This window comes from Bradyrhizobium sp. STM 3557, assembly GCF_045571465.1.
In the GTDB taxonomy this organism is placed as follows: Bacteria; Pseudomonadota; Alphaproteobacteria; order Rhizobiales; family Xanthobacteraceae; genus Bradyrhizobium.
Genome location: NZ_CP120697.1, coordinates 5,945,196 through 6,002,866, shown reverse-complemented (window position 1 = coordinate 6,002,866; position 57,671 = coordinate 5,945,196). Strand labels below are relative to the sequence as shown.

Genomic DNA, 57,671 nt, shown 5'->3' with positions numbered 1-57,671 from the left:
GTGAAGCCGTTGTCAGTCGCACTCTGGTAGAAGTGGCTGCGATGCGCGGCCCAGAACGGCTCGCCGCGCAGCATCCGCCGTAGCAGCGTCCAGGTCGAATCCACGAGATAATAGAGCGGCAGCAGCAGCGCTGCGACGACATTGCCCTGCCATGCCAGATGCAGCAGGCACCAGCCGAGCAGGAGGCCGATCGGTAGGCTGCCGACATCGCCGAGAAACACCTTTGCGACGGGACGGTTGAACGGTGCGAAGCCGAGCAGGGCGCCGCACAGCGCGGCCGCGATGAGGACGACGGGCAGCGGCAGCACGCCAAACAGCCCGACCAGCACCAGCGTCGCGCTGACGGGGACGGTTTCGGCTACCGTCATCAGATCGAGCCCGTCCATGAAATTGACGAGGTTGACGAACCACAGACCGGCGAGCAGCACCAGGCCGCGCTCGAGCGCGAGCGGCAGGACAGGTACGATCCTGAGATCGTCAGGGGCCGTGAAGACGACCATGCCGACCGCCACGGCCTGCAGCAACAGACGCGGCAGCGCCGGAATCGGCCTGATGTCGTCAACCAGCCCGACCAGCGCGATCAGCGGCACGGCGACCAGCAGCATGACGGGCAGGCGCAAGTCGGTCAGCACCGCGAAAGCGCCGCCGATCAGCAGCGTCGCCGCGATCACGGCGATGCCGGCGCCCTGCGGAGTCGGCACCTTGTGCGACGAGCGGGCATTCGGCCGCGCCAGCGCATAGCGCTGCAACAGCGGGCGCAGCAGCACGATCAGGCCGGCGCAGACAATGGCTGCGGCGAGTGCGACGAGGGCGAGGGCGGCGAGCTGGCGATCAGGTGTCATCGCGATCGCCCGAGGTCATCCTGGTGTAGAGATCGACGATGGCGCCGCCGATGATCTTTGCCGACAGCTTGTCCTCGACGAGCTTTCGAGCGGCGGCGCCATAGAGCGCGCGCAAGACGGGAGAGTGGGCGAGTTGCAGCATCGCCTGTGCCAGCGCCGGCGCATTTTCGATCGGAACGGTGAGCCCGGTCTGCTCGTGCAGCGCGATCTCGCGGCAGCCCGGTGCATCGGTCGAGACCAGAGGGCGGCCACAGGCTGCCGCTTCGAGCAGGCTGACCGGCAGGCCCTCGCGATGCGAGGGCAGCACCGCGATATGGCAGCGGCGCCAGAGGGCCGTGATGTCGTCGATATGGCCGAGCAACGTGAGGCCGGGCTCGCGCCGCCAAGCCGCGATCTCATCCTCCGTCACCGAGGCCGGATTGGCAGGATCGGGATTGCCGGCGATCAGCAGGTTGAACGCGTGACCCTCGCCGCGCAGCAGGCGATGGGCTGCGACCAGCGCGCGGACGCCCTTGTCGGTCAGCAGCCGGCCGGCAAAGCCGAAGGTGATGGGCCCTTCCGGCTCCGGCAGCGGCTGGAAGCGGTCGGTGTCGACGCCCGAGCCCGGGATCAACGTGATCCTGTCGGCATTGACGCCGAGCCTGCGCAGCGCTGCGCTGTCGTCCGGGTTCTGCACCAGCACGCAGCTCGATCGTCTGTTCATCAAGCGGGGCAGCAGCCACGCCATGGCCTGTTTCAACAAGCCTGAACGCCACGTTGTCGAGGTGAAGATATAGCCAAGGCCCGTGATGGCATTGACGACAGGCACGTCGCTGCCGAGCGCCGCCAGCGAGCCGAGCAGGCTCGCCTGCAGGCCGGAATGATGCACGACATCAGGATTGATCGCGCGCTCGACCCTCCGGATCGCTCTGACCACCGGCCAAGCCGCTGATGGTGACAGGCCGCCGCGACGGAACGGAATCGGATGCAGGGTGAAGCGTTCCGCCGCGATCGCAGCCGCGCCCTTGTTCACGTTGGTCGCGACATGCACCTCGAAGCCGGCCTCGCGCGCCGCGCGCGCCATCGGCAGACGATGCATCAGGAAGGCATAGTCCTCGTTTGCGACATAAAGCAGCCGTCGCGGTGGGGCAGGCGGGGAGGCAGGCATCCGGTCCAGATCTCGATCGGTCGAATGCGCCGTATAGGGCAAGCCGGCCTGTTTCGCGAGGGCTATCGAAACTGCCGTTCGCGCTGTCAACACTGCGGCGCAACTCGGCAAGCAGGCAGTCATTCTGCGAATATCGAGACCAGTAGCGCGGGGCCGCAACCGACGGACGTTCCAATCAGCTATCCGGTTTCTCGTACAATCTGGCGACAATCGACCGATACGCCAAACATCACTCGACCGGGTCCATGCAAAATGGGCCATTGAAGGGCAAAAAGCCATGGGGCCGATGGCCGTATTGGATGACAGGACGCGGCTGACTTGGCGGTCGCGCCCCTTACGGAGCTCGCCTTTCCGCATTGCGAAGAGTAGGCGATGAGTTCACGATTAATGATCCGGCCCATACGGATCCTTCTTTGGTAAAATGGCCCTTGTCCCAGGCGACTGGCACGTTGCCCGTTAACAATGGGCATGCGCCGCCAGGACACATGAGCTCGATGAGAGACACATACTCGGCTCGGTCCAAGCCGCTAAATAGATGGCGCATGAAGTCGTCGGTCTCACGGACAAACGGTTCGAGACGATTGACCGAAACGGCACCGAAGTGTTCGGCCGCGATATAAATCCGAGGAACGGCGTTCGCATATTGCGGGCTGGGACCAACGAGAACGACTCTGGCGCCGGTATCCGTCAACTTTTTGATAGTCTCCGTCAGACTGGCAGTGGCCCGCGAACCAAAGAGCGAACGCGTCCAGTTCGCGGAGATGATTACGATGTCCGGATTAAGCTGTTTCGCGGCATTCAGAACATGGCGGTTAAATGCGTCGCAGGCCTGTGTCTGGCCGTAAGCATCGTACGGCAGGCATGCGGCCATGGTCGCTCGCATGAGAGACGTTGACCGCAGCGCCAGCCTTAGTCCGGGGATCAAATGTGCTGCATGGCTATCGCCCCAGACGAGCACTTTCACGCCAGGCCCGGGTACAATGCAAGAGGGATTTAAATCCTCAAAATGTTGATCGCCGATCAGGAAGCAGGTTTGCGCCTCGTAGGCGGACCGATAGTCGTAACCGAGATAGCTCGCGATCTTCAGCTCTTCCGATGAAAATCGAAGCGGGAACCCGTCGTACAGGATGATCGCGATCGATGCCGCAATCAGCCCCGTGGCCGCAGCGGATAACGCGCGCCAGGTTATTCGCCAGTCAGCGAGGCGCGCCGGCCTTTCGACAAGATAGTAGCTCGCAATGGAAAGAGTGGTGCAGCAAGACAAGAGGGCTATTTTTGCTGCCGATGATGCCGGCGGCCCCCATACAGAATGGGCGAACGAGGCGATCGGCCAGTGCCAGAGATAGAGCGAATAGGACCATGCCCCCACTAGCGTGATCGGCTTTATTGCAGCGATGAACCGTTTGCTGAACGTGGGATTAGACCAGATCACGAGCGCCGCGCCGATGCACGGCAACAGGGCATTGACCCCTGGGTAGGGCGTTTGCCGAGTGAAGGCATTGATGGATACCGAAAGCAAAAGCCATCCGCTGATGCAGGCCAGAAGCTTGAGTCTGTTATCGCGCGATGCGGGTAGCGCTTCGAGGGCAAGGAGAACGCCGATTCCCAGCTCCCAGATTCGAGCTGGCAACAAATAGAACGCGCCTGCCTGGTCGGTTCTGGTCTGCATGATGCAGATCGCAAACGAGACTGTGCAGGCGGTAACCAGGGCAACGAGCATAGTTTGTCGGCGGAGGGAGAGGGCTGCCACCGCCGCTACTGGGAACAGTATGTAATACTGCTCCTCGACTGCGAGCGACCAAGTGTGCAAGAGCCCTTTGTTGATTGCCGCGTCGTCAAAATAGCCCTGCTGCAGCCAAAATAGAAAATTTGAAGAGAAGGTGATGGCCGCAAGCGCTTGCTGGGCGAGATCGGTGGTCTCGCGCGGCAGCAATATCGCGCTTCCCAGAGCCAGGACGCACGCGACCATGGCAAATGCTGCAGGCAAAATCCGGCGTGCGCGGCGCTTGTAGAAATCGAAGAGCGAGAATGTGCCGGAACGGAACTCGGTTCGGATAATGCTCGTAATGAGAAATCCTGAGATAACGAAGAACACGTCGACGCCGACGAAGCCGCTTCTAAAGGGCGGAATGTCATAATGGTAGAAAATGACAGATGTGACGGCAAAAGCCCGAAGGCAATCAATATCGGGGCGATAGATGAGGGATCTCGACGTGCCTTCCATGGTCAGCATCGATGATCCAAGTGTGCAGGACAACGAGGAGTTGGATATCAACGGGAGGAACTCAACCGGCGGATATCGGACGAGAGTCATATCGAAGCGGCTGTTCAGGCGCATCCTGCCAATAAGCCAGGAATCGCGTTGAACAGAACGCTCAAAAAGTGGGCGTCTTTTTGACCTTATGACAGCGGTGTGGTTCGAGAGCGCGAACGCATTGAAACGCCTCTCGTCGGCTAGGCGATGACCATCGAACAATTTCTTGTCGTGCGACAACCTCAAGCGCAGCAGGCATGCACCGTCGGCGGAACTGCGGATGTCGGCCGGAGTGACCGCCCGCCCGCGACCGAGCGCAATGCCTTTGGGCGCGCCGAGCGGCAGCAGCAAAGTGAGAACCACGCGAGGCGCGCAGTCTCAGGCGGCGGCCGTGCTCCAGGCCTGATAGTCGCGCCAGACCTCTTCCGGCTTGCCGTCGGCGCGGATAGCACCCTTTTCCAGCCAGATCGCGCGGGTGCAGTTGTCCTTGACGATGTCCTCGGCATGGGAGGCGATGAACAGGATGCCGGTGCGGCCGAGCAGGCCTTGCAGCCGCGACTGGGCTTTCTTCATGAATGACGCATCGCCCGCGCCGATCCATTCGTCCATCAGCAGGATGTCCGGCGTGATCGAGGTCGAGATCGCGAAGGCAAGCCTCAGCACCATGCCGCTCGAATAGGTGCGGACCGGCATTTCCAGGAAGTCGCCGAGTTCGGTATGCTCCGCGATATCGTCGATATGCAGATCGATCTCCTCGCGTTTGAGACCAAGCAGCATGCAGCGGATGCGGATATTTTCGTAACCGCTTGCTTCCATGTCCATGCCGAGCGTCAGATCGATCAGCGATGCCACGCGACCGCACACAGTGATAGAGCCGCGAACCGGCTCGTAGACGCCCGAGACGGCCCGTAGCATGGTTGATTTGCCGGCGCCGTTATGTCCGATCAAGCCGATGCGTTCGCCATGTTCCGCCACGAGCGTGACATCGTTGAGAGATGACACCACCACTCTTTGATCGGAGCCGACGCCGATGCGGCCACCGGTGGTGTATTCCAGCACGGAACGCTTAATCGACCGGCCGTGGGCCGAATAAATCGGGAATTCGATGTAGACGTGTTCGAACTTGACCGAACTCAATCGCCTGCCGCGGATCGGGAGTGTAACCATCGACGTCACCTGATGCTCCGGTTCCGAAGTTCGCGCATATTGTGGGCCGGCTCCTGAGCGAACTTCGGAAGCTTAAGAGCGCCAGCAAGTCCATGGTTCGAGTGAAGGAGCGATTTTGAACTCTTCTCTAGGGGGGCGGCATCCCTGACGTCGCCACCAGTTCGCCGCTCCGGCTACAACCAATAGGCGATGCGTGCGCGCGTCCTACCAAAGAACCAGAAGGTCAGTAGTGAACCGCCGATCGCGCAGAAGATGAGTACCGCATACGCGGCGGCAGGAGGAGCATGCCCGAGTAGAGGGGCTCGGACAGCCTCCACCAGATAGTAAAAAGGGTTCAGCTTGACGAACCACGACAAATGTTCCGGCAGGGTTTCAGGGCGATACATTACCGGGGTGACGAAGAATAGGATTTGCAGAACATTGGCAATGATCGGCGGCAGGTCGCGGAAGCGGGTGCAGAAGACAGCGATGATAATCGAGATCCAAGCGAAATTGGCGAGCATCAGCGCCAGGCCCGGCACCAGCAGCGCCAGCCGCCAGTTCAATAGCGCGGGTTGCCAGATGTACAGCAGCACCATGACGGCGAGGTTGTGGGCGTTGATGATGAAATTGCGGAAGATCGTCCGGAAGATGTGCAACGAGAGCGGCAGGCCGCCCTGCTTGATCAGTCCATCAGCCTGCACGAAGGCAAGCGTGCTCTCGTTGATCGTGCCGGTGCAGAAGTTCCAGACGATGAAGCCGGCTGCGATATAGGGCAGGAAAGAGTGGACGTCCTGCTTGAACAGACCAGCATAGACTGTGCCGAGCGTCAGCACTAGGATCGACATGCTGATCGTGATCCAGAACGGACCGAGCACCGCGCGCCGATACCGCTGCTTGACATCGAGCGAGGCGAGCGAGATCCATAGCCGCCATTGGCGCAGGCCTGCGAAAATGTCCGCGATCGCTGCTTGGCTCCGCGATCGGCCGATGCCGAAGTAGACGACGACGGGTGTTTCCTCCTGCGCCAGTTGCTCCTCGCGCCGCACATCGACCTGTCGGTCCAAACCTGCCGTCATCATGTCTGCAGCGCTCTTCGCCCTCGTTGGTCCGCGCTCTATATGGCATATCCCACTGGCAGGCAACTGGCCATCATGTCATTGATTCCAAGCCATTTTGGGCCTTTTTGGCATTGCGCTGCCGACACCGGTGTTTCGCCTGCTCCGGTGGCCGGCCTCATTCGCCGAGATGAGTCCGGAGGCCATTATTAATCAATGCGAACTGCGGTCGTTCTGGAAAGTGAGGCTAAGGCCGAACAGAGCCCGAAATGAGCGATATCGTGCGCAAGAAAATTCCTGCACCCAATGTTGCCGTCGTGCACGCCGGCCGGTATTTCAGTCGTTCGAAATGGCATCATTGATTCTGCGTGGGCGAGGGAGGCTGCCGTGAGTCTTGTGATCAACGTCAGCTATGATTCTTCCATCAACAACGCGCCGGCCGGCTACATCACGGCGATTCAGGCCGCGGTGAACTATTTCGAACAGAACTTCACCAATGATGTCACGCTCAACATCAAATTCGGCTGGTCGGCCCTGTCGGGCAATGCCCTTGCGCAGAACAGCTTCTATTTGAACTACTTCAGCTACGCGCAAATGAAGTCATTGCTGACTGCATCCGCGCATTCTGCCGATGACGCAACGGCCTATGCGAGCCTCCCAGCGTCCGACCCGACGCCGGGCGGAGCGAGTACCTGGGCGCTTTCTGTTGGACAAGAGAAGGTGCTCGGATTGACGCCCGGCAGCACTCCTTTTGATGACTATGTGGTGCTGAACAGCTCGGTTGCCTGGACATTCGACCCCAACAATCGCGCCGTCGCCGGCGAGTACGACGCGATCGGTGCCATCGAGCACGAGATTTCAGAGGGGGGCTTCGGCCGGTTCGGCGATCTGAACCTGAACGGATATTACACGCCCCTCGATTTGTTTCGTTATTCGTCGGCGGGCGTTCGCGATTTTAGTCCTGGTCACAACGACTACTTCTCCATCGACGGCACGCACCTGCTGCAGGAGTTCAACAATCATAATGTTTATGGCGGCGACGTCTCGGACTGGTACCCGAATGTCCAGGGTGATTCGTTCGGGGACGGTTATCCCGGCGTCGCCGGTCAGATTACGCCGGTCGATTCGACCGTTCTTGATATTCTGGGATGGACCCGAGCTGCGATAGTCGGGCCGAATCTCAAATTCGTCGGTGCGAGCGATTTCGACGGCAATGGCCAAGCCGACCTCGTCTGGCAGAACGGCGGCTCCGCTACAATCTGGGTAGATAATGGCAATAATTTCGTCCAGCAGGCGATTTCGAATGCGTCGATGGGGGCCGAATGGACAGCCGATGGGGTCGGTCACTCTGCGCAGGGGACGAAGGAGATATTCTGGGACAATGGTCAAGGCGGCGACGTCGCGGTCTGGCAGGTGAGTGGAACCAGCCTGGTCAGCGCCGCCGTGCCCGGCGGGCACATGGGCTCCGAATGGAGCGTAGTCGCCGAGGGCACCTTCAGTGGCAGCGGTAACACCGACGTGTTGTGGCGAAGCGCGAGCGGCAGCGCTGCGATCTGGACGATGAACGGGGAAAACCTCTCCGGCGCCGCGGTCCTAGCGCCGACCCTGCAGAGCGGGTCGCGCGCCATTGCGGTCGGAGATTTCTTCGGGACCGGGCACGATTCGGTGCTCTGGGAAAACAACTCCGGCAGCCTGACGAGCTGGTCCCTCAGCGGATCGACCGTGAACGGACAGGCGAACGTCGGTGCGATCGGATCGGAGTGGCACGTGGCAGGTGTCGGCCATTTCCTCAATGATGGCGCCGTTGACATCGTTTGGGTGGATACCTCGAACAATGTCCAGATATGGCAGATGAACAACGGGGTGATTTCGAGATTCATTACTCCTGCCGGCCATGTAGGAACGGAATGGCGCCTTCAGAGCGTGTCCGACTTCACCGGCGATGGGAACAGCGATCTGCTCTGGCTGCGAAGTGACGGCGCGGCCAGCCTCTGGCAGATAAATGGTAGCTCGGTGGCAGCCTCGTTCTATGGGGGAACGCCTAGCGGCGACACTCTGAATCTCACACCGCCGGCGGTCGCTACAGGCAACGCGCAGCCCCATGATCTTCTGCCGAATCTTCCCCCGCCGGTATTGCATCAGGACGCCGACCAATCGACTACGTTGCCTGTGGTTTCGCTGTTCGATCATCATCTGCTCGTCTGACGAGCAGCAGCTGCGAAGCCGATACGCAGCGCTGATCATTAGCGATCCCCATGGCGTTCGCGCTGACAAGAATTGTGTTTTTTTGTGATCTGCGCATCTTGCTGCTGGACACAGCTCGCGAGACTGCGCTGGATGGAAAAGCTCAATCCTTTCAGATTTTTATGGGTGTGTGTCAGACTCGGATTGTCTGCAACCGGAAGCTTTCTCCCGTCCTTGATTCGTCCGATCTTGCTTCTCTCTCCCGCTGAGTTGGGCTAAGCGGGGCTTCTGGTCGGTGTCGTTGATGGGTAGAGAGCCGGCCGAGCGTGTGATTGGCGGCGTTCGCGCGCCGTCAGGTGGAGGCGGGTTCCTTGGACCAATTGATCGATCGAGTGCATGTGGACCAAGTTTGTCAGGCGATTCGCGCCTCATGCGAGCCGGAGCAGACCGTTGCGTTCGTGTCCGGTAACTTCAATGTCGTCCATCCCGGCCATCTCCGGCTGTTGAAATTCGCGGCCGAGCAGGCAGACGTGCTTGTTGTCGGCGTTAATTCGGATGCGACGCCGGGGGTCAATCTGCCGCAGGACATGCGGCTCGATAATGTGCGGCCGATCTCATTTGTGCACCATGTCGTACGCCTGGAGACGAGTCCATCGGATTTCATCGCGCATCTGAAGCCCACCGTCGTCGTCAAGGGTAAGGAGTTCGAGGATCGAGATAATCCGGAACAGGCTGCAGTCGACGCCTATGGTGGACGCCTGATCTTTTCCTCTGGCGAGCTGCGATTCGCCTCCCTGGCGCTGCTGGAGCGTGATGCCAATGTCGACATCTCGACGGTGCGCAAGCCGCTCGAATTTCCCAAGCGTCACGGATTCGAGATCTCTCAGTTGAAGGGACAACTCGGCAAGCTCGCGGGCATGCGGGTGGCGGTGATCGGCGACCTCATCGTCGATGAATACGTCACCTGCGACGCGGTGGGCATGTCGCAGGAAGATCCGACCATCGTGGTGACGCCGCTGATGACGAGGACCTTCGTCGGGGGCGCGGGCGCGGTCGCGGCTCACGCGCACGGGCTCGGTGCGGACGTTAATTTCTTCACTCTCGTCGGAGACGACGAATCATCCCGTTTCGCCCGCTCAACGCTCGAGCAGCACGGTGTCAGCTTCAATCCGTTCGTCGACTCGACGCGGCCGACCACGCGCAAGCAGCGCTTTCGCGCGCTGAACAAGACGCTGCTGCGGGTCAATCACCTGCGCCAGCACGCCGCCGATGCCGAGATCCAGCGCCAGATGCTGGCATCGGTCGATCGGGCCCTGAAGACGTGCGACCTCTTGCTGTTCTCCTGCTTCAACTATGGCTGCCTGCCGCAGGATCTGGTCGATGCCATCGCTGAGCGCGCCACAGCTAATGGCGTGATGATGGCGGCGGACAGCCAGGTCTCCTCGCAGACTGGCGATGTCTCCCGCTTTAGGAACATGACGCTGCTCACCCCGACCGAGCGCGAGGCGCGTGTCGCGCTCAACGACTTCACCTCCGGTCTTGCGGTGATCAGCGATCGGCTAACTCAGCGGGCGCGAACGATCAATCTGGTCATCACGCTCGGCGCCGAGGGCGTCCTGATCAACACGATGCTCGACGGCGTGCTGCACTACGACCGCCTGCCTGCGTTCAACCCCTCGCCCAAGGATGTCTCCGGCGCCGGCGACAGCTTCTTCATGGCGTCCTCCATGGCGCTGCGGGCCGGGGCCGATATCTGGCAAGCCTCCTATCTCGGCTCGCTGGCGGCGGCCTTGCAGGTCTCTCGCGTCGGCAATCTGCCGCTGACGACGGCCGAGTTGGTCCGGGAAATCGACGAGACCGGCTTCAGCCACGAGTGAGGATGTTCCGATGCGTGCCCTTCTGCTCGCAGCCGGAATCGGCAGCCGGCTGCGACCGCTGACCAACACGACGCCGAAATGCCTGGTTACTGTGCATGATCGGCCGCTGGTGGACTATTGGCTCGACCTCGTGTTCGAAGGCGGCATCGAGCGCGCGCTGCTCAACACCCACTGGCTTGCCGGGCAGGTGCGCGCGCATGTGGAAAACTCGCGATGGCGATCGCGAATCGATCTCGTTCATGAGGACGAATTGCTGGGAACAGGCGGCACCGTGCTGGCGAACCGCGATTGGTTCGGCGCCCAGCCCTTTCTGGTAGCGCATGCCGACAACCTGACCGATTTCGACGTCGCCGGCCTGATCGCGGCTCATAACAGTCGGCCGGCCGGCTGCATCATGACCATGCTGGCGTTCCGGACCGATGACCCGCAATCCTGCGGCATCCTCGAGCTGGACGAGCAGAACCGGGTGCTCGCCTTCCATGAGAAGGTGGAGAATCCGCCCGGGAACCTCGCCAATGGCGCCGTCTACATCTTCGAGCCGGAGGTCATCGACGACATCGCGCAGCTCGGAAAAAAGGTTGTCGACCTCTCGACCGAGATCATCCCGAACTATCTGGGACGGATTTTCTGCGTGGAAACCAGCGGTTATCATCGGGATATCGGCAACCCGGAAAGCTTGCGCCGGGCGCATTCTGAGTTTAAGCACAAACCGCGCCAAGGCGGGGGCGGCTAACGGGCGGCTGTGTCGCCGGGGACTGATTCGTGTTTTCCTGCCGTATTTCGGCAGATGCGCCCGACGCAAGAGCGGGTTTGACGACAGGCTGTTGACGGGGACATCTTGAGATGAAGATTTTCGTGACTGGAGCGTGCGGCTACAAGGGCAGCGTTCTCGTTCCCAAGCTGCTGAAGGCCGGCCACCAGGTTGTTGCCTTTGACATCATGTGGTTCGGCAATTTCCTCGACCCGCACCCGGACCTGACGGTCGTCAAGGGCGACGTGCGCAATCCCGATGAGATCGACCTGACCGGAGTCGACGCGATCATCCATCTGTCCAGCGTCGCCAATGACCCCTGCGGCGATCTCGATCCGAAGCTGACCTGGGAAATCTCGTGCCTGGCGACCATGCAGCTCGCCGACCGCGCCTACCGGCACGGCATCAAGCGCTTCATCTACGCCTCATCGGGCAGTGTGTATGGCGTGAAGGAAGAGGAGCAGGTCACCGAAGACCTCGAGCTGCTGCCGATCTCCGAATACAACAAAACCAAGATGTGCGGCGAGCGGATCGTGCTGTCCTACAAGGACGACATGGTGGTGCAGATCGTGCGTCCCGCGACGGTCTGCGGCTACTCACCGCGGCAGCGCCTCGACGTTTCCGTCAACATGCTGACGATGCAGGCGCTGATGAACGGCCGCATCACCGTGTTCGGCGGTGACCAAACGCGCCCGAACATTCATATCGACGACATCACCGACCTCTATCTGTTCCTGCTCGATCACCCCGAGCACACCGGCATCTTCAATGCCGGTTTCGAGAACATCTCGATCCTCGACATCGCCCATATGGTCGCCAAGCATGTCAAGGCGGAGATCGTGGTGACGCCGTCGAACGATCCGCGCAGCTATCGCGTCAATTCGGACCGGCTGCTGGCGACCGGCTTCCGGCCGAAGAAGACGGTGGAAGATGCGATCAAGGAAATCATTGGGATGTATTCCCAAGGCCAGCTCAAGAACGAGGACCGCTGGTACAATCTGAAATGGATGGAAAAGGAAGTCGTGAAATGAACGTGCTTGCTTTCCGGACCCCCGGCGCCCTGTTCGCCGACTACACCAGCCGCTTCAGCGACATCCTGAAAGGCTTCGACTGGTCTCCGGTCGAGAAGCTTGCCTACGACCTGCGCGACTGCTGGCAGACCGGCCGTCAGGTGTTCTTCTGCGGCAATGGCGGCAGCGGTGGCAATGCCAACCACCTCGCCAACGACTTCCTTTATGCGCTGTCGAAGACGCCGGGTTCCGGACTGCGCGTGCATTCGCTGTCATCCAATCCGTCCGTGATCACCTGCCTCGCCAACGACGAGGGTTATGACCGGGTCTTCTCGCTGCAGCTCGCGGTGCTGGCGCGCAAGGGTGACGTGCTGATCACCTTCTCCGGCTCCGGCAACTCGCCGAACATCCTCAAGGCGCTCGAGGAAGCGAAGAGGATCGGCATGACCTCCTATGCCGTGCTCGGCTTCTCCGGCGGCAAGGCCAAGGCGCTTGCCGACATTCCGATCCATTTCGCCGTCGACGACATGCAGATCGCCGAGGACGCGCAGATGGTGATCGGCCACATGATCATGCAGTGGCTCTACGCCCAGCGCGGCGACATCATCAGGACGCGCGAGGTCTGACGGAAACCAGGGTATGGCGGGCGACGAAAAGTATCTGATCCTTGGCTCGAACTCGTTCTCGGGCGCAACCTTTGCCGACTTCCTGGCCGCGGCCGGTCACGACGTGATCGCGACCAGCCGGTCGGACGAGCCGCACGATGCCTTCCTGCCCTACAAATGGCAGAAGCGTCCTGGCAAGGTCCGTTTCAAGCGGATCGACCTCAATCATGATCTCGAGGCGCTGAAGGCGCTGCTGGCCGCCGAGCGTCCGACCCATGTGGTGAACTTCGCCGCCCAGAGCATGGTCGGCGAGAGCTGGCTCTATCCGGACCACTGGATGATGACCAATGTCGTCTCCGCGGTGCGGCTGCACGATCTCCTGCGCAACTATGACGGCCTGGAGCGTTACGTCCACGTCACGACGCCTGAGGTCTATGGCTCGACCGAAGGCTGGGTGCGCGAGGACGCGCCGTTCAATCCGTCGACGCCCTATGCGGTCTCCCGCGCGGCCGGCGACATGAGCCTGCGCACCTATTTCGCCAACTACCAGTTCCCGGTCGTGTTCACCCGCGCGGCCAATGTCTATGGCCCCGGCCAGCAGCTCTACCGCATCGTGCCGCGCACTATCGTGGCGGCGATGACCGGACAGAAGCTGCGGCTCGACGGCGGCGGCAAGTCGGTGCGCGTGTTCATCCACATGACCGACGTCTCGGATGCGACGGTGAAGATCGGGCGCAAGGGCGTGCTCGGCGACACCTATCACATCTCCGGCTATGAGCTGGTCTCGATCCGCACGCTGGTCGAGATGATCCTGGCCCGCCTCGGCAAGAAGTTCGAGGACTGCGTCGAGATCGGCCCCGAGCGGCCGGGTAAGGACACGGCCTACACGCTCGACAGCTTCAAGCTGCGCACCGAGCTCGGCTGGCGCGACACCTATTCGCTCGAGCAGGGCATCGACGACGTTATCGCCTGGGCGCGGCGTTTCGAGGCCGACATGGCGAAGCTGCCGACCAAGTACGACCACAAACCCTGACGATCCCGCGCTGACCCGTTGGGAAGCGCCACTGGAGAGCACGATGAACGTTGCAGTCCGGAGCACAACAGGCGCACCCGATGCCGCCGTCTTGAAGGCGCAGGCCGCCAAGCTGCGCGGAAAGATCATCGAGATGTCGCACAAGGCGCAGGCCGCGCATCTGGCATCGTCGCTGTCCTGTGCCGATGTGCTTACCGCCGCCTATTGGCACGTGCTCAGCATCGATCCGAAGAAGCCGACCGACCCGCTGCGCGACCGCTTCATCCTCTCCAAAGGCCATGCCGCGGCGGCGCTGTTCGCGACCTTGGCGATGAAGGGCTACTTCCCGCTCGAAGAGCTCGACACCTACTGCCAGGACGGCGGCCGGCTCGCCGAGCATCCGCCGGCGAATCTCCTGCCCGGCGTCGAGGCCGCCACCGGCTCGCTCGGCCATGGCTTGCCGCTCGGCTGCGGCATGGCGCTGGCCGGTCGCATCAAGGGTGAGACCTACCGCGTCTTCGCGCTGCTCTCGGACGGCGAGAACAATGAAGGCTCGGTGTGGGAGGCCGCGATGTTCGCCGCCGCCCAGAAGCTCGAGAACCTCTGCGTCATCGTCGATTACAATAAGTGGCAGGCGACCGCGCGTTCCAACGAGACGCTGATGCTGGCGCCGCTGCGCGACAAATGGGCTGCGTTCGGCTGGGATGCCCATGAGATCGACGGCCATGATGTCGGTGCGCTGGCGCAGGCCATGCAGAACATCCCGAACGGCTCCGGCAAGCCGGTGGCGCTGATCGCCCACACCGTGAAGGGCAAGGGCGTGTCGTTCATGGAAGACGACAACAACTGGCACTATCGCGCGCCAACTGCAGAGGAAGTCGTCAAGGCGAACAAGGAGCTTGGGCTGGCATGAGAAACGCATTCGCCGACGAATTGACCAAGCTCGGCAATGACGACCCGCGCGTCGTCATGCTCTCCGGCGACATCGGCAACCGCCTGTTCGACAAGTTCAAGGACAAGCACCCCAGTCGCTTCTTCAACTGCGGCGTGGCCGAAGCCAACATGATGGGCGTCGCCGCCGGCATGGCCATGAATGGGCTGCGCCCGGTGGCCTATACCATCACCCCGTTTGTTACAACGCGCTGCCTGGAGCAGATCCGAACCGACGTCTGCTATCACGAGGCGCCGGTGACCATCGTTGCGGTCGGCGCCGGCCTCGCTTATTCCGGCCTCGGCCCCACGCATCATGCCTGCGAGGACATTTCGTTCCTGCGCTCGATCCCGAACATGGTCGTGATCTGCCCCGGCGACGCCTTCGAGGTGCGCGGCGCGCTACGGGCGGCCATGCAGCAGGACCGTCCGGTCTACATCCGCATGGGCAAGAAGGGCGAGCCGGTCGTTCACAAGGGTCCCATCGCGGATTTCAGGATCGGCAAGGCGATCACGCTTCAAGAAGGCAGCGAGGTCTGCCTGCTCTCGACCGGCAACATGCTGCCCGAGGCCATCGAGGCTGCGCATAAGCTGAAGGACAAAGGCATCTCAGCCGAGGTCGTCAGCTTCCATACCGTGAAGCCGCTCGACGAGGACAAGCTGAAACAGGCGTTCGGCCGCTTCAAGCTGGTCGCGACCATCGAGGAGCATTCGCTGATTGGCGGCTTTGGTGCCGCTGTCTCCGAATGGCTTGTTGATACCGAGACGAAAGCGCAGAGGTTTGTGCGCTTCGGCACGCCCGACGCCTTCTTCAAGAAATCAGGCGAACAGGAATATGCCCGCGAGGTGCTGGGGCTCACGGGCCATCAGATCGCGGACAAGATCGTCCACGCGTTGAGCTGAGATTTTTAGCGATGAAAACCCAAGCTGCCCTCCTGGTCCAGACCGGCCAACCGCTCGTGCTGGCCGATATCGAGACGCCGGCCTTGAAGCCGGGGCAGGTGCTTGTCGAGATCGCCTATTCCGGCGCCTGCGGCACGCAGGTGATGGAGTGGCGCGGCGACAAGGGCGAGGACAAATGGGTGCCGCATTGCCTGGGTCACGAAGGCACCGGCACGGTGCTGGAGGTCGGCAGCGCGGTCACCAAGGTCAAGGTTGGCGACAAGGTCGTGCTGTCCTGGATCAAGGGCACCGGCATCGAGGCGGGCGGCGCGGTCTATGACTGGGATGGCAGGAAGGTCAATGCCGGTGGCGTTACCACTTTCCAGCGCCACTCCGTGGTCAGCGAGAATCGCCTGACGCTGCTCCCGCCGGATCTGCCGATGGATGTCGCCGTGCTGCTCGGCTGCGCCGCGCCGACCGGCATGGGCGCGGTCTATAATGTGCTCAAGGTGCAGCCGGGCGATGCGGTCGCCGTGTTCGGCACCGGCGGCATCGGGCTGAATGCGCTGATGGCAGCCGCGCTCGCTGGCGCCATGCCGGTGATCGGCATCGATCCGAACCCGACCCGCCGCGCGCTGGCTCAGATCTACGGCGCGACCCATGTGATCGACGCGGCCAGCGACGTGCTTGCCGAGATCAGGAAGATCGTGCCGCAGGGCGTTGATCTTGCGGTGGAATCCTCAGGCATTCCGGCTGTCATGGAGCAGGCCATCAATTCGACCCGCCAGCAGGGCGGCCGCGCGGTGGTGATCGGCAACGCCAAGCATGGCGCGGTGCTGCCGCTCAATCCGGGCGTCTTCAACCAGGGCAAGAGCCTGCTCGGCACCTGGGGCGGCGACAGCGTGCCGGACCGCGATTACACCCGTTACGGGCGGCTTTTGAGCTCCGGCCGTTTCCCGGTGCGGGACCTGTTATCCAAGCCCTACAGCCTCGCGCGGGCCGATCAGGCGTTGGCTGACCTTGCCGCCGGCAAGGTCGGCCGTCCGCTGATCGACATGTCGCTGCGCTGACGTTCCGGTTGAGCGATGCGGATCGGGATCGATTTCGACAACACGATCGCCTGCTATGACGGCGTGTTTCATGCGGCCGCGCTGGAGCGTGGCCTGATCCCGGCCGACCTCGGCCGCGATAAGAACAGCGTGCGCGATCATCTCAACGGCTCCGGACGGAAGGACGACTTCACCGAGCTGCAGGGCTATGTCTATGGCGCCCGCATGGACCTGGTGTCGCCCTATCCGGGCTTCGCCGAGTTCGTCGCGGCCAGCCGCAAGGCGGGCCATGACCTCTTCATCGTCAGTCACAAGACCAAGCATCCGATCCTCGGCCCTCAGCACGACATGCACGCCGCCGCGCGCGGCTTTCTGACCGATCGCGCCCTGATGGGACCGGGCGAGGCGCAGATCGCGCCTGAGCGCGTGTTCTTCGAACTGACCAAGGAGGAAAAGGTCGCGCGCGCCAAAGCGCTTGCATGCGAGGTCTTCATCGACGACCTGCCGGAGATCCTCGGCATGAGCGGATTTCCTGTGGGCATGCACAAGGTCCTGTTCGATCCCGAGAACCAGTTCGCGGACAAGGCAGCCCAGTACGACCGCCGCGCGTCCTGGGCGGAGATCGCGGCGGATTTCGCCCGTGCACGCGTCTGAGGCGGTTCCGGAGCGCGATGCTGCGCTGCTGGCGCTGGCGCAGCGGCTGACCGTGGAAGCCGGCCGAGGCGCGCCGCGTGCGCTGATCCGGCTCGCCGGCGGCCGCAACAACCAGGTCTACCGGCTGGACACCGATGACGGCCCGCTGGTGCTGAAGCGATACTTTAGGGACGCGCGCGACAGCCGCGACCGGCTCGGCGCCGAATGGAGCTTTGTCACCCACGCCTGGTCGCGCGGCATCCGCGCGGTGCCGGAGCCGCTCGCCTGCGATCGCGCCGAGCAGGCCGGGCTGTACAGCTTCGTCGAGGGGCGCAAGCTGACCGCGGCCGAGCTCACGCCAGCCCATGTCGAGGCTGCGATCGATTTCGTGCTCGCGGTGAACGAGCCGCCCCGCCCCGTGCTGGCGCCGGGCTCGGAAGCCTGCTTCTCGCTGGCTGACCATATCAGCACCATCGGCCGCCGCGTCGCGCGTCTCGCCAGGCTTGACGATGACGTGCCGCACGTTGCCGAGGCGCGAAAGCTTGTTCCGCATTTGCAACTGATATGGGATGCCGTGAAGGGGCTGATCCGCGCCCGCGCGTTGCGCGAAGGGCTCGAGATGAATCAGGCGCTCAGCGCCGACGAGACGTGCCTGTCGCCATCCGATTTCGGCTTCCACAACGCGCTGATCGACGACGCGGGCAAGCTGACCTTCCTGGATTTCGAATATGCCGGCCGCGACGATCCAGCCAAGCTGGTGTCCGATTTCTTCTGCCAGCCGGACGTGCCGGTGCCGCTGTCGCTGCACGGCCATTTCATCGACCGCATAACGCAGGGACTCGACCTCGATGCGGCCGGCGTGGCGCGCTGCCGCCTGCTGCTCGACGCCTATCAGATCAAGTGGACCTGCATTATCCTCAACGACTTCCTGCCGCTCGGCGCGACAAGGCGCGCCTTTGCCGATGCAGGCGCTTGGGAAAAGCGCTGCGCCGAGCAGCTTGCAAAGGCCGAAGCGAAGCTCGCTCTGGTCTGCGCCGACGACACACCCTAACGACATTCCCCGATCCGGAGCATCCTCATGGCCTATCGCGAGTTCGTCAGTCTCGTCCACAAATCGACCAAGCGCGACTATCTCGCGCGCGTCACCCAGCGCGACAAGGCCGAAGTCGCCGAGATGGCGGTCAAGTTCGACTATGACTATTGGGACGGCAGCCGCGAGACCGGCTATGGCGGCTATAAATATGACGGCCGCTGGCGCAAGGTCGCCGATGCCATGATCGCGACCTACGGCATCAAGCCGGGCATGCGCGTGCTCGACGTCGGCTCCGGCAAGGGCTTTCTGCTGCACGATTTCCGCGAAGCCATCCCGGACCTCGAGGTCGCCGGCATCGACATCTCCACCTACGGCATCGAGCACACGATGGAGAGCGTGAAGCCGTTTTGCCAGGTCGGCAGCGCGGCGAAGCTGCCCTGGCCGGACAACCATTTCGACCTCGTGATCTCGATCAACACCCTGCACAACCTCTACAACTACGATCTCGACGCCGCGCTGCGCGAGATGGAGCGGGTCAGCCGCGGCGCCAAGTATCTCTGCGTCGAGGGCTACCGCAACGAGCGCGAGAAGGTGAACCTGATGTACTGGCAGCTCACCTGCCGCATCTTCCACACCCCCGAGGAATGGGACTTCGAGTTCAAGCGCTCCGGCTACACCGGCGATCACGAGTTCATCTTCTTCGAATGAGCGGAACGGCAGATCGACAGGACCGCACATGCGCGCAGTCGTGATCGGCGCTTCCGGCTTCGTCGGAAGGGCCATTCTCTCGCAGCTCGGTCCGGACCGGGCGATCGGCACGCGGCACAGCCATGCTGGAGCCGGGCTCGTGCGTTTCGACGCGCTCGCCCATGGCTTCGCAGATCTGCAACGGGAGATGCGCGGGGATTTCACCCATGTCATCCTCGCTCATGGCGCAATCAACCCCGAGCAGTGCGCCCGCGATCCGGCTGGAACCGCGAAGATCAACGTCGAGAGCATTATCCGGCTGATGTCCGAGATCATGGCGGCAGGGCTGACGCCGGTGTTTCTATCGACCGATTATGTGTTCGACGGCACCCGTGGATTGCGGACCGAAGACGAGCCGCAATGCCCGAACACCGAATATGGGCGGCAGAAGGCGGCGGTCGAACAGTGGCTGCAGGCGCGTTCCGAGCCCTGGCTTATCGCGCGGCTGTCCAAGGTCGTCAGCGGCGACCGCAACATTCATTCGGTGCTGGGGCAATGGGTGAACGATGTCATCGGCGGGAAGCCGATGCGCAGCGCCACCGACCAGATCTTCTCGCCGCTCCATGTCGACGACATCGCCGCCGCCATCATCAAGCTCGTAGAGCAGGGTGATACCGGGATCTATCATGTGGCGGGTCCGGACGCGCTCAGCCGGTATGACTTGAATAAATTGCTGGTTGGCTGCATACAGGCAGTCGATCCCGGCGTGAGGGCGGTGGTCGAATCCTGCAGCCTGCGCGACATCAATTTCTTGGAGCGGCGCCCGCTCGACACGTCGGTTTCGATCGAGAAGCTGCGTAAAGCAGTCGACGTCCCCCTTCGTTCGATGACGCAGGTTTGCCGCGAAATCGCTGAGGCTCAGTTCAAGTCGCCCGCGAGCGGCGCGGCCGGGCTCAATTAAATAATCAATGAGGCAGTCGTGACTGATCAGGCTCAGACCAAAGAACCGCAATATGAGTTGCTGTATCGGGTGAAGCAGGAGCATGGCATCAGCCGCTTCGGCATCATGGCCAACGAGTCCTGGAACAAGGACCCGCGCCGCACGCTATTCACGCTCGCACGCTACAAGTTCGTCTCGAAGATGTTCGAGGGACGCAAGCGCGTGCTGGAGATCGGCTGCGCCGATGCATTCGGCACCCGTCTGGTGCAGCAGACGGTCGGTCATATCACCGCGACTGATTTCGATCCCTTGTTCATCCAGGACGCCAAGGAGCGGCTGGACAAGCATTGGCCGATGGACCTGATCATCCACGACCTGTTGTCGGGTCCGATTCCGGGATCGTTCGACGCGGTCTATGCGCTCGACGTGCTCGAGCACATCGAGCCGGCGGTGGAGCGCCAATTCCTGACGAATGCGCTCGGCTCGCTGGAGCCGAACGGCGTCGCGATTTTCGGCATGCCTTCACTGGAATCCCAGGACTACGCCTCGCCGCAGAGCAAGGCCGGCCACGTCAATTGTAAGACCATGCCGGATTTCAAGAAGCTGATGGAGGAGTACTTCCACAGTGTCTTCATGTTCTCCATGAATGACGAGGTCGTTCATACCGGCTATCACAAGATGGCCCACTACTTGTTTGCGCTCGGCGCGCACAAGAAGTAGCCATGAGCGTCGAAACCCGTCAGCAGCAGCGGTCATGCGCCGGCGACGCTTGGGGTCTCGACGTCTCCGCCGTGATTCCCAACTACAACCACGCGAGATATCTGCCCGCGGCTGTCCATGCTCTCGCGTCCCAACGGCCGCCGCCGGCCGAGATCATTGTCGTTGATGATGCCTCGACCGACAACAGTCTCGAGGTTCTCGAACAGCTTGGTCGCGAAGTCGCTATCCTGCGCGTCGTTCGCCACCAGACGAATGCCGGTGTTATTGCCGCGCTCAACCGCGGGCTGGACGAAGCGCGCTACGGCTTGGTCTATTTCGGCGCGGCCGACGACATCACCGAGCCCGGTCTGATCGAGCGTCTTGCCGGTGCTCTTGAGCGCCATCCGGACGCGGCTTTTGCGTCCGGCGAGGCCAGGCTGGTCGACATGGATGATCGCGGGTTGGGGATTCGTCCGCCGGTGCGGCCGTCGCAGACCGAGCGGTTCTTTTCCGCTTCCCAGGTGGTCGAACTCCTGAAGCGCTGTGACAACTGGATCCTGACCGGCGCGGCATTGTTCCGCCGCGCGCTTGTGCTCGAGGCCGGCGGTTTTGCTCCGGCCGCGCGTTCATTCACCGACGGCTTGCTGGCGCGGCATCTCGCGCTCAAAACTGGCTTCGTCTATGTGCCCGCGGTCTTCGTCACCTGGCGCGTCAATCCGCAGGGTTATTCTCGTTCGGCAACGTCGGAGGTCGAGACCGCGCGCCGCACGATCGACAGCATGCGCGAACTGATCGCGGCAGATCCGCTGTTTCCGTCCTGGTATCCGGAATTGCTCGAGCGCCGCTGGCGTTTCGCGGTCGGGCGGGTCGCGGTGAGCGAGGCCGGGTCGGAGGGCACCGCGGTTCTGACCGGCTTTTGCGCGCGCAATCGGGTCGACCGGATTGTCTATTGGCTCGCGAATGGCCTCGGTCGGCGGATCGGGAGCGTGGTCGCGCTCGGATGGCTGTTCCTGCGCGAACGCCCACTGCTGGTGCGCGACCTGCTTTTGACCATGCTGTTTCGCCGTGTTCGTGGCGGCTAGTTCAGATCATACGATGACGCAGATTTCTCATACAATCATCGTCCCGGTTTGGGGCGCGGTGCATGTAGCCCGGTTTCTCGAATGGGCGCTGCCGAGCTGGCTCTCACCGCGCAACATTCCCGAGCTTGCGACGCGCGCACCCGTCGAACTGATCCTGCTGGCGTCGCGCGCGGATTTCGCCGCGATCGAGAGCTGCCCGCTCACCGCCATGCTGCGTACGCATTGCACGCTGAAGCTGGTGGCGATCGATGATCTGATCCCGGGCGGCATTTCCACAGTGACGCTGACTCTCGCCTTCACCCGCGGGGTGAACCACGCGCTGTCGGACCAGCTCGGCAAGCGGCTGATCTTCTTGAATGGAGACTTCCTGCTCAGCGATGGTTCGCTGGCCTCGATTGCCGATCGCTTTGATGCGGGTCAGGAACTCTTGCTGTGCTCCAGCGTCCGGGTTCGCGAGGAGCTCGTCGCCGAAGCCTTCCTGCGCATGCGGCGCGAGGACGGCGTGATGATGCTGCCAGGCCGGCAAGCCGTCAGCATTGCACTCGGCGCGCTACATCCGACCGTTCTGGCATGTCGGGTTGATCAGCCGCTGCTGCACTCGGCGCATCCGAACCAGTTTTTCTGGAAGCCCGACGATGCCTCGCTTGTGCTGCGAGCCTTCCTGCTGTTCCCATTGGCGGTCGTTGCCACGCGGCCGCCGGGGCCGGCCGACACCTATTGCGATTTCGGGTGGATCACGACGATGGTCGAGCAGCCATCGATCAGCATCATCGACAACACGGACGAGCTCTTCATCGTGGAGCTGGCGCCGACCGGGCAGGAGATCGATTTCGTGAAGGCCGGCGAGGCGGTCGTCGCGGACTGTGCCGAGCGGATGTCATCCTGGATGACCGAGTTCAGCGCAGCCCAGGGGGCGACGCCGATCATCTTCAGGGCGAAGGATGGTTCGGAAGCCGCGATCGCGCAAGCCGTACGGGCATCCGATCGGTTCGTGGACGAGCTTCGGCGTAATTTCGGCGCCCTTCATCCTGTGCAAAACCATCCTTATTGGCAGGCCGGCGTCGCCTCTTACCTCCGCAACCGTCGTGACCAGGGCAATGATGATGTGCCTCCGGAGATCGCACCGCAGGCGGCGCAATCGACGCCGAAGGTCGTGCTAACGGCTCGGATCCGCGACAAGGCCAAGCGTTTCGTCATGGGCGCGCCTGGTCGCCGCCATCTTTGGCATCCTTATTACCGCCCGGAGCGGCTGATCGAGCGGCTCGGACCGTTGCAGCCGATTGGACAGGTTGCCTTGCTCGATCAGCTGGGCGCGCAGAAATCGACTCGGGGCAGCCCGATCGCGATGGCGGAATTCAGCAACTGGAAAACAGCCGAGCGCACGGTGCGGCGGCTCTGGGAAGCGGCGGCGCCGAATGAAACGGCGCATCTGATCGTCGTCAATGAACAGTATCTCAATCCGTTTGAAATCAGCATACGCGAACGGATCGCCGCGTTGGCAATCATCGAGCAAAGATTTCAAATCGTGTCCGCAAGTTCACTTCTGACGCGAGTGGAAGCTGCGGGATTAGCTTCGAACCGGCGGCTCGCTGTTGAATTGAATCCGTCCAGGCCGCTGCAGGCTTCCGGAATGATACTCGCCAGCGTGATCCGCCTGAGCCAAGTTTTGGTCGCAAACCTGTCGGATCGAAAGCGAAGGGACTTGGCTGACCAGTCGGGCATTCTGTTGCTCGAATTGAAGCGGCGAGGCGATGGAACGTGGATAGGCGATGGTGAGGCGGTCGTGCGCGGCAGTACTGCCGAGATATGTGCATCATCAGACACATAACGCCCAAGCGTGACATATTTGCCTCGCGGTGAGGCGAACTTTGGCAAGAAGGCGCGGCTGGGTTGTCTATCCGACCGTGGCATGGTAGGGGAGAGGTATGGGGATATCATCGCAAGCCGTTGCTGAGCGCCGTGATGCGGTGCTGATCGAACCGCCGGTATTACGACCGCAAGGTCCGCTGCTGCCGGAAGATTTCTTTTTCGGCGCGCCAAGGAGCGAGAAGGCTTTTTGCGGTGCGGACGGTCTTCTGCAGGGGCCGGCCTTCACCTCCGAGGAATTGGGCACGATCCGCGCGCTGATCAAGCAGCATCTGGTCGAGACCGCGTACGGATTTTCCTCGACTGCGGCGGACGCGATCGCCAATGCGGAGCTTGAGAACTACCATCTCATTTCGAAAGAAGTCGATCACGGCAGGCTGCTGTCGAAGAAGGGCCGGATTCTTCCCAAATCGATCGTCGACGCGATCAAGCAGATGTCGTTTTTCGACTACGTCGAAAAGGCGATGGGACCGTTCTATCTCTCCGATGAGGAGGGCGTCGGTCACGAGCAGATCTGCTTCCGCATCGTTCGGCCGCACCGTCGCGAGGACGTTGGCTCGCTGCATCGCGATTCCTGGTTTTGGGACTATTATGGCTTCAACGTGCCGCCCGGGATCGCGCGCGGCAAGGTATGGGTGGCCGTTGGTGGTGAGCCCGGTTTGGCTGGGCTGCTGTTGGCGCCGGGGTCGCAGAACATTTCTGCGCCGTATCGCACCGAGACCGTTAACGGGAAGCTGGCCTTTGTGCCTGATTTCGACATCGAGAACATCGGTTTGCAGCGCTATTGCGGTGCACTGGGCGAGCCTGTAATGTTCAACTACGATACGCTTCACGTCGGATCGTTGAATCGTGCCGAGCAGTGCCGCGTGAGCTTCGAAATCACAATCATGTTCAAGTCGGCCTCCTGACGAGACGCGAGGCTCATCATGACGCGGTGTGGCGCGTGTGCCGGCGCTTCGTTCGGCAGTTTTTTCTGTGCTCATGAAGCGTCAATATCTGGCGTCTATCCCGCCGAGCCTGTCGTTCCGCCACAGCCCACCACGATCGAGCTCGAATACTGCAAGAGCTGCGGACTGATCCGTCAGGTCCCGGACCGGACCATCCGTCTCAACTATGACCGGATCGTCCGCGGCACAGCCAAGCAGCTTCCCGGCTACGCGGAAGCCATCTTTGCGGCGCTGCCGCGGCTCGGCGTGAAGTGCACGGACCTCATCCTGGAGGTCGGCGCGAACGAGGGCACGTTCCTGCGGCAGTTGCGCGACCGCGGCTATCACAACCTGTTCGGCGTCGAGCCCTCCAAGGGGCTGGCGGATTATTCGCGTCAGTCGGGGCTCGACATCCTCGATACCTATTTCGACCGCAAGCTCGCCGCCGAGATCCGCGCGACGCGCGGGCCGGTCCGCGCTGTCATCTGCCGTCATACGCTCGAGCATGTGCCCGATATCTTCGAGTTCACTCGCGCGATCGCCGACGTTCTGGCGGACGACGGCGTCAGCCTGATCGAAGTGCCGGACGCGGACTGGGTCGTGACCAATCTGTTCGCCCATGAGATCTGGGACGAGCACATCACGTATTTCCGGGCACGATCATTGCGGCGGCTGTTGGAGAACTGCGGGCTCCGGCCGGTCGAACTGCGGCGCATGCGGTTCCGCGATACCCGCAATCTGCTGTGTTGGTCGGCGTTGGCCGCAAACCCCGCCGCTCAGGCTGCGAACCTGCCCGACGACGAAGCTGGCCTCGATGCGGTGGCGGAGTTCCAGTCCCGCTGGGATGACTTCTCGCACCGTCTCAGGAACCAGCTGCTGGTCAGCCCCAAGCCCATCGTGGGGATCGGGGCGTCGCACATCCAGCTCAACTTCTTCAACTTCGCTGGCATAGGCGACCTTGTCGATGGGTTGATCGACGATGACGAGACCAAATCCGGCCGCTTTGCACCGTTGGCGCGGCCCGTTCCGATCCGTTCTACGGACCAGACGTTAGCGACGATGCGGCAGGGCACCCTGCTGCGCACGGCCTTTCCCTATCCTTCCTGGGAAGATCGTCTCGAAGGCGCTCTGCACGGCTATGGAGTGGCCTCGATAAATCCTTATGGCAGGCAGAAATAGCTCCTTAATACCGCAGAAGCGACGGAAGGACAGAAGGCGTGCGGCTACTCTTGGCGCTCCTCAAGCACGGACTACAGACTGCAGGAAATGCGGTCACCGCCGTCCTCTTGCCGCCACTCGCGCGCTGGAAATACGGCAGCTCCCTGAAAGCCTATGCGCCCAACCATCTGGTCCATGTCGGCGATCAGTATCTTTTTTGGGGCCGATATGAGTCCGCGCTAGAATTCTATCTAGTGGCCTGCGAGAAGAGTCCGGAAACCCGCTTCGCTTCGGGATCGAGTTTGCTCCGGTATGTCAATGGCGGCCCTCACGACACCGAGTTCTATTTCAATCTCCTGCGGTTGCTCACGGCGGCGCCGAGCTATTCGGTTCCTCATCTCGAAAAGGCTGTTCTGCTCAACGCGCTCGAGCGCGATCCGGATCGTATCGAGGCTGCGTTTGAACAGATTCCGCCACAATGCCTCAGTTACGAGGCGATGGAAGCGGTGGGATCGAAGGCACTTGGGATCGGCCGCAACCGGCTGGCACTTGAGGCATTCCGCAGGGCCTTCGGCCACAAGCCGAACAACCCGGTGTTGCTCGATCAGATCGGCGTCACCGAGTTCCTGACGGGCATGTATCCGGAGGCGGAGATCAGCTTCTCGTTCGCCGATTTCCAACGGCAACTGGACCGCCAATACCTGAAGGTGGACAATCATCCATACGCGGTAGTGGATCGGACTTGGCTTGCAGCCATCGGTCACGTGGCGTTCCTCGACACTTACATCAAGGCCTGCCAGCTCGGCTGGTATCCGGCCAAAAAATCGCTGCTGGTCTACGACGCGACCAACCCGCCCGCAGGGTGGCCGCTGTTCAACTTCTTTTCAAAACATATCGAGATCGTTCCGACCGACCGGAAGGTCGATGAGGAAGTCGAGTCGATCCTGTTCAAGGACAAGCCGGAGGCGAGCGCGACGATTCGCGAGCGAACGCGTGTCGCAGTGACCCGCCCATTCTGGTACGGGCCCGATGCGGACCGTCGGATCCGATGGTTCGGCCCCTTGGGTGCGGCAGTTGAAGCTGCTTGGAAGAAGGAGGGGAGCGGCGCGCTGTTCGCACTTTCGAACGATGAGCGCAGCAAGTTCCGGCGGACCATGAGCCAGCTCTACGGCCTACCCGAGGACGCTTGGTTCGTGCTCTTGCATGTGCGCGAGCCCGGTTTCCATTCGGGCTGGCACGCTTATCACGCCGGAACGCGCAACGCCGATATCAAGTCGTACGATCAGGTGATCGATTTCGTCCTGAGCAAGGGCGGCTGGGTCGTTCGCGGCGGTGATGCTTCGATGACCATCATGGAGCCACGCGAGCGGGTGATCGACTATGCAACCGGTCCCCACAAACATCCCGCGCTCGATATCTATCTTTGTGCGGATTGCTCGTATTTCATCGGGACCAATTCCGGCTTCAGCGTCATCCCGCCGGTGTTCGGAAAGCGGTGCGGCCTGACGAATTGGAGTCCAATCGCCATCCCGAACTGGTATCTCGACGATCTCTACATTCCCAAGCTCGTCCGCAAGGTCAGTGAGAACCGGTACCTCCGTTTCGAGGAGATGTACGCTTCTTTCACGGGCTGGAGCCAGTTCGCACGCGACTTCGTGAATTCCGACTACGTGATCGAGGACAATAGCGCAGAAGATCTGCGGGAATTGACCGAGGAGTTGCACAACGAGGTCTTTGGCCTCGCCGGTGCGCTCGACGCCGCGGATAGCGCCCGGCTGCAGCACTTCAACGAGATCGCCACGGCCAACGGCTCCTATGTCGGTAGCAGGATGGGCGCGCGGTTTCTGAAGAAATACGCGTATCTGCTCGATCAACCCGTCAGTGCGGTAGCTTAGGCGGTCGCCGGCCGAGGTATCCCGGCGTAGGCAGGCGCCGCAAAAGGCGCTACATCTCTCGGCGATGAAGCCTGAGGCAGGGCCGCCGAAGCGCCGCCAGACGTGATGGGATGTGACGCGTGATGGATTTTCGTTCGGATACGCCATGTGCGGCATAGCCGGTCTGCTTCGACCGGGCGGAGGCGATGACCGCATCTTGGGCGGCATCGTCCGGGACATGACGGACTCGCTCGCGCATCGTGGACCTGATGCGAGCGGCATCTGGACGCAGGCCGCGCCCGGTATCGCGTTCGGTCACCGCCGTCTGTCCATTCTGGACTTGTCCGATGCCGGTGCGCAGCCGATGCGCAGCGACTGCGGTCGTTTCGTGGTCACCTTCAACGGCGAGATCTACAATCATCTCGAGCTGCGCGCCGAGCTCGAGACCGCGGGCGCAGCGCCGCGCTGGCGTGGACATTCCGATACCGAGACGTTGCTCGCGGCCATAAGGCACTGGGGGGTGATCGGCGCGCTGCAGCGCGCGTCCGGCATGTTCGCCATCGCGCTCTGGGACGAGCGCGAGCGGACATTGACGCTGTGCCGTGACCGCTTCGGCGAAAAGCCGCTGTATTACGGTTGGAGCGGAGCTGATCTGCTGTTCGCGTCCGAACTGAAGGCGTTCGCGACACATCCGGCCTGGACGCGGTCATTGGATCGCGCGGCGCTCACCTCATTCATGCGCTTCGCATATGTGCCGGCACCGGCCTCAATCTGGAGCGGGGTGCGGAAGGTCCCGCCGGGCTGCATCGTGACATTCCCTTCGACTGCTGCAATCGGCTCGCTGCCGGAACCGGCCGCATATTGGTCATTGCGTGATGATGTGATCGCTGCGCAAACGGCGCGCATAACCAGTGAGGCCGAGGCAATCGACGAGTTGCAGCGCCTGTTGTTGGCCGCGATCAAACGACAGTGTCTGTCCGATGTGCCGCTTGGCGCATTCCTGTCGGGCGGAATCGATTCATCGACCGTGGTTGCGTTGATGCAAGTCCAGGCGTCGCGGCCGGTGCGGACCTTCTCGATCGGCTTTCGCGAAGGCGCGTTCGACGAGGCCGCGGACGCCGCCCAGGTCGCAGCTCATCTCGGTACTGACCATACCGAACTCTATATCGAGCCCGAGACCGCAAGAGACGTCATCCCGCTGTTGCCGGGGATGTATGACGAGCCGTTCGCCGACTCTTCGCAGATCCCCACGCATCTGGTGTCGCAGCTGGCACGCCGACAGGTTACGGTGGCGCTGTCCGGCGATGGAGGCGACGAGTTGTTCGGCGGTTACAACCGCCACGTCTGGGGCGGTCACATTGCCGCTGTGCCCGCCGGGCTCAGAGCGGCCATGAGCCTGGTCCTCGGCACGCTCTCGCCGGCGCGAGCGGACGCGATCGCGTCCTTGGCACAGCCGCTACTGCCCGAACGCCTCAATGTGCGACGTGCGGGCGACCAGATGGCCAAGCTTTCGCGGGTCATCGGCGCGCGATCGACGGAGGAGCTCTATCTGCGTCTGTGCTCGATCGATGATGATCCGTCCACGACCGTTGTGGCCGGGGAGGAGCAGAAGAGTTGGGCAAGCCGCCAGATGGCCGGGATCAGCGGTCCGCTGGACCCGCTGGACCGGATGACGCTCGCGGATTCCCTGAGCTATCTGACGGACGACGTCCTGCAGAAAGTCGACCGCGCTGCGATGGCTGTGGCCTTGGAGACGCGTGTCCCTTTTCTCGACAGGGATGTGGTGCAGTTTGCCGCGAAGGTTCCGCCAGCGATGAAGATCCGCGACCGGCGCGGCAAGTGGCTCGTCCGGCAAGTGCTGCACCGTCACGTGCCTCAGCAATTAGTCGACCGTCCGAAGACGGGTTTCGGCATTCCGTTGGACGCTTGGCTGCGTGGGCCGCTGAAGGGCTGGACCCTGGATCTGCTGTCGCCAGCACGGCTGAAATCGCAGGGCCTGTTCGACGCCGCCATCGTGGAGGGCAGGGTTCGGGAGCACATGATCGGCGTGCGCAATCATGGGCACTGGCTTTGGAATGTGCTGATGGCGCAGGCTTGGCTGGATGCCTGGTCCGTCGAAAGCCGGAGCATGGTGCGCAAGATTGCGTAATCTCGGTCTTGAACAATTGGGACGCAGTCGGCGCAGTGCGATAACCGGCTCGCCGACGAGAACACCGTAGGAGAGCGTGTGCAAAGTCGAAGTCTTCACTATATGCCGGCGCTCGATCATTTGCGCTTTCTGGCGGCAGGCTTGGTTCTGCTCTTTCATACCGTTCTTGAGACTCGGAACACAGGACGTCCTGCGGATCAATTTCATCTCACTTTCGTCGACCAAGGCCACATTGGTGTCGCGCTGTTCATGGTGATCAGCGGATTCATCATGATGACGATGTTTCACGGTCGCGAGATGGAGCCGTTCAAGTTTTATCTGAATCGGGTGTTGCGGATATATCCGCTGATGATCCTGGTCGTGACGCTCGGCTATTTCTCGACGCCTGATGCGCGGCCGACTTCGGTGGGTATCGATTAAGGGCCATGCCGCGCCACCGCGGCCTCCTAAGCAGAACAAGTCCCTATCGGGAAAGCCAACGATGACCGACGTGTCAGCGCGACAGCGCTCGACTGTCATCGTCGCCCGTGAAGAATGCGGAAGCAGCTGAACCGAAGGCGGTTTCTCACGTGACTGCGGTTTTGGGATCGCAGGCTTCGGAAGGGCTGTGGGTCGGGGGCCTGCAATTTGTGGATTGAGATTCCGTCGAATCGCCAGCTCCGATTCAGTGGCTGCGTCGGAGGGGCCGATGCGACCGAAAGAAGCCGAAGGCGACAGAGGAAGGCGATCTGTTCCGGGCCAGGCTGGACCAGATCATCCAGATGAAACACGAGCTGGTTCAGCTCGCCGGCAAGATCGACTGGGGCTGGATCTATGAGCAGATCGCGCCGCTCTACAGACCCGGTTCGTCGTGGGATTGCTGCTGCTCAAGCAGATTCACGGAATGTCAGACGAGGGCGTGTGCGAGCGCTGGGTTCATGATCCCTATTTCCGGCACTTCACGGGCGAGGCGTTTTTCCAGCACGCGTTCCCGCACGAGCGCTCGGATCTGAGCCGTTGGCGCAAGCGCTTCGGTGAAAGACTGGAGCTGCTGCTGGCGGAAAACCTGAAGGTGGCACACGACACGGGTGCCTTGCGCACGCGTGACCTCAAGCGCGTCACAGTGGATACCATGGTGCAGCCAAAGGCCATCACCTTCCCGACCGATGCCAAGCTGCTGCATGCAGCCATCGAAGGGCTCAACCGGCTGGTTCGCAAACACGGCGTGCGGCTGCGGCAGTCGTATCGGCGTATCGCCAAGAAGGCCGCGATGATGGCAGGGCCACGCCAAACAGTTCAAGCGCCACCACCGCCAATTGCGCCTGTTGAAGAGCCGTCTCGGTCGGATCACCCGCGACATCCGCCGCAAGATCGAGGGCCGCCCTCGAGCTCGAAGCGGCATTCGAAGCGCCGCTCGCGCGCGCGGCGCAGATCGGGTCACGGCAGCAGCGCCAGCGCGGCTGGAAGCTCTATTCCACGCGCCCGAGGTCGAATGCATCGGCAAAGGCCAGGCCTCGGCGCCTTACGAGTTCGGCGTCAAAGTCTCTATCGTCACCAACGATGGCCGCGCCCCGGGCGGTCAGTTCGTGCTCCATGCCAGAGCGCTGCCGGGCAATCCGTATGACGGACACACGCTCCGCGACATCATCGATGCGACCGAGAAGCTAACGGGCTGTGCCATCGAACGCGCCTATGTCGAAAGGGCTATCGCGGCCACACAACCGAAAGTCCGCGCCGCGTCTTCATCTCCGGCCAGAAGCGCGGCATGTTCGGCGCCGTTAAACGCGAGCTCAGGCGCCGTTCAGCCATCGAGCCCATCATCGGCCACATGAAGAGCGACGGGCACCTCGGCCGCTGTCGTCTCAAGAGCCGCGAGGGCGACGCCATCAACGTCATCCTCACCCCTTCGGACCTCCGCTGCGTCCTCGCTTGGCTGAGGAATTTGCTGACCTCAATCTTGGTCGCCTCTGGCGGCAAGTCGTCCTCTATCCGGCCGTCAAACCGGCTTCTTAACGGACGACTGTCATACTTGGCTCCGTAAGACCCACGGCTTTATTCAGGGAACAGATGTCGCTGGTCTGTCGCTGGCGGAGAATCATTTTGTCCAAGCGGACCTGTGGATCCTGAGTGTAACATATTCGCGCTACATCGACGATGCGGCGAGCACTTCCATCACGCGCGTGGAAGGGAGGTCTTCGACGGCCGATCTTCGTCAATCATCCCGCGTCGGTCAGATCACAGGATCCGAAGTCGGCAGCACGTCTCTTAGATCAACGCTGGTTTCGTTGTTGATACGTGGAGCAGATGCTTTCAGCGCGACCACCGTCACAGACGCCGGCGCGGGCTCCTGTGCGGCAAACGCCAACATTACGTGCTGACCTAAATCGAACTGTTCTCATCAGTCCGGCTAACGGCTTTTCTAACAATTGATGCGCTGCAACAGCTGCTACGATCACGATCGCCAGAAACATGACCACGATCTCCGTACCAGACCCGATCTTCTTGACAAGCCACCGAATGAAGCCGTGGTCAATCAAGAGAATGAGCAGGATGAAGTGCGTCAGATAAACAGGGTAGGAGAGGTTCCCAAGCGAGTTCATGGCAACAGATCGGCTGGTCCCCTCGAAAATCCCCGGAAGAGACAAGCTGAAGCACGCGACCACGATCCAGAAGCGGGGGCTGTCCCAACCCACATAGGTAGGCACCAGTAGCGCTATGACACATACCGAAAGCAGCGCGACGCCGACAACGGGGCTAAGAAGCGGTCGGAACCATAAGGAAATCGAGCGGGCGGCGTGACCGGTCAGGAAGAACAGAAACGTGGACGGGGCGAAATAGTAAGTCCATGCCTCAGCAAATCCGACCTTGTGCACGCAGTAAGCTCGAGCGGCGGCGGACGCGACCAAACCACCGAATGCCAACGCGTTTGATCTGAGCAAAAACGGAGCCACGAGATAGAAGGTGAGTTCGGCGCCGAGCGTCCAGGCTTGCTGCAAACCGAAGAGCGTTGGGTGCGTCTGCGTATCGGCAGGAAGGTATGCTGATCGCCAATCGATCCCGAAGAGAAAAAGGTTAGTGAATTTGTCGACGAGGAGGTTGGCGACAAAGAGGTTGCGAGTGGGCTCAAGAGCGACGAGTGCGATGATTGCCATCGGCCAGTACAGCGAAAAAATCCGGATGAAACGGCTTTTGTAGAACGCTGCTATACCCCTTGAATTTGCCTCATACTTCTTGTCGAGCCCGAGGCTGATCAGAAATCCACTGATCACATAGAAGAGCATCACCGCAAAGCCGGCGTTCATCCCAAGCTTGTAATACTCCGGAATATCCAGCTTTTCAGGGATCAGGACTAGTTGCCGGAAATGATCGATGGCAACGACAAACGCTAGAAATAGCCGGATCGGCCCCATGCAGTGTTCCCCCTATCCGCAACTTCGGCCTCCGCCCCCAGTCCTTATTGGCCCCCTCTTGACGGACGGTATTCAATGAGTGTGTTGGGCCTCTCGATAGAGGGCTTCTAAATTATCAAAATCGATCCGTGCCCAGGCCAACGCGGGATCGCGAAAAACCGTTAATAGAGCAGAATGTCGGGGATGGCTCGCATCGCACACACTGCGGGTCGCAAATTCATCCGGCGAATAGGAGCCGCAATTCGCGAGTTGCGTAAAGACGACGGTATCGACATCTAGCTCGCGTGCCCAATTCGCAAAGGCGGGCATCTGTTCGAAATTCTCTGCCTGCACCGCGAAGCGCATTTGAAAGGTCGCGACACTATTGTCGAGTCGTAGCCCGGAGATGAACGTCAAATTGTCGCTTAGGCGTTTAAAATCGCCGCGACGTCGAATCGACAGATAAGTCTCCGCGCGCGCCGCATCGATAGAGACAACGATGTGGATCTTGAGGTGATGCAGGTTGGAGAAATTGGCCCATTCCTTCGGGGTGAGCAAAACGCCATTGGTCAGAAGCGTGATTTCCCTCAATCCGGGCGTGTTGGTCTGGCTGATCTCCTTCATGAAGTCACGATAGTGCCGGCTTGCAAACGGGTCCCCGCTGTTGGTGATGATGACGTGCGGAAGATTCTTTAGCATCGGCTTGACGAACTCCTCGTTCGCCTTTTTGAGTTGCTGGACGAGCGGACCCTTGGCAACTATCAGTTCTGTTCGGCACTGGGGACAGCTCAGATTGCAAGTGGCATCGTGGCCAAGGTTGGCGACGGAGGGGGGCGTATCGATTATCGTTCTTCGGTTGTCGATGATATCCCGCATGGCCGGATCGACCACTTCAGACTTCAGAGGCAGCGTGTTGCTGCGCATGAAGTGACATTGCAGTCGGCTGCAATATTTGAAGTCTCCGTCGTGAATCGAGCGGCGGACCTCGGCCGACGACGGCGAGTTCCAGGCGGCCTGCCAGTCATGTTGGTAGACATTGCCAATCGTGACAGGCAGCAATAGAGGACAACAGGTGTGAACGTCGCCGGTCGGATTCGTGATCAGTTCAGAAAATGGAGCAGGACAAAAGCGGTCGGTGAAGTCACGGGCGAAAACCTCGACGTCGGCCTTATCAACATTCGCGATGTCGGGGTTCTGTCTAAGGGCCTCACGCACGATCCAATGTGCGTTCATGCAGCGGGAGTCGATCGTGAGCGCCTTCCGCGCCAGATCATGCGCGGTTTGCGTCTCGTTCGCTTCGAGGAGCCAAAAGGCAAGCAGCACAAGCGGCGTTCGTTCGGAGGGTGCGGCAGACGTGATGAATTCAAGCATGCTTAGAGAGTCGGCTCGCTTCCGTGCGAAGGTTTGTAGCAGATCCTCCAATGCGGAAAGGTGCCGGGAGATGTCGCTGATGCGGTCGATCCGGAAGCCACCCATGGGATGCGGGTCATATCGATCACGGTAGCGGTGATAGAAATTCACGACTGCCGGCACAACTTCGGATCTCGGGCCGCTTTTTCGAAGCTGGCTAATGATCTGGTCTCGCTCGAGAAATCGACGGCGCTTGTAGAGATGCTTGGCCCAGACAAACATCGGACAATCTCCCAATAGGGTTCCCCAAAAACGGGCCTTCGGACCGACACGCGCCAACAACTTCCGGAATAACCTTATCAATGACAGGTTGGAGGCAATTCTATCGCCACAGGTGGGGCGGCGGCAATGCTTGGAAATACCGCAGGCGTCGACCTCGCCGCCGACACGTGGTGATTGAGGCAAGCCGCACTCCGGATCGGCTTGTTTCGTGGGGAAATCAATGACCGATATCGCCGCCTTGAAGGCTGCGAATGCGGAACGCCGGGTCAAAGCCAAGCTTACGTATGAAGCCGAGCTAGTCTAGAGGACCGAAAATTGCAATGGTCCGCTGACCGTTCAACTGACTTCGGGAGGGCGGCGAACCGTAGCGTCATGCGCACTTCATTGCCGGCCCCTGTCCAGTGGGCAACTCCAGGCGGCCTCCGACCTCGACCATCGGCTTCGGCCGGATGGTTGTTTCCTCGGCAAGACGCGTTCCCAGACCGCTAGCGAGAATGACTGCTTTCATCTCATTCTATTCCATGGGACGATAAAGGTTGACTATTTTTCCAGCGTGAAGGCGAGGTGGATATTGTTCCACCTTGAAAACAGCGCCTCGGGAGACCAGGAAGCAGACCGGCGTCCGAGCGCTTTCTGGTGGGCCGCTCAACATGCAACCATGGAGTCTCGCTTTTGACCGGCAATCCAGCGGCCGTGCTCTGCAATCCCGGTGCACCATGCCGTCGGTCCCCACCGCGCCTCCGAACGCTCGCCTTGCGGATTACCTCAGCAAGCCCGTGCCATTTAGCACCCAACCGGGACAAAACCTAGTGAGCGCAGCCAAGGGACTGGAAAGTTCGTCCCGATTGTTGCGGCTCAGGTTTCAAAAGCTTCGATTGAAAACACACTGGAATCATGGTGTTGCTGGCACTTTTGATCGTCCGACGACCATAGCGAGAGCTAGGGCGCCATAGCGCGACACTTGGGGACAGGAGCAAGGCGTGTCGGGTGAGGGGTTGGAGCGCGATAGGGGGGCCGAATCGCGGGGCAGACCGTTCAGGATCGCGCATAAAGCGCTCGGGATGGCGCTCTACCTGGCCGCATACCTTATTCTTGTCGCCTGGTTCAAGTGGGCCGACATTTATCATGCACATTTTGCGGCATCCGGTTGGATCGTCGCGGTCAACAATATTTTCCGGGTCGCTTTCATCTTTTATTTGTTCTGGATGGTTCATGCGGTCGGCGTGCTGGCCTTGAGATTAGGCGGCACACCTCACCGAATCGGACAGAACGAGCTCGACAGTCTTGGGATCGCCTTTTTCGCTGGGACAGGCGTCTGGCACTTTGCCATGCTCGGTCTGGGCTTTCTCAACCTCTATCGGCCGTCCATCGCGGTGGCGATCACGGTTCCGCTCGTCGGCCTATCCTACCGCGACCTGCGCAAAGCCGTGGTGCGCTTCGCCGAGGAGGGGGCCTGTTCCAAGCCTTGGTTTTGGCGCACGTCGGATCATCCCTTGGATCGCATGACAGCGATCGTGTTGGCGGTATTGGGCGTCATCGTCGTCGTGGCTCTGCTGCTGGTCAAAGGGCTCTATCCGTCGGGTGGCCATGACTACTTCATGCACTATTTTCCGTACTTGCGGAGCGTGATCGAGCGCGGCGGCCTCTGGCCAAACGACGCTTGGTATCACTTCTACTACTCGAAGGGGGCGGGCCTCTATTTTCTCGGCATGCTGCTGACTGATCCGCTCGCGCCGCAACTTGTGACGTTCTGCTTTATCGTGGCTGGTGCGATCGCGTTGTTCCAATTGCTGTCGCGTCTCGCGCCACAAACCTGGTGGCCCTGTATCGGCGTGATTCTGTGGCTCGGCCTCTACATCTACACGCCAGGCACGGGGGAATATAAGTTTCATGGTGGCTGGGGCGATTTCGAGAAGTACCACGAGCTGAACGCAGCGCTCATGATCGGCGTTATTTGGCTGGTTGCGTCGGTATTGGAGCAAGGCGGTCGCGCTTGGTTGTTGGCAGCGGGCTCCGCAACAATCGCTGCCATCATCATCAACGTGACGATCGCCGTCTATCTGGGCCTGCTGTTCTCCATCTTGACGCTGTGGTTCCTGTTGCGACGGCGGTTTGCGGCAAGCCTCGCCTGTGCCGGGCTTGCGGCCGCCGCCGGCCTGACACTGTCGGCCATTCTGGTGCTGAACTATGCCGTCACAGGGTTGGCCAACGACCAAGGCCTGCTGCTGTTCTGGAAATATGCCGACGTTGAGAAGCTGTACGATCTTGGCGCCTTGCCCTGGGTCATCCTGTTACATCACGACACGGTGCAGCTGGTGGCCAACGGCATTCCATGGGACCGGCACCTCCTACTCTTCCTCTTTGAGGCGCTGCGGTTCGGCCTGCTGTTCCCATTGCTCGGTGGTGGTGTCCTGGTTGCCACAGTTGCGATTATCTGCCGCCGCGCCGTGTTCAAGGCCGATCATCAGATTCTGGTGCTTGTGGCTGCCGGCGTCTCCTACCTCGTGTTGGTGCTCGCCGTCGGCCGGGCGCAGCCGGTCTCGTTTTTCCGCTATTCCAGTTTCACGATTCCGATCTCGGTTGCCGCTGGGGTCGCGTGCTGGGCGGCGCCTCGCTGGAACCATTCCTGGAACGCAAGATGGGCTTCGAGCCCGTTTATTCCGGCGCTGGTGCTGTATGCCTGCATACCGGCAGCTTTCGCGACCTATCAATCCAAGGCCGTTGCAATGGTCGGCGGTAGTGCCTGGCGTTTCGCGCGCGGCGCCGACAGCATCGATCAAGCCTATTCGTCTCAGGCGGGGTGGATGGGGCGTTTGCCATGGGGGGCGATCTATCCGGGCGCCCGCGGTGCCCATTCGGTGGTCGGTCCGCATGTTCGGATCTGGTCGATGCACATGCATAGCTATTGCATGCTGCCTGATTGCGATGTCGAAGCCTATCCGGCTTTCACAATGGGCCGGGACTGGGATCGGTTGATGTTCGGGACGCCCGAAGAAGGGCGCGATGCGCTGCGCCAAGCAGGGCTGAACTATTTCCTGTTCTCCCGTGAGATCGCGGCTCTTTTCGGCATCACCGATGCTTTGCCCAGATCCGCACTATTTGCACCCGACAATATCGGCCGCTATCTCGGAGTCCAGTGGACGGACGGGCAGACGGTTCTGTTGACCTGGATGGGTCCGAAGACAAAGCCGCTCGACCAGGAATGGCTGGCAGCCTATGCACAGGCGGTTAAAGTCTCCGCGGCCGCTAGCGCATTTCCTTACGACACGTTGCGCGATATTTATCTTGATCTCCGCGCCACGCCGCATCCGTGGCGATCCTTCCTGTTGCCACGCTGATGACGCCCTGATTGTCTGCCGAGCAGCCAGCCGCGCCATATGTAGAGCGTCGGTTATCACCGCATGCGGTAGGCGCGGTTGGACAGTCGCCGGATGCCGATTTCCAGCAGGGTATGCGTCACGGACAGGAGATTGCGGAATGTCAGAGCGTTGGACTTACCCGTACGCCGTTCGACCGCGATGATAGGGACCTCCCGGTAGTCGAAGCCGAGATCGATCAGGCGGCACAACGTATCAGCCTGGAAACCAAAGCCGCGTGAATCCGAATGCCAGCGCATCACGTTGTGGCGCAGATGAACCGGCAGTCCGTTGTAGTAGTGCAGGTTGTTGCCGGTTATACCGTTGAGCAGGCCCGTGAACAGGTTCGAGATCGTCCAACGCCAGACGCTCTTGCCTTCGACGCCGGTATAATAGGGGACGATGATGTCGGCGGACCCGATCGCCTGAAACACGGCGAGCGTGCTTTCTGGTGTTTCGGCATGATCGCCGCAGATCAGCCTGTAATATTTACCGCAGCCGAGAAACGCAGCGTCCATGTAGTTCTGTGCCAAGCCCTTGTTGATCCTATTGAAGCGCAGCAAGATATTCTTCGTTGGATGGTCCTGGACATATCTCGCTAGCACCTCACGGGAGTTGTCCTTTGACTTGTCGTCGATGACGATAATCTCGTATTTGAGCTTGGCCTGTTCGGCCAGCTTCGCGATCATGTTCAGCGTCTCGACGATGTAGGCTGCTTCGTTGTAACAAGACACAAAGAGCGTGAGATCGAGCGGATCGTCATCGTAGGGAGAGATGATCTTCCTGGTGGTGTGGAAACGTTCCGCCGCTGCGCTAAGGCTGACTTCGGCGGCCCAGAAGTCGCGCCCCCTGCTCATGATGCGCCACCGATACTCAGGATGCGGATCAGAACCTGCTGACGCGCGTACGCCAAATATTCATATGTGACGTTATGGGTCGCGACGAACTCCTTCCAGGCCTTGAATTCGTGCCGCTCCCAGCCCGGATAGTTGAAATACTCGTCGAACAGAACCACGGTTCCGGGGCGCATGTGCGGCACGAGACCTTCCAGTATATCGACCGTGGATCTGTAGAGATCGCAGTCGATATGCATGAAGGCGATCGGCCCACCATATTGCTGCTTCCATGGCGGGATTGTGTTGCTGAACCAGCCTTTGTGAAGCATAACATTAGGCGGTACGCGAGGCAGCTTGCCTTGTCGAGAAAAGGCGCCGCTGCGAAGGCTGAAGCCGCCCCATGCCGAGGGAAGGCCCTCGAAGCTGTCGAATCCGTGAATGGTTGCAGCAGGCTTGCGCTTGGCGATATGACGGATCGTGCCCCCGGAAAAGACGCCAAATTCCAGATAGTGGCCTTGGGCGGGCGTCTGCGTCAGCGAATATTCGAGCAGCTCCCGCTGGGTTTCGAAGCCCAATGCGTCGGGCATGCTGCTGTCGATGTAGTCGACGCTGCTGATCAGGGCGCGTTTCGCCCGTTCGCGCACTGGATGCATCCGGCCGGTGTCGAGCAGCTGATAACCTGCCATGACGATCCGGTAGAGCACATATTTCAGACGGAAATTGGTCACCAGCATGGAAGGGACACTCGATCAGTCGCAGCAATGATGCATCCTGGAAGAACGACTGAGCCGAACCTGATGCCCGTCGGTGCGAACACCGGTCGTCTGCGAACTTGATCGGGCAGGGCGGGCCTTGTGCATCGATTGAACGTGCAAGCTTGTGAGGAGTTGATGGGAAAACGGCATCACTTGAGTCGGGAAAAGCAAATCACGACCTTAGGCAAGGCCATCATATTAGGAGGCTGAAGCGGAAAAAGGACAAAGTATCGAGATATTTTAATCCCGATGCGGCTGTCACACAGGCTTCCGATGAATCTGCGTGTCCCGCCGGCGTCCAAGGGTTGCCATCTTAGCGGAGCGTCCTCGTCACCACGGACGGTCGCGGTCAGACACGGGTCTTGACCGCGAGAGGAGATTGACGGCAGGGAACCAGTCTACCGGATCGGTTCTTGAGAGTGCCGGTTTTCGTGGGCCGGCGCGTTCGGCACAAGGGGCGCGTCCGTATGCTGCTTCTCGACGATCTGATAGCCGCATTCATCAAGCCAGGCGATCAAGCGGTCGGCCATGATATAGTCCCAGGACGGGTAAGACCGGGCGATCACTTCTCGGGCTGAGAGCTTGCGTTCGCGCATGTGAGGAGTCCCATCGGCTGTTCTCGCGATGTCGTAGCGCGGATGCGTTAAGTTCCGGTGACGAGCCGAGTATCGAAGCGGCCGAGCGCGATCCAGGGTCAATTCGAAGTAAAGATCTTGCCGGAATGGAGGCGATTCGGACTTCGATCGCACGTCAAGGCGGTGTTCGAACCGTCAGCGGCTTCCAAGATCGGTAACCGCGCCAGCGCGTTGGAAACACCGCAAATGATCACGGTTGAGATGCGTCAGAGCGCGTGCGCGCCGGTGCTGATCCAACCGCTCGTTCACTCTTCCGCGGTTGTCGCGACCGTCATACCGCTGAGACCTTTTTCCGCGCTGAAGATCCAGACCAGACCGCCGAAAGCGCCGACGATGAAATAGACCGCACCATACAGGATCGACACCACCGTGCCGTCTGCCGGGGACAGTCCCGCATAACCGAAGGCCACCATCATGGTGGCCTCGCGGACGCCCCAGCCTGCGATCGAGATCGGCAGCATCGTGATGAGCATGATCGGCGGGGTTAGCATGAAGATCTGCTCGAAGCTGGCGGACGCCGCGATAGAGCGCACGGCGCACCAGGCGATCCCCACGGCCATGACATGGATGGCGAGGGACAGAATCGAGATCCAAAGACCATTCGTCCGGTTGAAGATGACCTGATTGGCGATCACGGAGCATGCGTGGATGTGCCGGGTCAGCCACCAGCGCTTCAGGAACGCAAAAGGCAGGTGCCCGAAAATCAGGAAACCGGCTCCGGCTGCCAATGCCGCGACGTCGACCAGTAGCAGGGCGAGACGACCCTGCTGATCGGCGATCATCCCATAGCTCCAGGGCAGGCTTGCCACGATGACGACAGCAAGCGCGATGAAGCCTACCGCACGATCGGTCAGGATCGAATAGGAGGCCGCGCGCCAGCCCGCGCCCATGCGGCCGATCAGCCACAGCCGGACCGCATCGCCCCCGATCGACGAGGGCAGGGTCTGGTTGAAGAATGCGCCGATCATGTTGTAGCGAAAGGCGCGAAGGGCCGTCAGGGGGGCGCTGCATAGCGCGGAGATCGCCTGCCAGCGCAATGCGCCGGCAAAGATCTGGATGATCGCGATGATGACGCCAATTCCGATCCAGCCAACGCTGATCTGGCTCAACCGCACCTGAATTGCGGCGAAATTGATCCCGCGCAGCGCGAGATAGAGCAGGCCCAGGGAGACCACAATCCGGACCAGAAGGATGAGAAAGGCACGCATTTCAGGCCGGGTTCGCCCCTGGTTTGCCAGTCCAAGCCGAGTGCGAGATGCAAACCCTCGTCCTGGATGGATGAGACCGCTTTTGGCCAGGCAGGCGTTCTCCAGCCCCACCTCTTGCGGTCCTGACCCCCCGGTGGCTAAACAGTCGCCGGATTGCCGTCAATGGCCTCGGAAACGACCGGAATACAATTTATGTCTCATGGCCGGAAGATTGCGGTGATTGGCCTTGGTTATGTGGGCTTGCCGGTCGCCGCAGCCTTCGCTCGCGGGCGGACGCCGGTCATCGGCTTCGATATCGATTCCGTCCGAGTCGCCGAGCTCAGGGCCGGCGAGGACCGCACGCGTGAGGTCGATCGCGCCGATCTCGACCGGCCGGGTCTGACTTTCACGAGCGAGGCAGCGGCCCTGCGGGATGCCGATTTTTTCATCGTGACCGTTCCGACCCCCATCGATGCCGCACGGCGGCCCGATCTGACGGCCATGCTGGCGGCCTCACGCACCGTCGGGGCCGTGCTCAAGCGCGGCGATATCGTGGTCTATGAGTCGACGGTCTATCCGGGTGCGGTCGAGGAGGACTGTGTTCCGGTCCTGGAAGGCTGCTCGGGGCTGAAGGCCGGCGCCGAATTCCATGTCGGCTATTCGCCAGAGCGCATCAATCCGGGCGACAAGACGCACCGTTTCGAGACCATCGCCAAGGTCGTCTCGGCCCAGGATGAGACGACGCTGCAGATCGTGGCGGACGTCTATGGCTCGGTGGTGTCAGCCGGCATTCACCGTGCGCCGTCGATCAAGGTGGCGGAGGCCGCCAAGGTGATCGAGAACACCCAGCGCGACCTCAACATCGCCTTCATGAACGAGCTGTCGTTGATCTTCCAGGCGCTCGACATCGACACCGGCGACGTGCTGGCGGCGGCCGGCACCAAGTGGAACTTCCTGCCGTTCTCGCCGGGACTGGTCGGCGGCCACTGCATCGGGGTCGATCCCTATTACCTCACCTATCGCGCCGAGAAGGCGGGCTATCATCCGCAGGTGATCCTCGCAGGCCGCCGCATCAACGACGAGATGGGCCGCCGCATCGCGCGCGAATGCATCCGCGGCCTCTTGCGGCGCAAGGGGCAGAGCGGCACGGTGACCGTGCTCGGCATGACCTTCAAGGAGAACGTGCCTGATATCCGCAATTCGCGCGTCATCGACATCGTAAGGGAACTGCAAGACTTTGGCATCGACGTGCAGATTGCCGACCCGCTGGCGGATACGCACGCGGTTGAAGAGGAATATGGCGTCGCGTTGACCGCGCTCGATGCCCTGCGCCCTGCGGATGCCGTGGTGCTTGCGGTCGCGCACGAGTCCTATATCAGCGGCGGTTGGCGGATGATCCAGCGGCTGCTGCGCGACGGCGAAGGACTCGTGCTCGATGTCAAAATGAAGCTCGACCGCGCGAGCAAGCCTGCGGCGATCGAATTGTGGCGGCCGTAATGGAGCGACCATGGCTGACAATCCCGTCCTCGTGACCGGCGCCGCCGGCTTCATCGGCTTCCATGTCGCGCAGCGGCTGCTGGCCGAAGGCCGGCAGGTGGTCGGCATCGACAGCCTCAACAACTATTATGACCCGAAGCTGAAGGAGGCGCGGCTTGCGATGCTGTCGTCGCAGCCCGGTTTTTCCTTCCATAGGCTCGACCTCGCCGATCGCACCGCGATGAAAGCGCTGTTCGGCGAGCATCGTTTTCCGGCGGTGGTGCATCTCGCGGCGCAGGCCGGCGTGCGCTACTCGCTGGAGAATCCGCACGCCTATGTCGATGCCAATCTCGCGGGCTTCATCAACGTGCTGGAAGGCTGCCGGCACAATGGCTGCGAGCACCTGCTGTTCGCGTCGTCCTCGTCGGTCTATGGTGCCAACACCAAGCTGCCGTTCTCGGTGAAGGACAACGTCGATCATCCGATCAGCCTCTATGCCGCGACCAAGAAGGCTAACGAGCTGATGGCGCACTCCTACAGCCATCTCTACCAGCTTCCGACCACCGGTCTGCGCTTCTTCACGGTCTATGGCCCGTGGGGGCGGCCGGACATGGCGATGTTCATCTTCACCAAGGCGATCCTGGCCGGGCAGCCGGTCCGGCTCTTCAATCATGGCAGGATGCGGCGGGATTTCACCTATGTCGATGACGTCGTGCAGGCCGTGGTTCGCCTGATCGGCCGGCCGCCGCAGGGCAATCCCGGCTGGGACGGGAACCGGCCGGACCCCGCTACCAGCAGGGCCCCGTGGACGGTTTACAATATCGGGAACAATCATCCCGAAGACCTGATGCACGTGATATCCCTGCTGGAAAAGGAGTTCGGCCGGGCCGCGATCAAGCAGATGCTGCCGATGCAGCCGGGCGACGTCGAGGCAACCTACGCCGACGTCACCGATCTCGAACGCGACATCGGCTTCAAGCCGGCGACGCCGATCGAAAACGGCATCGCGCGTTTCGCCAAATGGTATCGCGACTATCATCGGATTTAACGGATCGATTTCATGACCAGACGTATCATTCCCCTGATCATGTGCGGCGGTGCCGGCACACGGCTGTGGCCGGCCTCGCGCGAGGTGCGCCCGAAGCAGTTCCTGCCGCTATTCGGCGCGCGCTCCACTTTTCAGGATACCCTGCTGCGGGTCTCGGATCCCGATCTGTTCGAGCGGCCGATCGTCGTCACCAATGCGACCTATCGCTTCATGGTGCTGGAGCAGCTGGCCGAGATCGGGCTCGAGGCCGATGTGCTGCTCGAGCCGATGCGGCGCGATTCCGGCCCGGCGATCGTGGCCGGTGCGGCCTTCGCGAAGGCGCGCGATGGCGAGGCGGTGGTGCTGGCGCTCGCGGCCGATCATGTCGTCGGCGACAAGGCGGCCTTCCTGACCGCCTGCCGCGAGGGGCTTGCGGCGGCCGAGAGCGGCCGCATCGTCACCTTCGGCATCACGCCGGAGCGGCCGGCCACCGAATATGGCTATATCTGTCCGGGCGAGACGGTGTCCGGCGCGGTGCGCGCGGTGGCAAGGTTCGTCGAGAAGCCGGACCTGCCGACTGCCGAGCAGTACATCAGGGACGGTTACGTCTGGAACAGCGGCAACTTCATGTTCCGCGCCGACGTGCTGCTCGAGGAGTATCGCAAGTTCGACGCCGCCAGCGTGCAAGCGGTCGCCGATTCCGTCAGCAAGGCCGGGCGCGATCTCGGCTTCGTCATCCTCGATGCCGACGGCTTCGCAGCGGCCAAGCCGATCTCGATCGACTATGCGGTGATGGAGAAGACGGCGCGTGCCGCCGTGGTGCCGGTCGCCTGCGGCTGGTCCGATGTCGGTTCCTGGCACGCGGTGTGGGAACTGTCGGAGAAGGATGCGCAGGGCAATGCCGCGCGCGGTGCCGGCGTGTTCGAGGACTCCCGCAACTGCAACGTCGTCACCGATCATGCGCTCGTTGCGCTGGAGGGCGTCGACGATCTGGTCGTGGTCGCGACCCAGGACGCGGTGCTGGTGTCGCGACAGCGCGACACCAACGGGCTGAAGCGGCTGGTGGCGAGACTGAAGAAGGTCGCGCCCGAGGTGACCGAGGCGCATATCAAGATGCACCGGCCCTGGGGCAGCTATCAGTCGGTCGACAATGGCGAGCGCCATCAGGTCAAGCGCATCATCGTCAAACCGGGCCAGCGGCTGTCGCTGCAGAAGCACTATCATCGCTCGGAGCACTGGATCGTGGTGCGCGGCACGGCCCATGTCACCGTCAATGAAACCGTGAAGACCGTGCACGAGAACGAATCGATCTACATCCCGATGGGCGCGGTGCATCGGCTGGAGAACCCGGGCAAGATCCTGCTGGAGCTGATCGAGGTGCAGACCGGTTCCTATCTCGGCGAGGATGACATCATCCGCCTCGAGGACGACTATCGGCGCGGGTAGCGCGTGAGGGGAAGAGCGGCCCGTTACCTCTCTCGAATCACGCGAGCCATGCTAGATTCGCAAGGACATCACGCCTCCCGGAGAGTTGTCCTTGCAAAGCACGATCGGTTCGCGCGCGTTCCAGAACGCGCGGCTGCAGAAGAAAAGCCGCAAGCAGGCGGATGCGCTGCTGCCGAGTGCAGTCGCCGCTTATCGCGCCGGCCGGCACGCCGAGGCGCAGGCGATCTGCGGGCAGGTCATCGCACTGGTATCCGATCATTTCGACGCGCTGCATCTGCTGGGCGTCTCTGCGCTCGACAGCGGCCGGCTGGAGCTTGCCGAGCAGGCCCTGACCCAGGCGACATTGGTCGAGCAGCGGAATGCGGAGGCGCTCGCCAATCTCGGTCTCGTGCTGTTCAACCAGAAGCGTTATGAAGAGGCGCGCAAGGTGCAGGAGCGTGCCGTCACGCTGAAGCCGAATTTCGCGCTGGCGCTGACCAGCCTCGGCAATACGCTGATGAACATGCGCCTGTTCAACGAAGCGCTGGAGGCGCATGAGCGCGCCGTCGCCGCCAAGCCCGATTATGCCGATGCCTATTGCAATCGCGGCATGACGCAGCTTGTGATGCAGCGGAACCAGGAAGCTCTGCAGAGCTTCGATCGCGCGCTTGCGCTCAACCCGCGCCACATGCAGGCAATGTTCGGCAAGGGCCTGGTTGGCATCAACCTAAGGCATTTCGAGGACGCGCTGGCTGCCTTCAACGCCGCGCTGGCAATGAAGCCCGGCACTGCCGCAATCATCGCGCAGCGCGGTCGCCTCCACATCCAGATGGGCCACTTCGAGGAAGCGGAAGCCGATTTCGATGCGGCGCTTGCCAGCGACCCCACGCTCGAACCCGCTTTGCTCGGCAAGGCCCATGTCGGCGTGATCACTGACAAGACCGCGATGGCGCTGGCGGCCTGCAACAGGGTGCTCGAACGCAACCCGAATTCGGAAGTCGCGCTGGCCTGGTTCGGCGCATGCCTCGGCAAGCAGGGCGACATCGCGGGCGCGCTGCAGCAGTTCGATCGCGCCTTGGAGATCAAGCCGGATTTCGAGGACGTGATGACCAAGAAAATCTTCGCGCTCGACTTCCTGCCCGAGGCCGACTTTGCCCAGCATCAGGCCGCGCGGCGCGAATGGTGGACCCGCATCGGCGCCCAGATTCGACGACGGGAGTTGCCGCCGCGCGATCTCGATCCCGAGCGGCGCATCACCGTCGGCTACGTCTCGTCCGATTTCCGCAGCCACTCGGCCGCGCTTTCCTTCCTTCCCGTCTTACGCCATCACGACCATCAGGCGTTCAAGGTCGCCTGTTATTCCTGCTCTCCGCTATCAGACAGCGTGACCGACCAGTGCCGCGCCTGTGCCGACATCTGGGTCGACGCCAGCCGGTTCTCGGAGGACGAACTGGCAGACCGCATCCAGGCCGATGGTGTCGACGTTCTGATCGATCTGTCCGGCCATTCGGCCGGCAACCGTCTCCCGGTGTTCGCCGCCAAGCCGGCGCCGGTCCAGGTCACAGCCTGGGGTTCGGCAACCGGCACGGGCCTGCCAACGATCGACTACTTCTTCGCCGACGCCATCTCCGTCCCGCAGTCTGTCCGGCCGCTGTTCGCCGAGCAGGTCTATGACCTGCCGGCCCTGATCACCACCGATCCGCTGCCGGGCCTGCAGCCGACGCCTCTGCCGATGCTGCAGACCGGACGCATCACGTTTGGCGTCTTCAACCGCACCGAAAAGATCTCCGATCACGCGATCGCGGTGTGGTCGCGGCTGCTGCGCGAGCTCGATGGGGCTTCCATCCTTGTCAAGAACGGAACGCTGGACGACACCTTCCTGCGAGATCGGCTGATCGCGCGCTTCGTCGCGCAAGGCATTCCGGAGACGCGCGTGCGCTGTCTCGGCTCGTCGCTGCGCCACGAGCACATCGCTGCCTTCGCCAATGTTGACATCTCGCTCGATCCGTTCCCGCTGAACGGAGGGGTCAGCACCTGGGAATCACTGCAGGCGGGCATCCCGGTGGTGACCAAGCTCGGTACCACCGCGCCATCGCGCATGGGTGCCGCGATCGTCGAGGCGATCGGGCTCGACGACTGGGTGGCCGAGGACGACGATGGCTATATCGCGATTGCGCTGAGGCATGTGTCCCGGCCATCGGAGCTGGCGAGACTGCGCGCGGAGCTGCCCGGCAAGGTCGCAAGCTCTGCTGCCGGCAATGTCGAGACCTACACGCGCAAGGTCGAGGAAGGCTACCGCACGTTCTGGCGCCGCTACTGCGCCGCCAATAGCTGACGCGCATCCGGGGAATATCCGTGGCCAGCAATGTCGGTTCGCGCGCGTTCCAGAACGCACGGCTCCAGAAGAAGAACCGCAAGCAGGCGGACGCGCTGGTCCCCGTGGCGGTCGCCGCCTATCGCGCCGGCAAGCATGCGGAGGCGCAGGCGATCTGCGCCCAGGTGCTCGCGCTCGTCCCAGATCATTTCGACGCGCTGCATCTACTCGGCGTCTCGGCGCTCGACGGCGGCCGGCCTGATGTCGCGGTGCAGGCGCTGACACAAGCGACGGCAGTCGAACCGCGCCATGCCGAGGCGCTCGGCAATCTCGGTCTCGCGCTGTTCGGTCAGAAGCGCTACGAGGAGGCTCGCAAGGTCCAGGAGCGCGCCATCGCGCTCAAGCCGAATTTCGCGACGGCGCTCACCAATCTCGGCAACACACTGACGCGGCTTGGCGAGGCGGAGCAGGCGATTGCAGCTCACGAGCGGGCGATCGCGGTGAAGCCCGACTATGCGGACGCCTATTGCAACAGAGGTATGGCGCAGTTGCTGCTCGCCTTGAACGCGGAGGCCAATCAGAGCTTCGATCGCGCGCTGTCGCTGAACCCGCGTCACATGGAGGCGATGTTCGGCAAGGGCCTGGCCAGCATCAATCTGCGTCATTTCGACGATGCGCGGTCCGCCTTCGATGCCGCGCTCGCGATCAGGCCTGGCGCTCCCCTTGTTCTTGCCCAGCGTGGGCGGCTGCATCAGCAGATCGGACGGTTCGATCAGGCCAAGGCCGATTACGACGCCGCGCTGGCGAGCGATCCGATGCAGGAGATCGCGCTTTTGGGAGCCGCCCAGATCAATGTGCTCAGGGACAATATCGCCCCGGCGATGGATGCCTGCCGCAAGGTGCTCGCGCAAAATCCGGGCTCGGAGGTGGCCTGGACCTGGCTCGGCGCCTGCTTCGCCCGGCAAGGCGAGCTCGCCATAGCGCTGCAGCATTTCGACCGCTCGCTCGAGATCAAGCCCGATTATGGCGACGCGATCACCGCCAAAATCTTCACGCTCGATTTCACGCCCGATGCCGATTTCGCTCAGCACCAAGCCGCGCGGCGCGAATGGTGGAGCAGGATCGGTGCTCACATCCCACAAAGATCGCTGTCGCCACGGGACCTCGATCCGAAGCGGCGCATCACCGTAGGCTATGTCTCCTCCGACTTCAGGGGACATTCCGCCGCCTTCGCCTTCTTGCCCGTGCTGCGGCACTGCGATCGCGAGCAGTTCCGCATCGCCTGCTACTCCTGCTCGCCGCTGCAGGACAACATGACGGCGCAGTGCCGCGCCGCTTCCGATGTCTGGGTGGATGCCTGGCAGATGTCCGACGATGAGCTGTCGGCGCGCATCGAGGCGGATCAGGTCGATATCCTCGTCGATCTGTCCGGACACTCGGCCGGCAATCGGCTCGCCGTGTTTGCCCGCAAGCCGGCGCCCATCCAGGTCACGGCCTGGGGCAGCGGCACCGGTACCGGCGTGCCGACCATCGACTACTTCTTCGCTGATCCAGTCACGGTGCCGCAGAATGTGCGTCATCTGTTCGCCGAAGCGGTCTACGACCTTCCGGCGCTGATCACCACCGATCCGCTGGCCGGCGTGCAGCCGACGCCGCTCCCGATGCTGCGCAATAGACATGTGACCTTCGGCGTCTTCAACCGGATCGACAAGATCTCCGACCCGGCGCTCGCAGTCTGGTCGCGGCTGATGCAAGAGCTTCCGGAGTCCAGGATCGTGATCAAGAACGTCGCACTCGACGATCCCTTCCTGCGCGACCGCCTCGTTGCGCGTTTCGTGGCGCATGGGGTGGCGGAAAGCCGTCTCTCGTGCCTTGGTTCGACATCGCGCGAACAGCACATCGCGGCGTTCGCCAATATCGACATCTCGCTCGATCCGTTTCCGCTGAATGGCGGGGTGAGCACCTGGGAATCGCTGCAGGCGGGCATTCCGGTGGTGTCCAAGCTCGGCACCACCGCGCCATCGCGGATGGGCGCCGCGATCGTCAAATCGGTCGGCCTCGACGATTGGGTTGCCGATGACGACAACGGCTATGTCGCCATCACGCGCCGTCACATCGCAGAGCCAGCAACGCTCGCGAAGTTGCGCGCCGAACTGCCGGGCAGGGTGGCGAGCTCCGCCGCCGGCAATGGCGAGCTGTACACGCGCAAGGTCGAAGAAGGCTATCGGAGCTTCTGGCGCCGTTATTGCGCGACAGCTTCGGCCTGATCGTTCGCGGTCACAGCCTTCCTGCGCCGACGATGCGTCCGTCCGGCGCTTCGACGAGCACGGCGGCATCCTCGCCCTCCGGCGCCTGCTCCGTGAGATCCAATGGCACGCCGTGCCAATCAGCGAGCGGACGGACCGAGCGCACCACGTTCAGCTCCTCGAAGGTGCGGCCACCATTCTCGCCGCGACGGATCGCGGTCTTGTGATAGTGATCGAAGCCGACCAGCAGCACCCGCCCGCGGCCATTGCCCGCTCCAATCTCGACCAGCAATTGATCGTTCTTGCGGCTGACCTTCACGGCCGTTGCGGTGGTCGCGCCGGCCTTGGCGCGATCGATCGCGGAGCCGATCTCGTCACGATACGAGCCGACATGACTATTGAGGCCATCGACCACGATCTCTGGCGTATAGGAGCCGTCGCCGAAACGGCTGCCATAGCGGGCCTGCCGATCGGTCGCCACCGGCAGCGAGAACGGGTCTTTCCAGCCGAGCCGATCCCAATAGGTGACATGGAAGGCGAGCGGCAGCACGTCGTGCCGCTCGCGTGCGAGATCGTTGAGATAGGCGTTCGCCGGCGGACAGGACGAGCAGCCCTGCGAAGTGAACAACTCGACCACCACCGGGCGGTCGGCCGCATCGGCGATATCAGGCGCAAGCCCCATAGTGACGGCAAGCGGAATCAAGAGACGCGACAGCATCGGAGGCTCCCATACGGTTCGCATCCGTGTTCGCGGCGTTGGCCGGGCGCGTTACCGCGTCCCGCCAACACGGTTTCGTGAGGGGTGCCTAGCAATCGAGATCGACCGCCGCGATCGCCTCATAGACAGCGTTGATCTCAGCTGCCGTGCTGCAATAGGGCGGCATCAGATAGATCGTGTTGCCGAGCGGCCGCACGAGCATGCCGCGTGCCAAGAAATGCCGGTAGAGGCGGGGCCCGATATCGGCGAGATAGCCGGCATCCTGCACGACGAGATCGAGCGCGGCGATGGTGCCGAGCTGGCGGACGTTCAGAAAACGCCTGTCGTCGCGAAAGCGCTCGAGCGCTTTGGTGTGAACGCCAGCCAACGCAGCGATCCGTTCCTTCACGGGCTCACTTTGCCAGACCCTGAGATTGGCGAGCGCGGCGGCGCAAGCGATCGGATTGGCGGTGTAGGACGAGGAGTGAAAGAAGGTCTTGCGGCGATCTTCTGCGTAGTGGGCGTCGAAGATCGCCTGTCGGCACAGTGTGACCGCGAGCGGTAGCACGCCGCCGGTCAGGCCTTTCGAATAACAGGCGATGTCCGGCACGATGCGGGCCTGCTCGCAGGCGAACAGCGTTCCGGTACGGCCCCAGCCGGTCATCACCTCGTCGGCAATCAACAGCACGCCGTGGCGGGCGCAGATCGTCGCCATCTCGGCCAGTACGGCGGGCTGATAGATCAGCATGCCGCCGGCGCCGAGAATCAAGGGCTCGACGATCAGCGCCGCTACCGGCCGTTCGCGGCAGGCCTTCTCAAGCGCGTCGAGTGTCGCCTGCTCGCGCCCCGGATGCGGGAAGGCAAGGCGGCCGACATCGAACAGCAGCGGCTCATAGGGCGCGTTGAACACGCCGCGCGCGCCGACCGACATGCCGCCGATGGTGTCGCCGTGATAGGCGCCTTCGAGCGCCAGGATGTGCCGGCGGTCCTCGCCCGAATGCAGCCAGTAGCCGAGCGCCATCTTCAGCGCGACCTCGACCGAGGTCGATCCGCTGTCGGAGAAGAACAGATGCGTCAGCTCGGGCGGCGTGATCCCGATGAGCCGCTGCGCCAGCTCTTCCGCCGGTGGGTGGGTGAAGCCGGCGAAGATCACCTGGTCGAGCCGCTCGGTCTCGGTTCGGATCGCCTCCGTGATCGGCGCATAACGATGGCCATGGGTGATCACCCACCATGACGAAATGGCATCGAAGATTTTTCGGCCGTCGGCGGCTTCGAGCCAGGCACCATCGGTGCGGACAATGGTCGGAATCTCGCCATGCACCGCGTGCTGGGTGAAGGGATGCCAGACCGGCGAGGCGGAGGTCATGCGGAACGTTCCAGAATGGTGGCGACATCGACATGGGCCGTGAATGCAGCGCGCAGCGTGCCGGCATCGAGTTGCGGCAGATGCGGCAGGCGGCCGAGATGCCGCGTGCGCCCCATCGCCACGATCGTCTGTTCGGAATCGCCGTTCGCGTCGCCGATGAAGGCGATGCCAATCAGCGGAATGCTACGTGCACGCAACGCGGCGATCGACAGCAGCGTGTGATTGATCGTGCCAAGCGTGGTGCGCGCGCACAGCACTAGCGGTGCACGCCAGCGTGCGAACATGTCGAGATAGGTGATCTCGCGCGTCAGCGGCACCATCAGCCCGCCTGCGCCTTCGATGACGAGCGGGTTTGGCGTTGCCGGCAGCTCCAACTCGTCGGAGTCGATGGCGATGCCGTCGATCTCGGCGGCAAGATGCGGTGAGACCGGAGTGGCCAGCCGGTAGCGCTCGGGCAGGATGCGCTCCGCCGGAACGCCCGCCAGGCGGCGCACTGTGTCGGAGTCGGTCTCGCCATCGAGGCCGGACTGCACCGGTTTCCAATAGTTGCCGTCGAGCGCCCCGGTGAGGCCGGCTGCGAACACGGTCTTGCCGATGCCGGTATCCGTGCCGGTGACGACGATTCGTGCCGTCACGGCAACCCCCTCATCGCTATGGCCAGGGCGTCGAACAACTCGGAGATCACCGCTTCGGTCAGATTGGCCGTGAGCGCGATGCGCAGGCGCGCCGTGCCTTCGGGCACGGTCGGCGGCCGGATCGCGCGGGTGTCGAAGCCCTGTGCTTGCAGGGCGGATGCGAGCGCGACGACCTTCGCGTCGGCGCCGACGATGACCGGCAGGATGTGCGACGGCGAGGCATCGATGCCGCAACGCGCTTTCAACTGACGCGCAGCGAAGGCAACCAGATGCGCCAACCGTTCGCGCCGTGCGGGCTCCCTCGATATCCGCAGCGCCGCGCGGGTGACGGCCGCGATCAGCGGCGAGGGCGCGGTCGCGAAGATGAAGGGGCGCGCCCGGTTCACCAGGAAGTCGCGGATGATCTTCGGGCCGAGCACGAAGCCGCCGGAGGTGCCGAGCGCCTTGCCGCAGGTGTGCAGCGTGATGACATTGTCGCGGCCTTCGAACGGAGCTGCAAGGCCGCGTCCATCCGGTCCGAGCACACCGGTTGCATGCGCTTCATCGATCAAGAGCACCGCATCAAAGCGGTCGGCGACCGCGACAAGATCGGCGAGGGCAGGGCTGTCGCCATCCATGCTGTAGACGCTTTCGACCGCGATCCAGGGACGCCCGCGGCTGCCCGCTTGGCGCCATTGCGCGAGCCGCTCGGCGAAGGCATCGACGTCGTTATGTCGGATGCTCTCGTGCGGCGCGCGGCAGCGGCGCAGGCCCTCATGGACGCTGGCATGCACCAGCTCGTCATGGAGCACGATGTCGCCGCGCTGAGGCAGCGTCGAGAAGATCGCGTGATTGGCGGTGTAACCGGCGCCGAAATAGAGCGCACTCTCGGCGCCGAAATGGTTGGCCGCCTCGATCTCCAGCGCCTCGTGTTCAGGATGGTTTCCCCGCAGCAGCCGGGAGCCGCCGGCGCCGACCGGAATGCCGCGGGCGATGGCTTCGATAGCCGCCTGCCGCAGCTCATCCGATTCGGCGAGCCCGAGATAATCATTTGAGGTGAAATCGATGCCGGTGCGACTGTGCAATCGGCGGTAGCGGCCCCGTTCATCCAGTGCACGAAGCTGGAGCTCGAACTCATCGTAAGCCATCAAATCACGCGCACTCCGGCATCTTACGGAATGTTTGATGGCCGACCGTCCCCCGGATTGCAACGGCAATTGCCCTAAAATCACCGTGTAATCATTTGAATCAAAACGTGTTTGAGTTCGTTTCCGGGACCATTCGCCTGATCTGTGGCGGCATGCTAGAGAGCGAAAAACCAGTTGCTGATTTGCTTCCCGTTCATCGTGGGCCGGCAGATCCGACATATCGATGGGGTCGTTGACATGAGTTCGAAGGGGGCTGGCAAGATCGAGCCGAAGCAGCCGCTGCGGGTCGGGGTGATCGGCGCAGGCGTGATGGGGAGCAATCATGCGCGCGTTCTGGCCGGCTTGCCGAGCGTCCAGCTGGTCGGCGTCGCAGATCCCTTGCCGGCGCATCGCTCCCGCGTCACCGACCTTGCCAACTGCGCGACCTTCGCCGATTTCGACGAGCTGGTGGCGCAGGGTGTCGATGCGGTGACGGTGGCTGCGCCCACCCATCTGCATCATGAGATCGCGCTCGCCTGCATCGCGCGCAACATTCATCTTCTGGTCGAGAAGCCGATCGCCTCGAGCGTCGAGGAGGGGCGGGAGATCGTGTCGGCTGCTCAGCGCGCCGGCGTCACCCTGATGATTGGCCATGTCGAGCGCTTCAACCCGGCGGTCGCGGCCATCAAGCAGGCGATTGCGGGCGAGGACATCCTGTCGATCGGGATCACCCGCGTCGGCCCGTTCCCGCCGCGCATGTCCAATGTCGGCGTCGTCATCGATCTGGCGGTCCACGACATCGACCTGATCCGATGGTTCACCGAATCCGACATCATCGAGGTGCAGCCGCAGCTCTCCAGCGCGGTCGCCGAGCGCGAGGACATCGCGCTACTGCAGTTCCGCACAGCCTCCGGTGTGCTCGCTCACATCAACACCAACTGGCTGACGCCGTTCAAGGCGCGCAGCGTTACGGTCGCAACGCGCGGCAAGTACATCATGGGCGATCTGCTCACGCGTCAGGTCACCGAATGCTTCGGCTTCAAGCCGGATGGCAGCTATTCAATGCGCCATCTGCCGGTCGGCTATGACGAGCCGCTGCGGGCCGAGCTACTCGCGTTCCTGCACGCGGTGCGCACCGGAACGGCGCCAGCGGTCACCGGCGACGAAGGCGTCGCCAGCCTTGCGATCGCCACGCAGTGCCTGGAAACCTCATCCCATCGCATCGCGCCTCCCGTAGCCCGCAAGGAGCCGCGCCGCGTCGCAGGCTGAAGCGCTCGCATTCGAATCGCATCCGTTCGATGTCCATCTCTCAAACTTCGTCAGGCGCCATGAACCAGCATCTGCGTCATCAGCCCATTCCCTTCATCGACACCGTCGCGCAGCGTCAGCGGCTCGGCCAATCGCTCGACGCGGCGGTGGCGCGCGTGCTTGCGCATTGCCAGTTTCTTGGCGGTCCGGAGATCACGCAGCTCGAAACCGAGCTCGCTGCTTTCTGCGGCGCCAAATATGCGGTGAGCTGCTCCTCGGGCACCGATGCGCTGCTGATGGTGCTGATGGCCAAGGGCATCGGCCCGGGCGATGCGGTGCTGTGCCCGTCCTTCACCTTTTGTGCGACCGGCGAAGCGGTGGCGCTCACGGGCGCGACGCCGGTGTTCGTTGACGTGCTGGAAGACACTTTCAACATCGATCCGGCCTCGCTCCGCCGCGGCATCGCCACGGCGACGCGGCTCGGCCTGAAGCCGAAGGCGGTGATCCCGGTCGATCTGTTCGGTCAGAGCGCGCAGCATGATTTGATCGCGGCGGTCGCCGAGGCCGAAGGCCTATTCGTGCTCGACGACGCAGCGCAGGGCTTTGGCGCCAGCTACAAGGGCCGTCGTATCGGCACCTTCGGGCTTGCAACCGCGACCAGCTTCTATCCGGCCAAGCCGCTCGGCTGCTATGGCGATGGCGGCGCCATTCTCACCGATGACGCCGATCTGTTGGACAAGCTGCGCAGCGTCCGTGCTCATGGCGGCGGCGCCGACAGATACGACAACATCCGGCTTGGTCTCACCGCGCGGCTCGACACCATCCAGGCCGCGGTGCTGATCGAGAAGCTGAAGATTTTCGAGGACGAGATCGCGGCGCGCAACGTGGTTGCAGACCGCTACACCAGGGGGCTCACGGACGTCGTCAACGTGCCCCGGCTGGCCGAGGGCTGCACGTCGGTCTGGGCGCAATACACCATTCGCCTGCCCAAAGGCATCGATCGCGACCAGTTCCAGGCGGCGCTGAAGGCGCAGGGCATTCCGACCGTGATCTATTATCCGAAGTCGATGCACCAGCAGACCGCCTATCGCATCTTCCCGGTCGCCGATGGCGGCCTGCCGGTCAGCGAGCGGCTGTCGAGCGACGTCATCAGCCTGCCGATGCACGCCTATTTCGACGAGCCGACGCAGTCGCGAATCATCGAGGCCGTACGCGGCGCGGTGGCGGGTTGAGCTGCTCCCCTTAACCTCGCCCCGCTTGCGGGGAGAGGTCGATCGCGAAGCGATCGGGTGAGGGGGTACAGGTCTAAACACTCACACCGATCGTGCGTCTGCCCCTCACCCCAGCCCTCTCCCCGTAAGAACGGGGAGAGGGGGTACACCGCGCGACGGCGCGCTCACGCCACGCAAGCTCAGACGTATTGAACGATCTTCGCTTCAACCTGCCCGCCTGATGCTTTAGAAGCGGCGCATGCTCGGACGCATCTTCACCGTCGGCAGCTACACGCTGCTATCCCGGCTCACCGGCTTCGCCCGCGACATCATGCTGGCGGCGATTCTTGGCGCCGGTCCGGTGGCCGATGCCTTCTTCATCGCCTTCCGCCTGCCCAATCATTTCCGCGCGATCTTCGCGGAAGGGGCGTTCAACGCCGCTTTCGTGCCGGCCTATGCTCATGTTCACGGCGAGAAGGGGCAGGCGTCCGCGAGCCTGTTTGCCGACCGCATCTTCACGCTGCTGCTCGCCTCGCAGGTGGTGCTGCTGATCCTGGCCTGGCTGTTCATGCCAGAGGTCATGAGCGTGCTCGCGCCGGGCTTCACGGATGATCCGGCGCAGCGTGGGCTTGCGATCGAGCTCACCCGCATCACCTTTCCCTATCTGCTCCTGATCACGCTGGTGACGCTCTATGGCGGCATGCTCAACGTGATGCAGCGCTTCGCCAGCGCCGCGGCCGCGTCGATCTTCCTCAACATCGCGATGATGGCGACGCTGGCGCTCGCCGTGTTCTTCCCGAGCGCAGGCCACGCCGCGGCCTGGGGCGTCTTGATCTCCGGCTTCCTGCAATATTTCCTCCTTGCCGGCGATCTCGCGCGCCACGGCGGCCTGCCGCGCTTTGCGCCGCTCAAGCTGGACGAGGACATCCGCGCCTTCTTCGGCGCGCTGGGGCCGGCGACGTTGGGCTCGATGGGCACGCAGGTGGCGATGTTCGCTGATACCATCATCGCGACCTTCTTGCCCGCTGGCGCGTTGTCGGCGCTGTATTACGCCGACCGGCTCAACCAGCTGCCGATCGGTGTGATCGGGATTGCGGTCGGCACCGTGCTGCTGCCGGAAATGTCGCGCCGGCTCTCGGCCAATGACCACGTTGGTGCGATGGAGAGCCAGCGCCGCGCCTTCGATTTCACGCTGCTGTTCTCGGTGCCGTTCGTCGCCGCTTTCCTTGCCGTGCCCGATGTGATCACCCGCGCGATGTTTACCCGCGGCGCCTTCACCAAGGCCGATGCGGCGGCGGCCGGCGCCACGCTCGCAGCTTATGCGATCGGCCTCATTCCCTTCGTGCTGATCCGCAGC

Annotated in this window: 45 protein-coding genes and 2 pseudogenes (2 of these 47 cut by a window edge); 31 read left to right on the top strand and 16 right to left on the bottom strand. The window is 62.3% G+C overall.

The features are described from left to right. The 5 genes from P6U24_RS27755 to P6U24_RS27735 form a co-directional block, all read right to left on the bottom strand. Positions 1–842, bottom strand: partial view of an MraY family glycosyltransferase gene (locus tag P6U24_RS27755; protein ID WP_407155627.1) — the 5' portion only. The gene continues 178 nt to the left of window position 1, outside the view; the window shows 842 of its 1,020 coding nt (coding positions 1–842); the start codon lies at positions 840–842; its stop codon lies off the left edge, out of view. Beyond that, the gene (locus tag P6U24_RS27750; RefSeq protein WP_407155626.1) at positions 832–1,989 is read right to left on the bottom strand and encodes a glycosyltransferase family 4 protein; all 1,158 of its coding nucleotides are present in this window, start codon (positions 1,987–1,989) and stop codon (positions 832–834) included. Before P6U24_RS27750 ends, P6U24_RS27755 begins: the two co-directional genes overlap by 11 nt. A gap of 334 nt (positions 1,990–2,323) precedes the next feature. After that, the gene (locus P6U24_RS27745) at positions 2,324–4,594 is read right to left on the bottom strand and encodes an acyltransferase family protein (protein ID WP_407155625.1); all 2,271 of its coding nucleotides are present in this window, start codon (positions 4,592–4,594) and stop codon (positions 2,324–2,326) included. 27 nt (positions 4,595–4,621) lie between these two features. Further along, entirely contained in the window at positions 4,622–5,410 is a 789-nt protein-coding gene (locus P6U24_RS27740) for an ABC transporter ATP-binding protein (protein WP_407155624.1), read from the bottom strand. A gap of 173 nt (positions 5,411–5,583) precedes the next feature. After that, positions 5,584–6,534, bottom strand: coding sequence for an ABC transporter permease (locus P6U24_RS27735; protein WP_407155623.1), 951 nt, complete (start codon positions 6,532–6,534; stop codon positions 5,584–5,586). A 300-nt stretch (positions 6,535–6,834) separates the two neighbouring features. Between P6U24_RS27735 and P6U24_RS27730 the strand changes: the two genes are divergently transcribed. From P6U24_RS27730 to P6U24_RS27625, 22 genes and pseudogenes are all read left to right on the top strand, one after another. Continuing rightward, positions 6,835–8,652: an NF038122 family metalloprotease gene (locus tag P6U24_RS27730; protein WP_407155622.1), complete on the top strand. Its 1,818-nt coding sequence runs from the start codon at positions 6,835–6,837 to the stop codon at positions 8,650–8,652. 350 nt (positions 8,653–9,002) lie between these two features. Next, a complete protein-coding gene (locus tag P6U24_RS27725; RefSeq protein WP_407155621.1) occupies positions 9,003–10,508 on the top strand; it encodes a PfkB family carbohydrate kinase in 1,506 nt (501 codons plus the stop codon). Between the two features lie 10 nt (positions 10,509–10,518). After that, positions 10,519–11,241 (top strand): nucleotidyltransferase family protein, encoded by a 723-nt coding sequence (locus tag P6U24_RS27720; protein ID WP_407155620.1) that lies wholly within the window; start codon positions 10,519–10,521, stop codon positions 11,239–11,241. Positions 11,242–11,351: 110 nt separating this feature from the next. After that, the gene (locus tag P6U24_RS27715; RefSeq protein WP_407155619.1) at positions 11,352–12,290 is read left to right on the top strand and encodes an NAD-dependent epimerase/dehydratase family protein; all 939 of its coding nucleotides are present in this window, start codon (positions 11,352–11,354) and stop codon (positions 12,288–12,290) included. Continuing rightward, the gene (locus tag P6U24_RS27710) at positions 12,287–12,895 is read left to right on the top strand and encodes an SIS domain-containing protein (protein ID WP_407155618.1); all 609 of its coding nucleotides are present in this window, start codon (positions 12,287–12,289) and stop codon (positions 12,893–12,895) included. Before P6U24_RS27715 ends, P6U24_RS27710 begins: the two co-directional genes overlap by 4 nt. Before the next feature lie 13 nt (positions 12,896–12,908). After that, the gene (locus tag P6U24_RS27705) at positions 12,909–13,907 is read left to right on the top strand and encodes an NAD-dependent epimerase/dehydratase family protein (protein WP_407155617.1); all 999 of its coding nucleotides are present in this window, start codon (positions 12,909–12,911) and stop codon (positions 13,905–13,907) included. Between the two features lie 43 nt (positions 13,908–13,950). Then, positions 13,951–14,799 (top strand): transketolase, encoded by an 849-nt coding sequence (locus tag P6U24_RS27700; RefSeq protein ID WP_407155616.1) that lies wholly within the window; start codon positions 13,951–13,953, stop codon positions 14,797–14,799. Continuing rightward, a complete protein-coding gene (locus P6U24_RS27695; RefSeq protein ID WP_407155615.1) occupies positions 14,796–15,719 on the top strand; it encodes a transketolase family protein in 924 nt (307 codons plus the stop codon). Before P6U24_RS27700 ends, P6U24_RS27695 begins: the two co-directional genes overlap by 4 nt. 11 nt (positions 15,720–15,730) lie before the next feature. Then, positions 15,731–16,768 carry a zinc-binding dehydrogenase gene (locus P6U24_RS27690; RefSeq protein ID WP_407155614.1) on the top strand — a complete coding sequence of 346 codons (1,038 nt, stop codon included), beginning with the start codon at positions 15,731–15,733 and terminating at the stop codon, positions 16,766–16,768. A 15-nt stretch (positions 16,769–16,783) separates the two neighbouring features. Next, entirely contained in the window at positions 16,784–17,401 is a 618-nt protein-coding gene (locus tag P6U24_RS27685; RefSeq protein WP_407155613.1) for a hypothetical protein, read from the top strand. Beyond that, positions 17,388–18,431, top strand: a complete 1,044-nt coding sequence (locus tag P6U24_RS27680; RefSeq protein WP_407155612.1) for an aminoglycoside phosphotransferase family protein — start codon at positions 17,388–17,390, stop codon at positions 18,429–18,431. The genes P6U24_RS27685 and P6U24_RS27680 overlap by 14 nt, the downstream gene beginning before the upstream one ends. A 27-nt stretch (positions 18,432–18,458) precedes the next feature. Next, the gene (locus tag P6U24_RS27675; protein ID WP_407155611.1) at positions 18,459–19,121 is read left to right on the top strand and encodes a class I SAM-dependent methyltransferase; all 663 of its coding nucleotides are present in this window, start codon (positions 18,459–18,461) and stop codon (positions 19,119–19,121) included. 28 nt (positions 19,122–19,149) lie between these two features. After that, positions 19,150–20,061 carry an SDR family oxidoreductase gene (locus P6U24_RS27670; protein ID WP_407155610.1) on the top strand — a complete coding sequence of 304 codons (912 nt, stop codon included), beginning with the start codon at positions 19,150–19,152 and terminating at the stop codon, positions 20,059–20,061. Positions 20,062–20,079: 18 nt separating this feature from the next. Continuing rightward, positions 20,080–20,760 (top strand): class I SAM-dependent methyltransferase, encoded by a 681-nt coding sequence (locus tag P6U24_RS27665; RefSeq protein ID WP_407155609.1) that lies wholly within the window; start codon positions 20,080–20,082, stop codon positions 20,758–20,760. Between the two features lie 2 nt (positions 20,761–20,762). Beyond that, positions 20,763–21,821 carry a glycosyltransferase family 2 protein gene (locus tag P6U24_RS27660; protein WP_407155608.1) on the top strand — a complete coding sequence of 353 codons (1,059 nt, stop codon included), beginning with the start codon at positions 20,763–20,765 and terminating at the stop codon, positions 21,819–21,821. Between the two features lie 238 nt (positions 21,822–22,059). After that, positions 22,060–23,649, top strand: a complete 1,590-nt coding sequence (locus P6U24_RS27655) for a hypothetical protein (RefSeq protein ID WP_407155607.1) — start codon at positions 22,060–22,062, stop codon at positions 23,647–23,649. 97 nt (positions 23,650–23,746) lie between these two features. Beyond that, positions 23,747–24,595: a hypothetical protein gene (locus tag P6U24_RS27650; RefSeq protein WP_407155606.1), complete on the top strand. Its 849-nt coding sequence runs from the start codon at positions 23,747–23,749 to the stop codon at positions 24,593–24,595. A gap of 18 nt (positions 24,596–24,613) precedes the next feature. After that, on the top strand, positions 24,614–25,792 hold the full coding sequence (locus P6U24_RS27645; protein WP_407155605.1) for a class I SAM-dependent methyltransferase: 1,179 nt from the start codon (positions 24,614–24,616) through the stop codon (positions 25,790–25,792). Between the two features lie 38 nt (positions 25,793–25,830). After that, positions 25,831–27,666: a TIGR04372 family glycosyltransferase gene (locus P6U24_RS27640; protein ID WP_407155604.1), complete on the top strand. Its 1,836-nt coding sequence runs from the start codon at positions 25,831–25,833 to the stop codon at positions 27,664–27,666. Positions 27,667–27,811: 145 nt separating this feature from the next. Next, on the top strand, positions 27,812–29,794 hold the full coding sequence (asnB, locus tag P6U24_RS27635; RefSeq protein ID WP_407155603.1) for an asparagine synthase (glutamine-hydrolyzing): 1,983 nt from the start codon (positions 27,812–27,814) through the stop codon (positions 29,792–29,794). A gap of 102 nt (positions 29,795–29,896) precedes the next feature. Further along, positions 29,897–30,214 (top strand): acyltransferase family protein, encoded by a 318-nt coding sequence (locus tag P6U24_RS27630; protein WP_407155602.1) that lies wholly within the window; start codon positions 29,897–29,899, stop codon positions 30,212–30,214. Positions 30,215–30,465: 251 nt separating this feature from the next. Next, a pseudogene (locus tag P6U24_RS27625) lies at positions 30,466–31,814 on the top strand (IS5 family transposase). 229 nt (positions 31,815–32,043) lie between these two features. Here the strand turns inward: P6U24_RS27625 and P6U24_RS27620 are convergent. From P6U24_RS27620 to P6U24_RS27610, 3 genes and pseudogenes are all read right to left on the bottom strand, one after another. Continuing rightward, positions 32,044–33,183 carry an acyltransferase family protein gene (locus P6U24_RS27620; protein ID WP_407155601.1) on the bottom strand — a complete coding sequence of 380 codons (1,140 nt, stop codon included), beginning with the start codon at positions 33,181–33,183 and terminating at the stop codon, positions 32,044–32,046. Between the two features lie 72 nt (positions 33,184–33,255). Further along, positions 33,256–35,064 carry an SPASM domain-containing protein gene (locus tag P6U24_RS27615; protein ID WP_407155600.1) on the bottom strand — a complete coding sequence of 603 codons (1,809 nt, stop codon included), beginning with the start codon at positions 35,062–35,064 and terminating at the stop codon, positions 33,256–33,258. 145 nt (positions 35,065–35,209) lie between these two features. Then, positions 35,210–35,302, bottom strand: a pseudogene (locus P6U24_RS27610) (glucose-1-phosphate cytidylyltransferase); the annotation flags it as partial. Between the two features lie 553 nt (positions 35,303–35,855). Here P6U24_RS27610 and P6U24_RS27605 point away from each other — a divergent pair. Next, the gene (locus P6U24_RS27605; protein WP_407155599.1) at positions 35,856–38,132 is read left to right on the top strand and encodes a hypothetical protein; all 2,277 of its coding nucleotides are present in this window, start codon (positions 35,856–35,858) and stop codon (positions 38,130–38,132) included. 56 nt (positions 38,133–38,188) lie between these two features. Here the strand turns inward: P6U24_RS27605 and P6U24_RS27600 are convergent, their stop codons facing one another. From P6U24_RS27600 to P6U24_RS27585, 4 genes are all read right to left on the bottom strand, one after another. Continuing rightward, the gene (locus P6U24_RS27600) at positions 38,189–39,007 is read right to left on the bottom strand and encodes a glycosyltransferase family 2 protein (protein WP_407155598.1); all 819 of its coding nucleotides are present in this window, start codon (positions 39,005–39,007) and stop codon (positions 38,189–38,191) included. Beyond that, a complete protein-coding gene (locus tag P6U24_RS27595) occupies positions 39,004–39,720 on the bottom strand; it encodes a class I SAM-dependent methyltransferase (RefSeq protein ID WP_407155597.1) in 717 nt (238 codons plus the stop codon). The genes P6U24_RS27600 and P6U24_RS27595 overlap by 4 nt, the downstream gene beginning before the upstream one ends. A 419-nt stretch (positions 39,721–40,139) precedes the next feature. After that, positions 40,140–40,337 carry a hypothetical protein gene (locus P6U24_RS27590; RefSeq protein ID WP_407155596.1) on the bottom strand — a complete coding sequence of 66 codons (198 nt, stop codon included), beginning with the start codon at positions 40,335–40,337 and terminating at the stop codon, positions 40,140–40,142. A gap of 284 nt (positions 40,338–40,621) precedes the next feature. After that, positions 40,622–41,584 (bottom strand): lysylphosphatidylglycerol synthase transmembrane domain-containing protein, encoded by a 963-nt coding sequence (locus P6U24_RS27585; protein ID WP_407155595.1) that lies wholly within the window; start codon positions 41,582–41,584, stop codon positions 40,622–40,624. A gap of 192 nt (positions 41,585–41,776) precedes the next feature. Between P6U24_RS27585 and P6U24_RS27580 the strand changes: the two genes are divergently transcribed. The 5 genes from P6U24_RS27580 (at position 41,777) to P6U24_RS27560 (ending at position 50,072) form a co-directional block, all read left to right on the top strand. Then, a complete protein-coding gene (locus tag P6U24_RS27580; protein ID WP_407155594.1) occupies positions 41,777–43,060 on the top strand; it encodes a nucleotide sugar dehydrogenase in 1,284 nt (427 codons plus the stop codon). A 10-nt stretch (positions 43,061–43,070) separates the two neighbouring features. Further along, a complete protein-coding gene (locus P6U24_RS27575; protein ID WP_407155593.1) occupies positions 43,071–44,087 on the top strand; it encodes an NAD-dependent epimerase in 1,017 nt (338 codons plus the stop codon). A 12-nt stretch (positions 44,088–44,099) separates the two neighbouring features. Next, positions 44,100–45,512 (top strand): mannose-1-phosphate guanylyltransferase/mannose-6-phosphate isomerase, encoded by a 1,413-nt coding sequence (locus P6U24_RS27570; protein ID WP_407155592.1) that lies wholly within the window; start codon positions 44,100–44,102, stop codon positions 45,510–45,512. A 91-nt stretch (positions 45,513–45,603) separates the two neighbouring features. Beyond that, on the top strand, positions 45,604–47,826 hold the full coding sequence (locus P6U24_RS27565) for a tetratricopeptide repeat protein (protein ID WP_407155591.1): 2,223 nt from the start codon (positions 45,604–45,606) through the stop codon (positions 47,824–47,826). A 20-nt stretch (positions 47,827–47,846) separates the two neighbouring features. Further along, a complete protein-coding gene (locus P6U24_RS27560; protein WP_407155590.1) occupies positions 47,847–50,072 on the top strand; it encodes a tetratricopeptide repeat protein in 2,226 nt (741 codons plus the stop codon). Between the two features lie 10 nt (positions 50,073–50,082). On the opposite strand, the gene P6U24_RS27555 is transcribed toward P6U24_RS27560, so the two are convergent. From P6U24_RS27555 to P6U24_RS27540, 4 genes are all read right to left on the bottom strand, one after another. Then, positions 50,083–50,769 (bottom strand): DUF1223 domain-containing protein, encoded by a 687-nt coding sequence (locus P6U24_RS27555; protein WP_407155589.1) that lies wholly within the window; start codon positions 50,767–50,769, stop codon positions 50,083–50,085. Between the two features lie 88 nt (positions 50,770–50,857). Beyond that, positions 50,858–52,114: an adenosylmethionine--8-amino-7-oxononanoate transaminase gene (locus tag P6U24_RS27550; RefSeq protein ID WP_407155588.1), complete on the bottom strand. Its 1,257-nt coding sequence runs from the start codon at positions 52,112–52,114 to the stop codon at positions 50,858–50,860. Further along, a complete protein-coding gene (gene bioD / locus P6U24_RS27545) occupies positions 52,111–52,749 on the bottom strand; it encodes a dethiobiotin synthase (protein WP_407155587.1) in 639 nt (212 codons plus the stop codon). The genes P6U24_RS27550 and bioD overlap by 4 nt, the downstream gene beginning before the upstream one ends. After that, the gene (locus P6U24_RS27540) at positions 52,746–53,876 is read right to left on the bottom strand and encodes an 8-amino-7-oxononanoate synthase (RefSeq protein WP_407160611.1); all 1,131 of its coding nucleotides are present in this window, start codon (positions 53,874–53,876) and stop codon (positions 52,746–52,748) included. The genes bioD and P6U24_RS27540 overlap by 4 nt, the downstream gene beginning before the upstream one ends. A 237-nt stretch (positions 53,877–54,113) precedes the next feature. Here P6U24_RS27540 and P6U24_RS27535 point away from each other — a divergent pair, with 237 nt between their 5' ends. The 3 genes from P6U24_RS27535 to murJ all read left to right on the top strand — a co-directional run. Then, complete coding sequence (locus tag P6U24_RS27535) at positions 54,114–55,124, top strand: Gfo/Idh/MocA family protein (protein WP_407155586.1); 1,011 nt, start codon at positions 54,114–54,116, stop codon at positions 55,122–55,124. Between the two features lie 59 nt (positions 55,125–55,183). Continuing rightward, the gene (locus tag P6U24_RS27530) at positions 55,184–56,335 is read left to right on the top strand and encodes a DegT/DnrJ/EryC1/StrS family aminotransferase (RefSeq protein ID WP_407160610.1); all 1,152 of its coding nucleotides are present in this window, start codon (positions 55,184–55,186) and stop codon (positions 56,333–56,335) included. 238 nt (positions 56,336–56,573) lie between these two features. After that, positions 56,574–57,671 carry the 5' portion of a murein biosynthesis integral membrane protein MurJ gene (murJ, locus tag P6U24_RS27525; RefSeq protein ID WP_407155585.1) on the top strand. 435 nt of this gene lie beyond the right edge of the window, so the window shows 1,098 of its 1,533 coding nt (coding positions 1–1,098); its start codon is at positions 56,574–56,576; its stop codon lies off the right edge, out of view.

Bases quoted from the DNA above. Each gene is read 5' to 3' on its own strand.
- P6U24_RS27750 (WP_407155626.1), bottom strand. From the start codon at position 1,989: ATGCCTGCCTCCCCGCCTGCCCCACCGCGACGGCTGCTTTATGTCGCA.
- P6U24_RS27740 (WP_407155624.1), bottom strand. From the start codon at position 5,410: ATGGTTACACTCCCGATCCGCGGCAGGCGATTGAGTTCGGTCAAGTTC.
- P6U24_RS27720 (WP_407155620.1), top strand. From the start codon at position 10,519: ATGCGTGCCCTTCTGCTCGCAGCCGGAATCGGCAGCCGGCTGCGACCG.
- P6U24_RS27715 (WP_407155619.1), top strand. From the start codon at position 11,352: ATGAAGATTTTCGTGACTGGAGCGTGCGGCTACAAGGGCAGCGTTCTC.
- P6U24_RS27710 (WP_407155618.1), top strand. From the start codon at position 12,287: ATGAACGTGCTTGCTTTCCGGACCCCCGGCGCCCTGTTCGCCGACTAC.
- P6U24_RS27705 (WP_407155617.1), top strand. From the start codon at position 12,909: ATGGCGGGCGACGAAAAGTATCTGATCCTTGGCTCGAACTCGTTCTCG.
- P6U24_RS27700 (WP_407155616.1), top strand. From the start codon at position 13,951: ATGAACGTTGCAGTCCGGAGCACAACAGGCGCACCCGATGCCGCCGTC.
- P6U24_RS27695 (WP_407155615.1), top strand. From the start codon at position 14,796: ATGAGAAACGCATTCGCCGACGAATTGACCAAGCTCGGCAATGACGAC.
- P6U24_RS27690 (WP_407155614.1), top strand. From the start codon at position 15,731: ATGAAAACCCAAGCTGCCCTCCTGGTCCAGACCGGCCAACCGCTCGTG.
- P6U24_RS27685 (WP_407155613.1), top strand. From the start codon at position 16,784: ATGCGGATCGGGATCGATTTCGACAACACGATCGCCTGCTATGACGGC.
- P6U24_RS27675 (WP_407155611.1), top strand. From the start codon at position 18,459: ATGGCCTATCGCGAGTTCGTCAGTCTCGTCCACAAATCGACCAAGCGC.
- P6U24_RS27670 (WP_407155610.1), top strand. From the start codon at position 19,150: ATGCGCGCAGTCGTGATCGGCGCTTCCGGCTTCGTCGGAAGGGCCATT.
- P6U24_RS27660 (WP_407155608.1), top strand. From the start codon at position 20,763: ATGAGCGTCGAAACCCGTCAGCAGCAGCGGTCATGCGCCGGCGACGCT.
- P6U24_RS27650 (WP_407155606.1), top strand. From the start codon at position 23,747: ATGGGGATATCATCGCAAGCCGTTGCTGAGCGCCGTGATGCGGTGCTG.
- P6U24_RS27645 (WP_407155605.1), top strand. From the start codon at position 24,614: ATGACGCGGTGTGGCGCGTGTGCCGGCGCTTCGTTCGGCAGTTTTTTC.
- asnB (WP_407155603.1), top strand. From the start codon at position 27,812: ATGTGCGGCATAGCCGGTCTGCTTCGACCGGGCGGAGGCGATGACCGC.
- P6U24_RS27630 (WP_407155602.1), top strand. From the start codon at position 29,897: ATGCCGGCGCTCGATCATTTGCGCTTTCTGGCGGCAGGCTTGGTTCTG.
- P6U24_RS27620 (WP_407155601.1), bottom strand. From the start codon at position 33,183: ATGGGGCCGATCCGGCTATTTCTAGCGTTTGTCGTTGCCATCGATCAT.
- P6U24_RS27605 (WP_407155599.1), top strand. From the start codon at position 35,856: ATGGCGCTCTACCTGGCCGCATACCTTATTCTTGTCGCCTGGTTCAAG.
- P6U24_RS27600 (WP_407155598.1), bottom strand. From the start codon at position 39,007: ATGAGCAGGGGGCGCGACTTCTGGGCCGCCGAAGTCAGCCTTAGCGCA.
- P6U24_RS27595 (WP_407155597.1), bottom strand. From the start codon at position 39,720: ATGCTGGTGACCAATTTCCGTCTGAAATATGTGCTCTACCGGATCGTC.
- P6U24_RS27590 (WP_407155596.1), bottom strand. From the start codon at position 40,337: ATGCGCGAACGCAAGCTCTCAGCCCGAGAAGTGATCGCCCGGTCTTAC.
- P6U24_RS27585 (WP_407155595.1), bottom strand. From the start codon at position 41,584: ATGCGTGCCTTTCTCATCCTTCTGGTCCGGATTGTGGTCTCCCTGGGC.
- P6U24_RS27580 (WP_407155594.1), top strand. From the start codon at position 41,777: ATGTCTCATGGCCGGAAGATTGCGGTGATTGGCCTTGGTTATGTGGGC.
- P6U24_RS27575 (WP_407155593.1), top strand. From the start codon at position 43,071: ATGGCTGACAATCCCGTCCTCGTGACCGGCGCCGCCGGCTTCATCGGC.
- P6U24_RS27570 (WP_407155592.1), top strand. From the start codon at position 44,100: ATGACCAGACGTATCATTCCCCTGATCATGTGCGGCGGTGCCGGCACA.
- P6U24_RS27555 (WP_407155589.1), bottom strand. From the start codon at position 50,769: ATGCTGTCGCGTCTCTTGATTCCGCTTGCCGTCACTATGGGGCTTGCG.
- P6U24_RS27550 (WP_407155588.1), bottom strand. From the start codon at position 52,114: ATGACCTCCGCCTCGCCGGTCTGGCATCCCTTCACCCAGCACGCGGTG.
- P6U24_RS27540 (WP_407160611.1), bottom strand. From the start codon at position 53,876: ATGGCTTACGATGAGTTCGAGCTCCAGCTTCGTGCACTGGATGAACGG.
- P6U24_RS27535 (WP_407155586.1), top strand. From the start codon at position 54,114: ATGAGTTCGAAGGGGGCTGGCAAGATCGAGCCGAAGCAGCCGCTGCGG.
- P6U24_RS27530 (WP_407160610.1), top strand. From the start codon at position 55,184: ATGAACCAGCATCTGCGTCATCAGCCCATTCCCTTCATCGACACCGTC.